Source organism: Pseudoalteromonas sp. Z9A5, from assembly GCF_011378875.1.
GTDB lineage: Bacteria > Pseudomonadota > Gammaproteobacteria > Enterobacterales > Alteromonadaceae > Pseudoalteromonas.
This window is the reverse complement of the sequence record NZ_WTLC01000001.1, coordinates 57672-115342: the sequence shown is the minus strand read 5'-3', so window position 1 is coordinate 115342 and position 57671 is coordinate 57672. Positions and strand designations below refer to the sequence as shown.

51 protein-coding genes and 1 tRNA gene (2 of these 52 cut by a window edge) are annotated in these 57671 nt (G+C 38.8%); 21 read left to right on the top strand and 31 right to left on the bottom strand.

Annotation, left to right across the window (positions count from 1 at the left end):
* The 4 genes from rpoH to ftsY all read right to left on the bottom strand — a co-directional run.
* Positions 1-803 carry the 5' portion of an RNA polymerase sigma factor RpoH gene (rpoH, locus tag GQR56_RS00530; protein WP_166108810.1) on the bottom strand. Its footprint begins 61 nt before the window's first position, so 803 of the gene's 864 nt are visible here — the first part of the coding sequence; it begins with the start codon at positions 801-803; its stop codon lies off the left edge, out of view.
* A gap of 296 nt (positions 804-1099) precedes the next feature.
* Entirely contained in the window at positions 1100-2086 is a 987-nt protein-coding gene (gene ftsX / locus GQR56_RS00525) for a permease-like cell division protein FtsX (protein ID WP_024612450.1), read from the bottom strand.
* Positions 2083-2760, bottom strand: coding sequence for a cell division ATP-binding protein FtsE (gene ftsE / locus GQR56_RS00520; protein WP_166108809.1), 678 nt, complete (start codon positions 2758-2760; stop codon positions 2083-2085). Before ftsE ends, ftsX begins: the two co-directional genes overlap by 4 nt.
* A gap of 84 nt (positions 2761-2844) precedes the next feature.
* The gene (ftsY, locus tag GQR56_RS00515; RefSeq protein WP_166108808.1) at positions 2845-5301 is read right to left on the bottom strand and encodes a signal recognition particle-docking protein FtsY; all 2457 of its coding nucleotides are present in this window, start codon (positions 5299-5301) and stop codon (positions 2845-2847) included.
* A 210-nt stretch (positions 5302-5511) separates the two neighbouring features.
* Here ftsY and rsmD point away from each other — a divergent pair, with 210 nt between their 5' ends.
* From rsmD to GQR56_RS00445, 14 genes are all read left to right on the top strand, one after another.
* Positions 5512-6117, top strand: coding sequence for a 16S rRNA (guanine(966)-N(2))-methyltransferase RsmD (gene rsmD, locus GQR56_RS00510; RefSeq protein WP_024612447.1), 606 nt, complete (start codon positions 5512-5514; stop codon positions 6115-6117).
* Between the two features lie 145 nt (positions 6118-6262).
* Positions 6263-6478: a 30S ribosomal protein S21 gene (gene rpsU, locus GQR56_RS00505; protein ID WP_002957797.1), complete on the top strand. Its 216-nt coding sequence runs from the start codon at positions 6263-6265 to the stop codon at positions 6476-6478.
* A 19-nt stretch (positions 6479-6497) separates the two neighbouring features.
* Positions 6498-6944, top strand: a complete 447-nt coding sequence (locus GQR56_RS00500) for a GatB/YqeY domain-containing protein (protein ID WP_008171091.1) — start codon at positions 6498-6500, stop codon at positions 6942-6944.
* 241 nt (positions 6945-7185) lie between these two features.
* The gene (gene dnaG / locus GQR56_RS00495; protein ID WP_024612446.1) at positions 7186-8937 is read left to right on the top strand and encodes a DNA primase; all 1752 of its coding nucleotides are present in this window, start codon (positions 7186-7188) and stop codon (positions 8935-8937) included.
* A 124-nt stretch (positions 8938-9061) separates the two neighbouring features.
* Positions 9062-10909: an RNA polymerase sigma factor RpoD gene (rpoD, locus tag GQR56_RS00490; protein WP_166108807.1), complete on the top strand. Its 1848-nt coding sequence runs from the start codon at positions 9062-9064 to the stop codon at positions 10907-10909.
* 67 nt (positions 10910-10976) lie between these two features.
* Positions 10977-11858 carry a 50S ribosomal protein L11 methyltransferase gene (gene prmA / locus GQR56_RS00485; protein ID WP_166108806.1) on the top strand — a complete coding sequence of 294 codons (882 nt, stop codon included), beginning with the start codon at positions 10977-10979 and terminating at the stop codon, positions 11856-11858.
* A 281-nt stretch (positions 11859-12139) separates the two neighbouring features.
* A complete protein-coding gene (gene dusB, locus GQR56_RS00480) occupies positions 12140-13111 on the top strand; it encodes a tRNA dihydrouridine synthase DusB (protein ID WP_197111742.1) in 972 nt (323 codons plus the stop codon).
* Positions 13112-13130: 19 nt separating this feature from the next.
* The gene (fis, locus tag GQR56_RS00475) at positions 13131-13421 is read left to right on the top strand and encodes a DNA-binding transcriptional regulator Fis (protein ID WP_002957804.1); all 291 of its coding nucleotides are present in this window, start codon (positions 13131-13133) and stop codon (positions 13419-13421) included.
* A gap of 190 nt (positions 13422-13611) precedes the next feature.
* On the top strand, positions 13612-15198 hold the full coding sequence (gene purH / locus GQR56_RS00470; RefSeq protein WP_166108804.1) for a bifunctional phosphoribosylaminoimidazolecarboxamide formyltransferase/IMP cyclohydrolase: 1587 nt from the start codon (positions 13612-13614) through the stop codon (positions 15196-15198).
* Positions 15199-15304: 106 nt separating this feature from the next.
* Positions 15305-16126, top strand: a complete 822-nt coding sequence (locus GQR56_RS00465) for a class I SAM-dependent methyltransferase (RefSeq protein WP_024610498.1) — start codon at positions 15305-15307, stop codon at positions 16124-16126.
* A 15-nt stretch (positions 16127-16141) separates the two neighbouring features.
* Positions 16142-17425, top strand: coding sequence for a phosphoribosylamine--glycine ligase (purD, locus tag GQR56_RS00460; protein ID WP_166108803.1), 1284 nt, complete (start codon positions 16142-16144; stop codon positions 17423-17425).
* 117 nt (positions 17426-17542) lie between these two features.
* Positions 17543-20083: an EAL domain-containing protein gene (locus GQR56_RS00455; protein WP_166108802.1), complete on the top strand. Its 2541-nt coding sequence runs from the start codon at positions 17543-17545 to the stop codon at positions 20081-20083.
* A gap of 22 nt (positions 20084-20105) precedes the next feature.
* Positions 20106-20915 carry a DUF2797 domain-containing protein gene (locus GQR56_RS00450; RefSeq protein WP_166108801.1) on the top strand — a complete coding sequence of 270 codons (810 nt, stop codon included), beginning with the start codon at positions 20106-20108 and terminating at the stop codon, positions 20913-20915.
* 22 nt (positions 20916-20937) lie between these two features.
* Positions 20938-21231 carry a DUF4144 family protein gene (locus GQR56_RS00445; protein WP_166108800.1) on the top strand — a complete coding sequence of 98 codons (294 nt, stop codon included), beginning with the start codon at positions 20938-20940 and terminating at the stop codon, positions 21229-21231.
* 12 nt (positions 21232-21243) lie between these two features.
* Here the strand turns inward: GQR56_RS00445 and GQR56_RS00440 are convergent, their stop codons facing one another.
* The 6 genes from GQR56_RS00440 to GQR56_RS00415 all read right to left on the bottom strand — a co-directional run bounded on the left by GQR56_RS00440 (position 21244) and on the right by GQR56_RS00415 (position 26339).
* A complete protein-coding gene (locus GQR56_RS00440; protein WP_166108799.1) occupies positions 21244-22161 on the bottom strand; it encodes a histone deacetylase family protein in 918 nt (305 codons plus the stop codon).
* 137 nt (positions 22162-22298) lie between these two features.
* Positions 22299-23840: a serine hydrolase gene (locus GQR56_RS00435; protein WP_166108798.1), complete on the bottom strand. Its 1542-nt coding sequence runs from the start codon at positions 23838-23840 to the stop codon at positions 22299-22301.
* A gap of 15 nt (positions 23841-23855) precedes the next feature.
* Complete coding sequence (locus tag GQR56_RS00430; protein ID WP_166108797.1) at positions 23856-24350, bottom strand: gamma-glutamylcyclotransferase family protein; 495 nt, start codon at positions 24348-24350, stop codon at positions 23856-23858.
* A 26-nt stretch (positions 24351-24376) separates the two neighbouring features.
* Positions 24377-25039, bottom strand: a complete 663-nt coding sequence (locus tag GQR56_RS00425; protein ID WP_166108796.1) for a LysE family translocator — start codon at positions 25037-25039, stop codon at positions 24377-24379.
* A gap of 11 nt (positions 25040-25050) precedes the next feature.
* The gene (locus GQR56_RS00420; protein ID WP_166108795.1) at positions 25051-25824 is read right to left on the bottom strand and encodes a hypothetical protein; all 774 of its coding nucleotides are present in this window, start codon (positions 25822-25824) and stop codon (positions 25051-25053) included.
* A 29-nt stretch (positions 25825-25853) separates the two neighbouring features.
* Positions 25854-26339, bottom strand: a complete 486-nt coding sequence (locus GQR56_RS00415; RefSeq protein WP_166108794.1) for a CreA family protein — start codon at positions 26337-26339, stop codon at positions 25854-25856.
* A gap of 240 nt (positions 26340-26579) precedes the next feature.
* Here GQR56_RS00415 and GQR56_RS00410 point away from each other — a divergent pair, with 240 nt between their 5' ends.
* Positions 26580-26909 carry a 5-carboxymethyl-2-hydroxymuconate Delta-isomerase gene (locus GQR56_RS00410; protein WP_024610490.1) on the top strand — a complete coding sequence of 110 codons (330 nt, stop codon included), beginning with the start codon at positions 26580-26582 and terminating at the stop codon, positions 26907-26909.
* Between the two features lie 467 nt (positions 26910-27376).
* On the opposite strand, the gene GQR56_RS00405 is transcribed toward GQR56_RS00410, so the two are convergent.
* Positions 27377-27453, bottom strand: a tRNA-Ile gene (locus GQR56_RS00405).
* Between the two features lie 244 nt (positions 27454-27697).
* Positions 27698-28195 (bottom strand): hypothetical protein, encoded by a 498-nt coding sequence (locus tag GQR56_RS00400; protein WP_024610489.1) that lies wholly within the window; start codon positions 28193-28195, stop codon positions 27698-27700.
* Between the two features lie 232 nt (positions 28196-28427).
* Here GQR56_RS00400 and GQR56_RS00395 point away from each other — a divergent pair, with 232 nt between their 5' ends.
* Positions 28428-30047 (top strand): L-lactate permease, encoded by a 1620-nt coding sequence (locus GQR56_RS00395; protein ID WP_346775732.1) that lies wholly within the window; start codon positions 28428-28430, stop codon positions 30045-30047.
* Between the two features lie 123 nt (positions 30048-30170).
* Here the strand turns inward: GQR56_RS00395 and GQR56_RS00390 are convergent, their stop codons facing one another.
* Complete coding sequence (locus GQR56_RS00390; RefSeq protein ID WP_008166086.1) at positions 30171-30329, bottom strand: YqaE/Pmp3 family membrane protein; 159 nt, start codon at positions 30327-30329, stop codon at positions 30171-30173.
* 70 nt (positions 30330-30399) lie between these two features.
* On the bottom strand, positions 30400-30969 hold the full coding sequence (locus tag GQR56_RS00385) for a BON domain-containing protein (RefSeq protein ID WP_166108793.1): 570 nt from the start codon (positions 30967-30969) through the stop codon (positions 30400-30402).
* 319 nt (positions 30970-31288) lie between these two features.
* On the opposite strand from GQR56_RS00385, the gene GQR56_RS00380 reads away from it, so the two are divergent.
* The gene (locus GQR56_RS00380; RefSeq protein WP_166108792.1) at positions 31289-31951 is read left to right on the top strand and encodes a LiaF domain-containing protein; all 663 of its coding nucleotides are present in this window, start codon (positions 31289-31291) and stop codon (positions 31949-31951) included.
* A gap of 92 nt (positions 31952-32043) precedes the next feature.
* Here GQR56_RS00380 and GQR56_RS00375 read toward each other — a convergent pair whose 3' ends face one another.
* On the bottom strand, positions 32044-32460 hold the full coding sequence (locus GQR56_RS00375) for a VOC family protein (RefSeq protein WP_166108791.1): 417 nt from the start codon (positions 32458-32460) through the stop codon (positions 32044-32046).
* 275 nt (positions 32461-32735) lie between these two features.
* Here GQR56_RS00375 and suhB point away from each other — a divergent pair, with 275 nt between their 5' ends.
* Positions 32736-33539 carry an inositol-1-monophosphatase gene (gene suhB / locus GQR56_RS00370; RefSeq protein WP_024610484.1) on the top strand — a complete coding sequence of 268 codons (804 nt, stop codon included), beginning with the start codon at positions 32736-32738 and terminating at the stop codon, positions 33537-33539.
* Between the two features lie 44 nt (positions 33540-33583).
* On the opposite strand, the gene GQR56_RS00365 is transcribed toward suhB, so the two are convergent.
* From GQR56_RS00365 to queA, 6 genes are all read right to left on the bottom strand, one after another.
* The gene (locus GQR56_RS00365; protein ID WP_166108790.1) at positions 33584-34393 is read right to left on the bottom strand and encodes a transporter substrate-binding domain-containing protein; all 810 of its coding nucleotides are present in this window, start codon (positions 34391-34393) and stop codon (positions 33584-33586) included.
* Between the two features lie 326 nt (positions 34394-34719).
* Positions 34720-35667, bottom strand: a complete 948-nt coding sequence (secF, locus tag GQR56_RS00360; protein ID WP_166108789.1) for a protein translocase subunit SecF — start codon at positions 35665-35667, stop codon at positions 34720-34722.
* A gap of 9 nt (positions 35668-35676) precedes the next feature.
* On the bottom strand, positions 35677-37536 hold the full coding sequence (secD, locus tag GQR56_RS00355) for a protein translocase subunit SecD (RefSeq protein ID WP_024610481.1): 1860 nt from the start codon (positions 37534-37536) through the stop codon (positions 35677-35679).
* A 19-nt stretch (positions 37537-37555) separates the two neighbouring features.
* A complete protein-coding gene (gene yajC / locus GQR56_RS00350; protein ID WP_024610480.1) occupies positions 37556-37894 on the bottom strand; it encodes a preprotein translocase subunit YajC in 339 nt (112 codons plus the stop codon).
* Positions 37895-37920: 26 nt separating this feature from the next.
* Positions 37921-39048, bottom strand: a complete 1128-nt coding sequence (gene tgt, locus GQR56_RS00345; protein WP_166108788.1) for a tRNA guanosine(34) transglycosylase Tgt — start codon at positions 39046-39048, stop codon at positions 37921-37923.
* A gap of 172 nt (positions 39049-39220) precedes the next feature.
* On the bottom strand, positions 39221-40252 hold the full coding sequence (gene queA / locus GQR56_RS00340; RefSeq protein WP_166108787.1) for a tRNA preQ1(34) S-adenosylmethionine ribosyltransferase-isomerase QueA: 1032 nt from the start codon (positions 40250-40252) through the stop codon (positions 39221-39223).
* A gap of 200 nt (positions 40253-40452) precedes the next feature.
* Here queA and GQR56_RS00335 point away from each other — a divergent pair, with 200 nt between their 5' ends.
* Together GQR56_RS00335 and GQR56_RS00330 are read left to right on the top strand one after the other, a co-directional pair.
* Entirely contained in the window at positions 40453-42978 is a 2526-nt protein-coding gene (locus GQR56_RS00335; protein ID WP_166108786.1) for an EAL domain-containing protein, read from the top strand.
* A 195-nt stretch (positions 42979-43173) separates the two neighbouring features.
* On the top strand, positions 43174-43386 hold the full coding sequence (locus GQR56_RS00330) for a hypothetical protein (RefSeq protein ID WP_024610477.1): 213 nt from the start codon (positions 43174-43176) through the stop codon (positions 43384-43386).
* A 90-nt stretch (positions 43387-43476) separates the two neighbouring features.
* On the opposite strand, the gene GQR56_RS00325 is transcribed toward GQR56_RS00330, so the two are convergent.
* The 7 genes from GQR56_RS00325 to GQR56_RS00295 form a co-directional block, all read right to left on the bottom strand.
* Positions 43477-44403 (bottom strand): hydrogen peroxide-inducible genes activator, encoded by a 927-nt coding sequence (locus GQR56_RS00325; protein WP_166108785.1) that lies wholly within the window; start codon positions 44401-44403, stop codon positions 43477-43479.
* 82 nt (positions 44404-44485) lie between these two features.
* Positions 44486-45754: an inorganic phosphate transporter gene (locus GQR56_RS00320; RefSeq protein ID WP_024610475.1), complete on the bottom strand. Its 1269-nt coding sequence runs from the start codon at positions 45752-45754 to the stop codon at positions 44486-44488.
* A gap of 39 nt (positions 45755-45793) precedes the next feature.
* Positions 45794-46471, bottom strand: coding sequence for a TIGR00153 family protein (locus GQR56_RS00315; protein ID WP_024610474.1), 678 nt, complete (start codon positions 46469-46471; stop codon positions 45794-45796).
* Between the two features lie 150 nt (positions 46472-46621).
* Positions 46622-47323 carry a phosphate signaling complex protein PhoU gene (gene phoU, locus GQR56_RS00310; protein WP_166108784.1) on the bottom strand — a complete coding sequence of 234 codons (702 nt, stop codon included), beginning with the start codon at positions 47321-47323 and terminating at the stop codon, positions 46622-46624.
* A 46-nt stretch (positions 47324-47369) separates the two neighbouring features.
* Positions 47370-48197, bottom strand: coding sequence for a phosphate ABC transporter ATP-binding protein PstB (gene pstB, locus GQR56_RS00305; RefSeq protein ID WP_166108783.1), 828 nt, complete (start codon positions 48195-48197; stop codon positions 47370-47372).
* Between the two features lie 27 nt (positions 48198-48224).
* Positions 48225-49874: a phosphate ABC transporter permease PstA gene (gene pstA, locus GQR56_RS00300; protein WP_024610471.1), complete on the bottom strand. Its 1650-nt coding sequence runs from the start codon at positions 49872-49874 to the stop codon at positions 48225-48227.
* 15 nt (positions 49875-49889) lie between these two features.
* Entirely contained in the window at positions 49890-52124 is a 2235-nt protein-coding gene (locus tag GQR56_RS00295; RefSeq protein ID WP_024610470.1) for an ABC transporter permease subunit, read from the bottom strand.
* Positions 52125-52504: 380 nt separating this feature from the next.
* Between GQR56_RS00295 and GQR56_RS00290 the strand changes: the two genes are divergently transcribed.
* On the top strand, positions 52505-53011 hold the full coding sequence (locus tag GQR56_RS00290) for an ACT domain-containing protein (RefSeq protein ID WP_024610469.1): 507 nt from the start codon (positions 52505-52507) through the stop codon (positions 53009-53011).
* 177 nt (positions 53012-53188) lie between these two features.
* Here the strand turns inward: GQR56_RS00290 and GQR56_RS00285 are convergent, their stop codons facing one another.
* The 3 genes from GQR56_RS00285 to GQR56_RS00275 all read right to left on the bottom strand — a co-directional run.
* Entirely contained in the window at positions 53189-53644 is a 456-nt protein-coding gene (locus tag GQR56_RS00285; RefSeq protein WP_024610468.1) for a hypothetical protein, read from the bottom strand.
* A 193-nt stretch (positions 53645-53837) separates the two neighbouring features.
* Positions 53838-56957, bottom strand: a complete 3120-nt coding sequence (locus GQR56_RS00280; RefSeq protein ID WP_166108782.1) for an efflux RND transporter permease subunit — start codon at positions 56955-56957, stop codon at positions 53838-53840.
* A gap of 8 nt (positions 56958-56965) precedes the next feature.
* Positions 56966-57671, bottom strand: the 3' end of a protein-coding gene (locus tag GQR56_RS00275) for an efflux RND transporter periplasmic adaptor subunit (RefSeq protein WP_166108781.1). 878 nt of this gene lie beyond the right edge of the window; 706 of the gene's 1584 nt are visible here — the last part of the coding sequence; the start codon falls outside the window, past its right edge; the stop codon is at positions 56966-56968.

The following is a 57671-nucleotide window of genomic DNA, read 5'->3' as shown; positions in this document are numbered from 1 at the left end:
GCAGATACACTGTACTTTTGCGCAAGCTCTTGAAGTGTTGCCTTGTCATCTGACAACCAACGAGCACTAACAATATCTTGCGAACGTTCGTCTAGTGTTTTAAGTGCACTAAACAAACGAGTATGTGCTTGCTCTTTCCATTGTTGTTGCTCAACGTCGTCAGCTAAATCGGCTGCGCCATCTGTTAAATACTGTACTGGTGAGTAAGTGCTTGTTGGCGCGTTATCATCATCGTCACCAGTTAAGTCAAAGCCCATGTCTTGGCCGCTCATACGCGACTCCATTTCACGAACTTCTTTTTCACTTACACCTAGCTCGCTAGCTACAGTGCTAACCTCTGATTGGTTAAACCAACCTAAACGTTTTTTATTTTTACGAAGATTAAAAAACAATTTACGTTGCGCTTTAGTGGTCGCAACTTTAACTATGCGCCAGTTTTTAAGCACAAACTCATGAATCTCTGCTTTAATCCAATGCACTGCAAACGATACTAAACGAACACCCACTGCTGGGTCGAAACGTTTAACCGCTTTCATCAGACCTATATTGCCTTCTTGGATTAAGTCTGCTTGTGGTAAACCGTATCCCGAGTAGCTTTTAGCAATATGTGCTACAAAGCGTAAATGCGACATAATGAGTTGCTTGGCAGCACTAAGATCGCCTTCGTCTTGAAGCCTTTTAGCAAGTTCTTGCTCTTGTTCAACTTTAAGCATAGGGATAGTGCTTACCGCTTGAAGGTAACCGTCCATGCTTGCGCTTTGTTGTCCGACTGTAAGTGCCATTGCGTATAAATCTTTACTCATTTTTCACCTCGGTGATAAACATTTGAAACTATCTTAGCACTCTTTCTCTAAGAGTGCTAACCCCAATTTAAAACTTTTTTGAAGTATAAATCAAGCAGTTTTTTAGTATGTATTTAGTCTACTATAAGCGACTGAATAAGTGATGAATTAAGGGGTTGCAGGAGGTTAACCTCAGCGTATCACCTTATTTACAACTCATTACTTTACGGGAGGATAGTACATAAATATGACAGTTTTAATAACGCGAGGTACAACCCAAGTTGATACTATACGCGTATCAACTTGGGTTGGTTCACTTATACTTTATCGGGTTCTATTTCTTTAATATACCGATTTACAGATAAATACGAGCCGACAAAGCCTAAACTTGTAGCAAGTAAAACTAAAAAACCGAACTCTTTTAATGTTAAACCAATTAGCGAAAAGCTGGTTTGGTAAACCCCTGCCACACTGCTAACAGCGCTCGACAGCCACCACATCATTAAAGCTATGCAAATAAAAGCAAATAAACCACCTATAACGCCATACCAAATACCCGTCCATAAAAATGGCGCATGAATAAATGTATTAGTTGCACCAACTAATTTCATCACTTGGATCTCTTCTTTTTTATCCATAATTGATAAACGAATAGTATTACCAATAATTAGCGTGACGGAAGTAAGTAATAGTAACGTTATAGTAATTACACTTTCTTTTAATAAACTAAGTAATGCATTTAAGCGCTCTAACCAAGCTATATCGAGCTTACCAAAGTCTACCTCACGTTCACCTTCTAATTTAGTTAAAAGCGCTTTAGCTGCGTTAGGTTGACGATGACGCTTGGTTGGTGTTACCAACACAACATCTGGAAGCGGATTGCTATCTAAATACTCTAGCGCTTGCCCAAAACCCGATACATCTTTAAATTCTGTTAATGCTTCTTGCTTTGAAATAAATGCAACGCCTTCCACTTCTGGGTATAGCGCCAAGCGTTTTACTAGCGTTTGCGTTTCTTGCTCGCTCATACTTTCTTTTACAAACAACGAAATTTCGCTCGCTTCTTCAAACCCACTACTTACTTGCTGAACGTTTTTAACGACCAAATAAAGCGTCGCCGGTAACGTTAAACTTAAGCCCAACACAGCAATTGTCATTAACGAAGCTAATGGCGTACGCCACATTTCACCTAAGCTATGTACACCTTGGCGAAAAATATTAATAATAAAAAAGTAGCCGCCCGCTAATACAGATTTTTTTTGCTTTTGGTTTTTATTTGTTCGACCTTTAAAAAGTAAACTCATAAAGCCCCCTCAGCTAGCGGATCTTGGAGCATTCGACCATCTTTTAACGTTAGGCTTCTATACTTCATTCGTGCAACTAAACCTAAATCATGGGTGGCAATCAATACTGTTGTACCGTGCTTATTAAAGTCCTCAAACAGCTTTAGGATTTCCATTGAAAGCTCAGGGTCTAGGTTACCTGTAGGCTCATCGGCTAATAAAATTGGCGGTGAGTTTACAATAGCGCGAGCAATACCTACGCGTTGCTGCTCTCCCCCTGAAAGCATAGATGGATGACATTTAATCTTATCAATTAAACCTACTTTATCGAGCGCTCCATGTACACGCTTTGCGATTTGATTATGGTGAGTACCTTCAATGATCAAAGGTAAGGCAACATTATCAAATACAGTGTAGCGCTCTAATAAGCGATGATTTTGAAAAATAATACCTATGTCACGACGAGCATAAGGAATTTGACGCGAGTTAACCTTATTTAAATCAACACCGTTGATAAAAACACTTCCCGCAGATGGGCGTTCCATTAAGCTAATTAGCTTCAATAGCGTACTTTTACCTGCGCCACTGTGGCCGGTTAAAAATGCTAGTTCTCCAGGTTTAATATGAAAATTAACTTTTTCAAGGGCACGATGCCCTCCTGGATAGGTTTTACTTACTTGCTGAAAATTTATCATTTTTTATTATGCCAACTCCATTAACACATTAATAAAATTGGTATTCCTCGCAATTAAAAAGGGAGCAAGCTCCCTTTTGGTAAATTAAACGTCGTCCTCATCTTGGCTAAATAATGCATCAATAAAGTCATCGCTTTTAAAGGCGCGTAAATCATCAATACTTTCACCAACACCAATGTAACGAATTGGAATATTAAACTTATCAGCTACCGCAAAAATAACACCACCTTTTGCAGTTCCATCAAGTTTTGAAAGCGTAATTCCCGTCAAACCAACACATTGGTTAAACAAGTTTACTTGGCTAATTGCATTTTGCCCCGTGCCTGCATCGATCGTTAACATAACTTCGTGAGGTGCATCTGGGTCAATTTTTTTCATTACTCGTGCTATTTTTTCAAGCTCTTGCATCAAATTGTCTTTATTTTGCAAGCGACCAGCTGTATCGGCGATTAACACATCAACCTTGCGCGCTTTAGCAGCTTGAAATGCATCAAAAATAACAGACGCACTATCAGCACCAGTGTGCTGTGCAATAACAGGAATACTATTGCGCTCACCCCATACTTGCAATTGCTCAACTGCTGCGGCTCTAAATGTATCGCCAGCAGCAAGCATCACAGATTTACCTTCACTTTGAAACTGCTTTGCAAGCTTACCAATAGTCGTTGTTTTACCAACTCCATTTACACCAACCATTAATATAACAAATGGCTTTTTATCAGCAGGTATTACCAAAGGTTGCTCTGCAGTTTTAAGCATAGTTGCCATTTCTTGCTTCATAAGCTCGTAAAGTGCATCGCCATCTTTTAACTGCTTGCGGTTAGCTCCATCAGTTAATCTGTCAATCAACTTCATGGTTGTATCAACGCCTAAATCAGCGGTTAATAACTGAGTTTCAAGCTCTTCAAATAAATCGTCATCAATCTTTTTACCACTAAATACAGAAGCAAAACCTGAGCCTATATTAATACGTGTTTTTAATAAGCCTTTTTTAAGACGAGAGAAAAAGCCTTCTTTTTTAGGCTTCTCCTTTTTAGATTCATCGTTAGCTAATTTTTCTGCTTCGATACGCTCTTGTTCTAAACGTGCAACTTCTGCTTGTTCTGCCGCAATACGTTCTTGCTCTAAACGTTCAGCTTCTGCTTGCTCTGCTGCAATACGTTCTTGTTCTAAACGTTCAGCTTCTGCTTGCTCTGCCGCAATACGTTCTTGCTCTAAACGTGCAGCTTCTGCTTGCTCTGCTGCAATACGTTCTTGCTCTAAACGTTCAGCTTCTGCTTGCTCTGCTGCAATACGTTCTTGCTCTAAACGTTCAGCTTCTGCTTTCTCTGCTGCAATACGTTCTTGCTCTAAACGTTCAGCTTCTGCTTTCTCAGCTGCAATACGTTCTTGCTCTAAACGTTCAGCTTCTGCTTGCTCTGCCGCAATGCGTTCTTGTTCTAAACGTGCAGCTTCTGCTTTTTCAGCCGCAATACGTTCTTGCTCAAGACGCATTTGCGCTTCTTGTTCTGCCAAACGTGCTTGCTGTTCTAATTGCTGCACTTGAGCATCAGCTTGTTCTTTTGCTAATAACTCTGCATTTGCTATCTCAATCGCTAACTTTTCAGCCTGCTCTGCTTCGCGTTTTTCATCAGCAAATCTTACTTGTTCTAAACGGTTAGCTTCAGCTTTTTCAGCCGCAATACGTTCTTGCTCAAGACGCATTTGCGCTTCTTGTTCTGCTAAACGTGTTTGCTGTTCTAATTGCTGCACTTGAGCATCAGCTTGTTCTTTTGCTAATAACTCTGCATTTGCTTTCTCAATCGCTAACTTCTCAGCTTGCTCTGCTTCGCGTTTTTCATCAGCAAATCTTACTTGTTCTAAACGGTTAGCTTCAGCTTTTTCAGCGGCTATACGTTCTTGCTCAAGACGCATTTGCGCCTCTTGTTCTGCTAAACGTGTTTGCTGTTCTAATTGCTGCGCTTGAGCATCAGCTTGCTCTTTTGCTAATAACTCTGCATTTGCTTTCTCAATCGCTAACTTCTCAGCTTGCTCTGCTTCGCGTTTTTCATCAGCAAGTTTTACTTGTTCTAAACGGTTAGCTTCTGCTTGCTCTGCCGCAATGCGTTCTTGTTCTAAACGTGCAGCTTCTGCTTTTTCAGCCGCAATACGTTCTTGCTCAAGACGCATTTGCGCTTCTTGTTCTGCCAAACGTGTTTGTTGTTCTAATTGCTGCGCTTGAGTATCAGCTTGTTCTTTTGCTAATAACTCTGCATTTGCTTTCTCAATCGCTAACTTCTCAGCTTGCTCTGCTTCGCGTTTTTCATCAGCAAGTTTTACTTGTTCTAAACGTTCAACCTCAGCTTTTTCAGCCGCAATGCGTTCTTCTTCGAGGCGCATAGCTTGTGCTTGCTTAGCTTCAATGCGCTCTTGCTCTAAACGTTCAGCTTCTTGTTGCTCAGCTAACGCTTGTTGGTTTTCAGCCTCATTTACTTGTTCTGCTTGTTTTTCATCTGACTTACCAAAACCGAACCAAGACAGGAATTTATTTTTTTTTGCCATACTTGCTAATAACCACTTATAAAAATCTGATAAACTAAAATTTGAAAATAGCTTGGCAATGCCTAGCAATATAGTTGCCGGCCAAACAACCGTTCAAAACGTGAATGCTAAATAGTAACACTTTTAATGCGGATGAAAAATGAAGCTATACATAATCTATGTACAATATTATCTGAGCTAAATCTCAGATACCATTTTTTAGTGAGCTAAATGAGAAAAAAAACAGCGCAAAATAAAGCAATTAGTAAATCCAGCGATGGCTTTATTAGAGTAATCAGCGGCCAATTTCGTGGCCGTAAGCTCCCAGTAAAAGACGTACAAGGTTTGCGACCTACGACCGATCGCATAAAAGAAACGGTATTTAACTGGCTAATGCAAGATACTCGAGATACAAATGTACTCGACTGCTTTGCAGGTTCTGGTGGTTTAGGATTTGAAGCGCTTTCTCGCTTTGCTAAAAGCGCACTATTTGTTGAACTAGACCATTGTGCAGCTAAACAACTTGAGCAAAACATTAGCACCCTAAAACTACAAAATGCACAAGTAAAGCACATCAATACATTGTCTTTTTTAGAACAAAAAAACTTAAACGAACCATTTAATCTTGTTTTTGTTGATCCTCCTTTTCGTAAAGATTTAGCACAAATAAGTTGTGATTTACTAGAAAACAACCAATGGCTTAACGCCCAAGCGTTAATTTATGTCGAAGTTGAATCTGAATTAAACACTTTCACCCCACCAAGCAACTGGTTGTTAATTAAAGAAAAAAAAGCAGGTCAAGTATTTTGCAGACTGTATAAGCGTCAAACAAATTAATACTATTTTAGATGATGCGTTTCTGTTAATATTGTCCTTTACATGTGGTGTTGCTTCGGATTACAATACCGCACCATTTTTGAACCACTTGATCAATGTTTGATCAACTTGAGCAACGCTCATAATTTAGGTAGGTGAATTTTTAATGCCAGTAATTAAAGTAAGAGAGAACGAACCGTTTGACGTAGCACTTCGTCGCTTCAAGCGTTCATGTGAAAAAGCAGGAATCCTTTCAGAAGTTCGTCGTCGCGAGCACTATGAAAAACCAACAGCTGAACGTAAACGTAAAAAAGCTGCTGCAGTTAAACGTCACATGAAAAAACTTTCTCGTGATAACGCACGTCGCGTTAAATTATACTAATATATTAGGTCTTGTATAAATGAGCCTTTTAATAACGCTAAAAGATGCGCAAAAAGATGCGATGAGAGCCAAAGACAAATTACGTCTTAACCCTATTCGCATGGTACTTGCTGCAATCAAGCAACGTGAAATTGACGAGCGCATAGAACTAGACGACGCAGGTATTACCTCCGTTATAGTGAAGCTTGTTAAACAACGTCGTGACTCTTACACTCAGTACAAAGATGCTGGGCGTGATGATTTAGCTGATATTGAAGCTAGTGAGATTACAGCACTTGAAACTTTCTTACCTCAAGCATTGAGTGAAGAAGAAATCATTGCTCTCATTGATGCGGCTATTGCTGATACTAACGCAGCAGGTATGCAAGACATGGGTAAAGTAATGGGTATAATCAAAAGCAAAGCTGAAGGTCGCGCCGATATGGGCAAAATCTCTGGTTTAATTAAGCAACGATTAACAGCCTAATACACCCACATACATTAAAGTATGATTGAAGCAAACCGAGCCTAGCGCTCGGTTTCTTCGTTTAAAATTTATTTAAAGTACATTTATATCCGAAGTTAAAAACGAAATTATTTATACCTACCCTATTTATTTAGCTGTCATTTTGGTAAGTTAAAACACACTTTTTTTTGCGCTAAGTTTGTATGAAAAGTAAATTTCGCTTTCGTTATTCATCTCATCATCTCAGGACTTTATTTTACTAATGGCTGGAAAGATCCCACGTAATTTTATAGACGACTTACTTGCCAGAACCGATATTGTCGACCTAATAGACTCAAAAGTAGGTCTAAAAAAAGCAGGTAAGGATTATCAAGCTTGCTGCCCTTTTCATAACGAAAAATCGCCTTCATTTACTGTATCTCAAGATAAGCAGTTTTATCACTGTTTTGGTTGTGGTGCTAATGGCAACGCTATTTCATTTATAATGGAATACGAAAAACTTGAATTTGTTGATGCTATTGAAGAGCTTGCGAGCATACTTAATTTAGATGTTCCTCGCGAACAAGGTACAAGCTCTGGACCTGAACGTACTGCAGCGCAAAAACGTTCTGACTACGATTTAATGCTTCATACTGCGCGCTTTTATCAACACCAATTAAAACACCATAGTAATTCTGCCGCCGTTATTGAATACGTAAAAGGTCGTGGTTTAAGTGGTGAAATAGTTAAAAAATTCATGATTGGTTATGCTCCAAGTGAATGGGATGGTTTATGCCTACAACTTGGTCGTAACAAAGAGCAAAAAGAGCAATTGGTTGAGCTAAAACTTGCCTCAGAAAAAACACCTGGCAGACAATTTGATTTTTTCCGCGACCGTTTAATGTTCCCTATCCGAGATAAACGCGGACGTGTGGTTGCTTTTGGTGGTCGTGTAATGCAAGCCGATCAAGGTCCTAAGTACCTTAACTCACCAGAAACCCGTATTTTTCATAAAGGCTTTGAATTATATGGTTTGTATGAGGCTAAACAAGCTCATAAAAAACTTGATCATGTACTTATTGTTGAAGGTTATATGGATGTTGTAGCGCTTGCTGAGCAAGGTATTGAATATGCCGTAGCCGCACTTGGTACAGCAACAACTAGCGAGCATATGCACACACTTTTTAGAACAACAGATAAAGTTATTTGTTGTTACGATGGTGACCGTGCAGGCAAAGATGCAGCATGGAGAGCGCTCGAAAATGCATTACCTTACTTAAGTGATGGTAAGGCGTTAAATTTTGTCTTTTTACCTGATGGCGAAGACCCAGATTCTTTAGTACAAAAAGAAGGTAGAGAACAATTTGAACAACGCTTAAGCGAAGCAGATGATTTTACCAAAGTACTCTTTAAAAAACTCAGCCAAGAAATTGATTTAACCCTTGATTCTGGTAAAGCTAAACTACTTAGTGCTGCATTACCGTTAATAGAAAAAATACCAAGTGAATTTTATCAAGAAAATATTCTTGAACAACTTGGTCGGTTAATTGGTCGAACACGTGAGCAACTTAATAATCGTTTAAAAACACCTAAGCAACAACATTCAATTGAGCGTAAATTTAAAATAACACCTATGCGTCAAGCTATTGGTATTTTAATTCAACACCCAAAAATGGCTAAAAGCATTCCTTATTTACCTGATTTAGCGCAAATGAATATTGCCGGTATTGGATTATTATTACGCTTACAAGAACAAGCGTTAGAAAAAGACGACGTTACTACTGCGCAACTACTTGAATTTTTCAGAGGAACGGAAGATTACGAGCCATTAATTAAGCTTGCGACGTGGCAACATCAGATAAATGAAGACCATTTAGAGACTGTTTTTAAAAATACTTTCAAATTTATTGAAGATCAGTGTTTAAATTATCGACTAGAGACCTTATTAATAAGAGACAAGACACAAGGTCTAAATAGCGATGAAAGACTTGAATGTCATTTGTTAATGACAGCGTTAAAAGCGACTAACAGCTAGTCAAATTTGATTTGTGCTGTTATACTACGCTATTCACTGCGTCACATTATACTAGTTAGCTTTAATGCAAGCTACATGATGGCGCCTGTTGTATCAACTTATCAGAGTGGAAGAAACAATCTCTATGGATCCAACTCCTCAGTCACAATTAAAACTTCTGATTCAGAAAGGTAAAGAGCAAGGCTACTTAACTTTTGCAGAAGTAAATGATCACCTTCCACAAGACATTATAGACTCAGATCAAGTAGAAGATATCATAAGCATGATTAATGACATGGGTATTAAGGTTAGCGAAAACGCGCCTGATGCTGATGAATTAATGATGCAAGAAACAACGACAGACGAAGACGCAGCTGAAGCTGCCGCTGCAGCCCTTGCGACTGTAGAAAAAGAAATCGGCCGTACAACGGACCCGGTACGCATGTATATGCGTGAAATGGGTACTGTTGAACTTCTGACCCGTGAAGGCGAGATTGTTATCGCTAAGCGTATCGAAGAAGGTATTAACCAAGTACAGATTTCTGTTGCCGAGTATCCTGAAGCTATCACTTACCTACTTGAGCAGTGGGACAAGTTTGAAGCTGAAGAAATGCGTTTAAGCGACATTATCGTTGGTTTTATCGATCCTAACGAAGATACAGCGCCAATTTCAGCAACTAATATTGGTTCAGAATTAAGTGCTAAACAGCTTGATGATGATAAAGACGATAAAGACGATGCTGATAGCGACGATGAAGATGAAGAAGAAATTGACACAGGACCAGATCCTGAAGAAGCTCGTATTCATTTCGAAAATTTACGTGATTTATATAATAAAGCACGTGATACATTTGAAGCTAAAGGTCGTTCGCATCCTGAATCTCAAGCCGCCATTTTTGAAATTGGTGAGCTTTTCAGAACGTTTAAATTAATACCTAAACAGTTTGATCGCATGGTTAATAACATGCGTGAAATGATGGACCGTGTTCGTATTCAAGAACGCCTTATCATGAAGCAAGCTGTTCAAATTGCTAAATTACCGAAGAAAACGTTCGTTAAGCATTTTGCTAACAACGAAACTGATGCTTCGTGGGTCGATTTAGAAATTTCAGGTAACGAAAAATACTCAGCTAAACTTGAAGAAGTTAAGCCAGAGATTATTCGCAGCGTTAATAAATTATCTGTTATTGAGCAAACAACAGGTTTAAGCATTGAGCGTATTAAAGACATTAACCGTCGAATGAGCATTGGTGAAGCGAAAGCGCGCCGTGCGAAAAAAGAGATGGTTGAAGCTAACTTACGTCTTGTAATCTCAATTGCGAAGAAATACACAAACCGTGGCTTACAATTCTTGGATTTAATTCAAGAAGGTAACATTGGCCTGATGAAAGCGGTTGATAAGTTTGAATATCGCCGTGGTTATAAGTTTTCTACTTATGCTACGTGGTGGATACGCCAAGCAATCACTCGCTCTATTGCTGACCAAGCAAGAACTATCCGTATCCCGGTACATATGATTGAAACGATTAATAAACTTAACCGTATCTCTCGTCAAATGTTACAAGAAATGGGTCGTGAGCCAAATCCAGAAGAATTAGCTGAACGCATGATGATGCCTGAGGATAAAATCCGTAAGGTACTTAAGATTGCTAAAGAGCCAATTTCAATGGAAACACCAATTGGTGATGATGAAGATTCTCACTTAGGTGACTTTATTGAAGATACAACTATTGATTCGCCAATCGATTCGGCAACAATGGAGTCTCTTCGTGGCGCAACTAACGATGTACTTGCAGGCTTAACAGCCCGTGAAGCTAAAGTACTGCGTATGCGTTTTGGTATTGATATGAATACCGACCACACCTTAGAAGAAGTAGGTAAACAGTTTGACGTAACACGTGAGCGTATTCGTCAAATAGAAGCGAAAGCGCTGCGTAAATTACGCCACCCTTCTCGTTCAGATTTACTGAAAAGCTTTTTAGACGCTAAATAATTTAGCGCTACTATATAAACTAAAAAGGCCGCTATAGCGGCCTTTTTTCTATTTGAAGGAAATAATAATGGCTTGGATCCAAATTCGTATTAATGCTAATGCTGAAAATGCCGATTTAATTAGTGATTTACTCGTTGAAGCTGGCAGCGCTTCGGTTACCTTTATCGATGGCAAAGATACTCCCATTTACGAACCTAAAATAGGCACTGTGCAGTTTTGGGCTGATACGACTGTTATAGGCTTATTTGATGCAAATCATGATATGGATAGCGTCGTTGCGCTAATACAAGCTGACGAGTCACTTACAAACGAATTAGTGTATAAAATTGAGCAATTAGAAGACAAAGATTGGGAACGCGAATGGATGGATAACTTTCATCCTATTCAATTTGGTGAAAAGCTGTGGATTTGCCCTAGCTGGCGTGATATTCCTGACCCTGATGCGGTAAATGTATTACTTGACCCTGGTCTTGCATTTGGTACTGGAACACATGCTACAACTGCACTGTGTCTTAAGTGGTTAGAACAACAAGATTTGCACGGTAAAACGGTAGTTGATTTTGGTTGTGGCTCAGGCATTTTAGGGATTGCAGCTATAAAGTTAGGTGCAGAGCGTATGATTGGGATAGATATTGACCCACAAGCGCTAGAAGCAAGCTTAGATAATGCTAACCGAAATGGTGTTGCTGATAAGCTAGAAGTATACCTTCCTGAAAACCAACCAGAGTTTAGTGCTGATATTGTAGTAGCTAATATTTTAGCGCAACCACTTCGTGAATTACATAGCGTTATTTTAGGCTTACTTAAGCCCGGTGGCAAAATTGCTATGTCTGGAATCTTAGAAGAACAAGCTCAATCAGTTGCTGATATTTACGCGCCTTTTATTACGCTAGATGATATTGCTGTTGAGGGTGATTGGACACGTGTAAGTGGCACTAAAAAAGCATAACTCTCCTCCAATACAAATTTAGAGTATTAACTCAAAACTCTTATGTAAAGCCTGTATTTAACAGGCTTTACTATTTTTTTACATAATAAAAAATAAACTGATTTTGTTGCAAAAACAAAACATGCTCAATTTTCAAACAAATTAAGCGATTCCTCATGAGGTTATCAAATGTCAATACGGAAAGAGCAAAAAAAAGTCACTTTTGTTCAATTTATAGCCTTTGATTTTTGTGAAAAAAACCGTAAACTTAGCGCCCCTTGAAAAGAGGCCTATTGAATATAGTGCGTATCGGTAAATACCAACTTGAGAATAATGTAATTGTCGCGCCAATGGCAGGCATTACAGACAGACCATTTAGACAACTTTGTCGCCGCTTAGGTGCGGGGCTAGCTGTGTCTGAAATGCTATCGTCAAATCCAAAGGTTTGGAAGACCGAAAAGTCGATGAATCGTATGGATCACAGCGGTGAATCGGGTATACGCGCGGTGCAAATTGCAGGAGCAGATCCTGAGCTTATGGCGCAGGCCGCACAATTCAATGTTGCTAACGGTGCACAAATCATAGATATCAATATGGGGTGCCCAGCAAAAAAAGTGAACAAGAAACTCGCAGGCTCTGCCTTATTACAGTTTCCTGAACTTGTGGAAGAGATTATTGATGCGGTAGTAAATGCCGTTGATATACCTGTGACACTTAAAATCCGTACAGGATGGGATCCGGATAACCGTAATGGTGTAGAGATTGCGAGAATAGCTGAACGTTATGGCATTGCATCACTTGCTGTACATGGGCGTACACGCGCATGTATGTATAAAGGTGAAGCTGAGTACGCTACGATTAGGGATATAAAACGTTCAGTGTCGATTCCTGTTGTTGCTAATGGTGATATTACATCACCAGAAAAAGCAAAACAGGTATTAGACTATACGGGTGCAGATGCCATTATGATTGGTCGAGCCGCCCAAGGTCGCCCTTGGATATTTAGGGAGATAGACCACTATTTGCGAACTGGGGAACATTTACAGCCACCTGCTATTTGCGAGGTGCGCAGTATTTTAATGGAGCATTTAACTAATCTTCATATGTTTTACGGTGAGCCAATGGGAGCGCGAATTGCTCGTAAACATGTATCTTGGTATTTGCAAACGCATGACAGTGATGGTCAGTTTAGGCGAGTATTTAATGCGCTCGATAATCCACAGGCACAAGTTGACGCATTAGAGCAATACTTTAAAACACTAGCAGCTAATTAAGAAAGAAAGAGACTAAATGATGTTCGAACAAAACGTGACTTCTCCATTTATCACTAACCCTCATGTTCAGTCACACGAGAAACCGCAGCCATTGCGTGATGCAGTAAAAAAAGCTGTTCACCACTATTTAAAACAGCTTAACGGTCAAGATGTGCAAGATGTTTACGACCTTGTTCTTTCTGAGCTAGAAGCGCCATTACTTGAAGAAGTAATGACATACACACGTGGTAACCAAACACGTGCAGCTATTTTACTAGGTATCAACCGTGGTACTTTACGTAAAAAGCTTAAAAAATACGGCATGAATTAATATGCTGGCTGCAATTTATTGCAGCCATTATTAAAAAAGCACCTTAGGGTGCTTTTTTTATGCCTACAGTTTATTAACTAAATTGCAAAATGCTCACGCTTATTGAGCCTTTATAAGTCGTTTTTTGAGTAGTAATCAGTTAAAATGCCCGCTTCTAAGCTAGCTCATTAACTGAGGAAATCAAACTACAATGGATACTCATCGTCCCATTCGTCGCGCACTATTAAGTGTGTCTGATAAAACCGGTATTGTTGAATTTGCCCGCGCACTAGAAGCGCAAGGTGTTGATATATTATCAACAGGCGGCACATGTAAACTTCTTGCTGATAATGGCATTAAAGTGACTGAAGTGTCTGATCACACAGGTCATCCAGAAATCATGGATGGTCGTGTAAAAACACTTCATCCAAAAATTCACGGCGGTATATTAGCCCGTCGCGGACAAGATGAAAACGTAATGGCAGATAACAACATTTCTGCTATCGACATAGTTGTAGTTAACTTATACCCCTTTGCGAATACTGTCGCTCAAGAAAACTGCAGCCTTGAAGATGCTATCGAAAACATTGATATTGGCGGACCAACAATGGTTCGTGCAGCCGCTAAAAACCATAAAGATGTAACAATCGTGGTAAACGCGAGCGACTACGACCGTGTTATTAGTGAAATGCAAAACAACAATGGCTCAACAACGTACAAAACACGTTTTGACTTAGCGATTGCTGCTTACGAGCACACTGCCGCATACGATGGCATGATTGCTAATTACTTCGGTAAAATGGTTCCTGATTACACCGAAGAAGCTGCAGTAGAAACTAAATTCCCACGTACTATTAATATGCAGTTCACTAAAAAGCAAGATATGCGTTACGGTGAGAATTCTCATCAAGATGCTGCTTTTTATGTTGAAAGTGACATTGCTGAAGCATCAGTTGCCACAGCAACTCAACTGCAAGGTAAAGCACTTTCGTTTAATAACATTGCAGATACCGACGCAGCACTTGAGTGTGTTAAAGAATTTGACGTACCAGCGTGCGTAATTGTAAAGCACGCTAACCCGTGTGGTGTTTCAATTGGGGGCAATATTCTTGAGGCATACGAGCGCGCTTTTAAAACAGACCCTACATCAGCATTTGGTGGCATTATTGCCTTTAACCGAGAGCTAGATGCCGCAACTGCACAAGCAATTGTTGACCGTCAGTTTGTTGAAGTAATTATCGCACCAAGTATTTCGAGCGAAGCTGCAAAAATTGTTGAAGCTAAAAAGAACGTTCGTTTATTAGAATGTGGACAGTGGACAGGTAAAGCCGCTGGCCAAGATATTAAACGCGTTAACGGCGGCATTTTAGTTCAAGACCGCGATTTAGGCATGGTTACGCAAGGCGATTTAAAAGTTGTTTCTAAGCGCCAACCTACAGAGCAAGAACTTAAAGATTTACTGTTTTGCTGGAAAGTAGCTAAGTTTGTTAAATCAAACGCAATTGTTTATGCCCGTGACGGTATGACCATTGGTGTAGGCGCAGGCCAAATGAGCCGCGTATACTCAGCTAAAATTGCAGGCATTAAAGCAGCAGACGAAAACCTTGAAGTTAAAGGTTCAGTTATGGCATCTGACGCATTCTTTCCATTTCGTGATGGAATTGACGCAGCAGCCGCCGCTGGTATTACTGCGGTAATTCAGCCTGGTGGCTCAATGCGTGATGAAGAAGTGATTGCAGCCGCTGATGAAGCTGGCATGGCAATGGTACTTACTGGTATGCGCCATTTCCGCCACTAATCACACAAAGGGTTAAACGTTAGTTTAGCCCTTTTTGTTTGCTATAAATTCACGTATTCTGACTATTCAATAACCTATTTAAAATTATAATGTGAAGGAACAAACGATGAAATTTGCGCTAAAATCGCTACTTGTAGCCACACTAACGATGACATCGACTATGGCTTTGAGCCATAACCACGAATCAAGCCTTGAGCATGCTCTTCAATCAAGTGAACGTAGTGCTAAAAGCAGTGCTCGTGACGAATATCGTCATCCGGCTCAAACACTTGCATTTTTTGGCTTTAAACCAACCATGACAGTTGTTGAAATTGCGCCAGGCGGCGGTTGGTATAGTGAAATTTTAGCGCCAGCACTAAAAGAGCAAGGCACTTATTATGCCGCGCACTTTCCTGCTGATTCATCAGTTGACTACTACCAACGCTCTCTTGCGGGCTTTAAACAAAAAGTAGCTGAAGATGAGCGCTTTAGTAGCGTTAAAATTACTGAGTTTGCACCTGTAACACATTTAGATATTGCGCCAGCTGACAGTGCCGATATGGTTTTAACTTTCCGTAATGTACATAACTGGTACATGGGCAAAGATAAAAGCGGTGCATTAAGTGCATTCCAAGCTTTTTATAAAGCCCTTAAACCAGGTGGTACATTAGGTTTAGTTGAACACCGTTTAGCTGAAGAACGTGCTGATGAAGATCAAAAAACATCAGGTTATATGAAGCAGAGATACGTAGTAGACCTTGCTGAGCAAGCTGGGTTTGAGTTAGTAGCAAGCAGTGAAATAAATGCAAATCCAAAAGATACAGCCGATCACCCTAAAGGTGTATGGACACTACCACCAAGCTTACGTTTAGGCGAACAAGATGCCGACAAATATAAAGCCATTGGTGAAAGTGACCGAATGACGCTGAAATTTAAGAAACCGCTTTAAATAGGAATTTTCGCCATGAATGTTTTAGTCATTGGCAGCGGCGGCCGCGAACACGCACTTGCGTTTAAAGCCGCTCAAAACACCAAAGTAAATACTGTATTTGTAGCCCCTGGTAATGCAGGTACTGCACTTGAACCAAAACTTGAAAACGTAGCAATAAACGTTGACGACTTAGATGGTTTACTTAGTTTTGCACAGCAAAACAATGTAGAGCTTACTATTGTAGGTCCAGAAATACCGTTAGTACTGGGTGTTGTTGATAAGTTTCGTGAACATAACATGGCTATTTTTGGCCCAACGGCAGGCGCAGCCCAGCTTGAAGGTTCAAAATCGTTTACTAAAGATTTTTTAGCACGCCACAATATTCCATCAGGCGATTATCAAACGTTTGAACAAATTGACCCAGCCCTTGCTTATTTAAAAGAAAAAGGCGCGCCAATTGTTGTAAAAGCAGATGGTTTGGCTGCGGGTAAAGGCGTAATTGTAGCAATGACGGAAGCCGATGCCGAAGATGCTATTCGCGATATGCTTGCGGGTAATGCTTTTGGCGATGCGGGAAGCCGTGTTGTTATTGAAGAATTTTTAGAGGGTGAAGAAGCGTCTTTCATTGTAATGGTTGATGGCAAAAACGTATTACCTTTTGCAACAAGCCAAGATCATAAACGTGCATATAATGGCGATGCAGGTCCTAATACTGGCGGCATGGGTGCATATTCACCAGCGCCAGTTGTTACTGATGAAATCCACCAGCGAATTATGAATGAAGTGATCTACCCAACGGTAGAAGGTATGGCAAGCGAAGGCCATCCGTACACAGGATTTTTATACGCAGGTTTGATGATTGACGAAACAGGTACCCCTAAAGTAATTGAATACAACTGCCGATTTGGCGACCCTGAAACTCAACCAATGATGCTACGCTTACAATCAGACTTAGTTGAATTGATTGAAGCAGCTAACCGTGTTGAACTTGATAAAACAACGATTAAGTTTGATTCTCGCGCAGCTGTAGGTGTTGTACTCGCAGCTAAGGGCTATCCTGGCGATTACCCTAAGGGTGATGCTATATCGGGCTTACAAGTTGACTACCCTGCTGGTGAAAAAGTTTTTCATGCGGGTACTAAACAAAGTGGCGAAGACGTAGTAACTGCTGGCGGACGTGTATTATGCGCAACAGCGCTTGGTAATACAGTCACCGAAGCACAACAACGTGCCTATGAGCTTGTTAAACAAATAAGCTGGGATGGCATGGAATACCGTACAGATATTGCTTATCGAGCCATTGCTCGCGAGCAATAAATTAATATACTGATAGAAACTTATTGGTTTTATTAATTAATTTAACTATAAAAGCGCAGTTTACCTGCGCTTTTATAGTGCTACACTATTTAAAAGGGCTTTATAAGTGCGCAAACGTTGGAACTAAGAACTTTACGTTATCATGCAATTGCTGTTGCCATACTAATATTCATATTTTTTATCATTAGTACATTGGCATCAAACCTTATCGTGCCCACAAAATATACAATCGATAAAACAGCCCCAGTATATCTTCAATATGCTTACTATCTTGATGAAAGTAAAACACTCACATTAGATGATATTCTCCGCCAACCAGAACTGCTTACACATGACTCCTTGTCTAAAATATCATGGAGCTTTACACAGCAAAATTATTGGTTGTTTATTGATTTAGAAAACAAAAGCTTAAAAAAAGAAAGCATAGTCGCCCACTTTGACAACCCCATGGTCGATCACCTAACAGCTTATCTCTTAACAAAAGAAAATAAAGTAATTGATACGTTCAAGCTTGGCGATAAAGAAGACTTGCCTACGTTGTTTCAATACAGTGTGCCACATATTCGCTTTTCGCTTGATAGTAAATCATCCCAACGCTTGGTAATTAAAGTAGATACTGTTGGTATTAGTAAAACCCCTGTAAACCTATATCGGAATAAAGAATTTATCGATTTAGTACGCTCGCAAGCAGGCCTTTGGGGAATATTTGTTGGCGTAATGCTTATGGCTGCGCTTTACAATTTAGTGCTCTATTTTGGTATTAAAGACCGCGTTTATTTAATTTATATTGGTTATATTATCAGCGCAATACTCCTAATGGGATCAGTCCTTGGCTTTGGTTTTTATTTATGGCCTTTAGAGTGGCAGTTATATTTTAATGAAAAAGTGGTCTTTGGTAACCATGCTGTCTCCTTTTTTACCCTTGCGTTTTGTACAATGTTTTTGCGCTACCATAAAGACAAATGCTGGCGTTATAAAATGAGCATTATACTACTGTCTATTATGTTTATATTGGCAGTAATTAGCTTATTGATTCCCGAAAATGTAGCCGCTCCTATCTTCTTTTTTGTAATGGGACTGCTTTATATTTCGTGTATTATTTTAATATATAACAAATTACGAAGTGGTTTTAGATGGGCTAAATTTTATGTTTTCTCGTGGATACCTTTAATATTTGGTGCAGCAATTCAAGCAATGGAATTGACTGGTTTTCTGCCTTATAGCTTTGCCACGCGCAATGCCTTTTTAGCCGCTATATTGTGTGAGGTTATATTAATGGCGATGGCACTTGCAGACAGAGTACGCTATCAACGCGAATATGCGCTTTACCTTGCTACGCATACACAGCAAACTAAATTACTTAATAGCTCAAAGCTAAAGCAAGCATTTATGGCACTGCAAGCCCAAAGCCGTTCAACAACATTGTGTTTTATTAAAATACGTCACTTTAACTCGCTCAATACTATAATTACGCCCTCTCAAGGCTACGCACTTACAAAATATATAGCAAAAGAGCTCGAACTTGAATTAAGTCACGAACGCGAATTTGCAAATCTCGAAACTGATTTAAATACTAGACGACGCTTAGCCGACTTAAGCAGCGGCGTATTTGCCTTTATCTCAACTAAAACACAAAGCCAAGAAATACTAGAAAGCCTGCTTACAAAAATTATTAGTAGTTTGCCCAAGCAATATGAAATTAAAGGATTGAACCTGCAGCTTAATTACAGCATAGGCATTAGCTCTGCGGGTAAAAGTAACGACTTTGAGTATTGGTTAAAGCGTGGTTACTTAGCGCTTAAAGATGCCAAGAGCAACACTAATCAAATAGGTTCATCCTCAAGCGATAATAATTTAATGATGGATGTGACTCTAGCTGCCAAGTTGCAAAAAGCAATACAAATGAATCAACTAGCGCTTTATTACCAACCTCAAATAAATTTACTCGATAACAAAGTAAGTGGTGCTGAGGCATTGTTACGCTGGCCCAACCCTACTTTTAGCAATTTACCTATTGAAGAACTAATTACCCTTGCTGAGCACACCGGTATTATTAATGAACTCACCCTGTGGGTTATTGAACAGGCTTGTAAGGATATTGTTGAATTTACAAAAAGTGGCTACGTTGATCATACTATCAGCGTAAACTTGAGTGCTAAAAATTTAACTATTAATAACTTAGCCGAAAAAGTAGAAAACATTTTAATTAAATACCAAGTCCCTGCACACTTACTTAAATTTGAACTTACCGAGTCAGCCTTTGTAGAAAGCCAAGAAGCACTTATTAAATTAGTTGATAACTTAACTGCTCTTGGAATTAAAGTTGTTCTTGATGACTTTGGAACAGGTTACGCGTCACTTAGTTATTTAGTTAATTATCACTTTAGTGAGCTAAAAATAGATAAGTCATTTGTATTTGATTTAATTAATAATCATACCCATCAAGTTATTGTACAAACAGCGATTGATATGGCGCATAAGCTTAATTTATCAATCACAATTGAAGGTGTTGAAACGCTAGAAATACATCTGTTACTTAAAGATATGAATGCCGATAGAACACAAGGTTACTTATACGCAAAAGCACTGCCTTACACCGACTATTTACACTTCTTAAAAAGCCAATATAGCTTAAAAATGTTAGACTCCTCTTTTTAACATCTTTAGGGGCCAAGTAAAGATGCAAGGCACACTGCGTAAATTAAAATCGAGCTTAACCGAACCAGTACAATATCACTTACCTGTAGGTGAACACCTAGTAGACTTAAATGCATTTATAGGTAAAGAGCTTACGCTTACCTTTAGCGGCACCATTTTATGTTCTAACTGCGGTAAAAAAACCAAAAAAAGTTATTCTCAAGGTCACTGTTTTGTATGCATGCGCAAGCTCGCTAGTTGCGATATGTGTATTATGAAACCAGAAACCTGTCACTACGACCAAGGCACGTGCCGAGAGCCACAGTGGGGCGAAGAAAACTGCATGATCCCACATTATGTGTACCTCGCTAATACTTCAGGGTTAAAAGTGGGTATTACTCGCCATACACAAATACCGACTCGTTGGGTTGATCAGGGGGCGACTCAAGCATTGCCTATTTTTAAAGTGCAAACTCGCCTGCAATCAGGTTTAGTGGAAGTTGCATTGGCTGAGTTTATTGCCGACAAAACTAATTGGCGCAATATGTTAAAAGGTCAAAACGAAGCAATTGACTTAAAAGCAGCTGCAGCCGAACTGATCCCACAAATTAGTGAAAAGCTAAACGAGCTAAGTGAGTTATTTGGCGCAACAGCAATAGAACAACTTGATGAAGATGTGATTGATTTAGATTTCCCAGTAACCGAATACCCAACAAAAATCAGCTCATTTAACTTTGATAAAGACCCTGTTGTAAGTGGTGTTTTACAAGGTATTAAAGGTCAGTACTTAATCTTTGAAAAAGGCGTTATTAATATTCGTAAATTTACGTCTTACGAAATAACGGTAGGCTAAAGCGCCTAAGGAGTTATATTAAATGCTTAATCAATTTCCACAGCTCGTTATTGTTTATAACGAACTTGAAATAGCTCACACACCACAAGAGCGCGAAGAACACTTACACAGTGTTACACCAAGCGACTTAACTGATGTAGTTATACTTAATAAACGTGGTGAGTACTGCACTTTAAAAAATGCACCGCGAGAGCCGTTAAGCGCAGAGCAACTTGCAGTACTCGTAACAAGTTACTTATTAAATGAAGGGCATTGTTGTTTAAGTAAAATAACAACCCTAAGCGTTGAGCAAGCATTTAACTTACTTGAGCTATAAAGCGCAGCACAATTAAACCTCGGTAAGCACTTTTATATGCGCTACAGCACTTCTACCCAAAGCTGATAGCGCATAGCCACCTTCTAAATACGAAATAACCCCTTTGCAGCCGCCCTCTTTAGCAACACCACATAGTTGCTCGGTAAGCCAAATATAGTCATCCTCTACAAATTTTAAGCTTGCCATATCGTCTTCTAGGTGTGCATCAAACCCTGCACTTATAAAAAGTAACTCAGGCTTAAACGCTTTTAATTTTGGTAACCATTGCTGAGTAAACACGTCTTTTAGGTCGTCGCCATTACTGGCAATTGGCAAAGGAGAATTAACGACATGGCTATTATTTTTAACCGCTGTATTTGGGTAAAACGGATACTGAAATAACGAGCAAAGCAGTACGTTTTCATCATCAATGAAAATGTCTTGTGTGCCATTACCGTGGTGTACATCAAAGTCCGCAATCGCAATGCGTTTAACCCCTTTGCTTTGTGCGTACTTAACGGCAATAGCTAAATTATTAAACACACAAAATCCAGATGATGAATCTTTATTCGCATGATGCCCTGGCGGGCGTACTGAGCAAAAAGCAGCATCGAGTTTATCGGCAAGTATTTCATCAACAGCTAACAACCCTGCCCCCACTGCGCGTTCAATCGCTTTAAACGAATCGGGGCACAGCCAAGTATCGCCGTCTAAATTAGCGAGTCCTTCGGTTGGTAGTGTAGTTTCTACGTGTTTAACTAAAGCCTCATCGTGAGCAAGTAAATAATGCTCACGCTCGGCTTTAGGTGCTTGAAGGTGTGTTAAACCAACATCTACACCGCTGGCTAATAATCTGTCGGTAATTGCATCTAAGCGCTCTGGGCACTCAGGATGGTCGTCTATCATTTTATGCTTACGGCAATGAGGATGTGAAATAACTGCTGTACGCATAAAGTGCTCCTAACCAAAGTAAATTGAATGCTTAATATAACAAAGCCACCGACGGGTGGCTTTGCGACTTTGGTTTATATCGATACTTTAAATATCGGTACTTTAAATATCGATACTTTAAATACTAATGTTATTAGCTATTTTGCTTTTAAATGTAGGTTTCTAAAATCAAAGCTAAAGTCGGTAACTTGTGTTGATACTGCACGCATTTTAGCGCTGTTTACACGGTTTTGTGAGCTCATTTCAAAACGAATAAATGCATCCGCTTCAAGTAACTTTTCATCCCACTTAACAATAAATGTATTACCAGTGTAGTGCTCAAGTGTGCCTTTTAAGCGCTTGGTATGCGTAAAATCAATATGCAATTTACTATCAAGTTGTTCAATAATTACATCGCCATACCAATCATCACGTAATGTACCGGTATAGTTAATATTTGGTAATTGTGGTTGGTAGTCAGCGGGTGCTTCTGGTTTTGCATGAGCATACGCGTGTTGTTTGCCTTCAAAATGGCTTTTAGCTAAATCCTCTACCCAGTCTTTATCTTCAAGCTCAAGTGCATCTTCAAGTACTTCGTGGGTTACTGCCGAAAGTGCACCAAAAGCTTGTTGATTAGATAAAATAACAATACCGAGTTTTTTCTCAGGCAATAAAGTAACTTGCGATACCATTCCTAAAATACCACCGCCGTGACCTAGCTTTTTAAAGCCGTGGTAGTCTTCAATGCTCCAACCTAATCCATAACCTCTAAACTGTTGATGATACGACTCAAACGCGCTTTTAGACGCCATAGACGTAATATGTGGGTGCCACATTTGCGCTTGTTGTTTTTCGCTAAACAACTGCTCGCCACTTGGCATTTTACCGCCTGCTAATTGCGTACGAAGCCATTGGCTCATATCGCTTACACTTGAAGCAATTGCACCTGCGCCTCTAAAATCTTCTAGGTAGTTCACAAAAAATGGATGAAGCGTACCATCCATAGGAATATGACCTGTAGCCCAATTTTTATTACTTTTTGGAATACGTGAAAATCCTGCCCGTGAGTTGTCCATGTGTAGCGGTTGTAATATATTTTTTTCGATATAATCGTTCCAGCTCATACCCGACACACGTGCAACTACTTCACCAGCGGTAACAAACATCAGGTTGTTATAAGCGTATTTACTACGAAAACTGCTCGCTGGTTTTAAATACTGTAATCCCGCTAAAATTTCATCAACTGACTTGTCGGTACTTGGCCAAATCATTAAATCGCCTTGCCCAAGCCCTAGCCCACTGCGATGGCTTAATAAGTCACGAATACGCATTTCGCGTGTTACGTATGAGTCGTATAATCTAAACTCTGGTAAATGATCAATTACGCGATCATCCCAGCTTAATTTCCCTTCATCAACCAACTTGGCAAGTGCTGCTGTTGTAAACGCTTTCGTGTTTGAAGCAATACCAAACAAGGTGTCTTTGTTTACTTTTTTGTTGGTATCGAGATTAGTTACACCAAAGCCTTTAGCAAATATTACTTTATCGTTTTCAACAATGGCGACTGCCATACCGGGTACGTCAAAACGCGCCATTGAGGCTTTAATAACTTCATCTATTTTATTTGTATCTATCTGTGCCCAGCTACTAAACGTAGTGCCAGCTAGTAGTGCAATTGCGGCAAGTTTGGTTAATTTCATATCAATCCTATTTTATTATTGTTGATGAACTGCAAATTCAATTGCTGCGCGCTCTTGATTGGTATCGCTTTTTTGTGCGCGATTTAATATCGCATCACTGTATTCTTTTGGTACGCCCGCTTCAAGTGATCCGCGATGAACGTGTTTTATGTACCAATCGTATGGGAGTACATCGCTGTCGTGGGTATTAGCTATATAACAATGTGCAGTTACAGTCTCACCCGTTAAAAGCGTTGGGGCTATATCTACGCAGTCGTAACCTACGCCCTCAATACTATCTAAAATAACTTTTTCATCTTCATTAAGCTCATAAATAACGCCGTAAACCAGCGCGCACACTTTATCGCTTGGGCAAATACTGCATTTGCCTGAGCCATCTTTAAATAGCATATCAAAAGTTAGCTCGTAACCTTTAAGTACCGCTGTTCCTACACGCTTTACATTAGGTAAGCGCGCTAACAAACGGTTAGATGACATATTAGAACCAAACGAAAAATTATATAACGGCATTTTATCTCCTGTACTTTTTAAATAAGTTAAATAACAACACGTACTGCAAGGGCAATTAAAATAACGCCAATTCCACGGTCAAACCAATAACCACGTCGCTGGAAAAAACCCCTTACGCTATTTCTAGAAAGCATTATTGACAGCATTGAAAACCACGCCCAAGTAGCCAGTGCCATGTATACGCCGTAACCTACCTGTACACTAGTGGGTGTTGTTGGGCTAATCACGAGTGTAAATAACGACATAAAAAATAACGTTGCCTTTGGGTTTAATGCATTTGTTAAAAAGCCACGCCTAAAAGCAAGCCAAACGGGTTCCTCTTGAACGGTTTTGTTTTTAATATCGTTTTCAATATTGCCTTCAATATTGCCTTCATTATTGTCTTTAATACTTGTAGGAGGTTTTGCTGCTCTAAGTGCTTGTACGCCTAAGTAAGCTAAATAAGCACCTGCAAGATATTTAAGCGCCATAAATAAATTAGGTGATTGCGTTAAAATAAGCGCAACACCTAAAACACAATATGCAACATGTAGTAAAATAGCAGCACCAACACCTGCGCTTGTCCACAATGCGTTACGCCTACCTTGTTGCACGCTTTGCTTAAGCACTACGGCAAAGTCAGGTCCAGGGCTTGCTACTGCAAAAAAATGAGCAATAACAATCAGTAAAAATTCATCTAAGTATTCCACGCATGTCCTTGCTAGTTTGGCGAATAAGCTAGTAACAGCGGGTTAGCCGAGTTACTTATCAGTGCTTTAATTTCTTTTTGTGCTTTTTTAAATTGGCTGCGTAAATGCGGTTTTAAATGCTTTTTAGAGTCTTTATCGTTTTTAAAGTAACTAATAAGTGCATGCATAAACACGGTGTGTGTTTCACTTAGTTTAGCTTCACGGTTAGCGTATGGGTTGTAACAAGAACCACAACCGCCCTTAAACTGATACACCGTGTTGCTCATCATCACACCAAACCCTAAAAAACAGGCAAGCGCATCGGCAGCTTGTGGTAAATACTCTTTACCACCTGGCGGTAACACACCAACGTGATGAATAAGTATGGTGGCAAGCGTGCCTGCATAACTTGCCACTAAATCCTGTGGCTGATTAATCTGATTAGGATTAAAAGAAATATTAATAGTATGGCTAGGCGGCACAATTAAGTGGCTTCCTTCTCCACGTATTTCATTGCTAAATTCAAAGTGCGGAAAAACCTGAGGCTGTAATTGCTGAGGTGCAACTAGCTGAATAGGCCACGCGCTCATACCTGCATAATTAGTAACGCGGGTAAAAACGTTCGTCGCCATTTCTTCAATACTCGATACCGAATCAGGAAAAAACGCTGCTGTCGGCAATACTATTTTTGTTTGCTTAGTAAAGTACTCAGCATCAAAATTCTCTACCGCCCAAATAAACGTATCAATAAGCCATTGCTGTTCTTGATCTTCCAATAATGGTGCCGATTTAAATAAAGCTAACATAAGGTGCTCTTATAAGTTTTAGTGCTAGTTTAGTTTTTTTGTGTAAGCGCCCATTCCCACGCTTGAGTGTTATACAGCGGTACAGTAGATAACGCATGATGGTGGCTGCCACTAGACTCTTTAGTTGAATACGATAAGTACAATAATGTACGGTTTTCGGCATCGTAAATGCGGCGCACTTTTAATGATTTAAATAAAATACTTTTAGACGATTTAAATACCACCTCGCCCGACTTACTTCGGTCAATTTCTTGTAACTGTTCTGCTGTAATTGGCCCAGTTTGTCGACACGCAATAGACATATCAGATGGATCTGAAAAATCTAAATCAGCCTCAATGTGGCTAATGTGGCAAGTAACGCCTTTGATGATTGGATCTTGCTGCGAATTAACAACTACATCTTTGGTAGTAAACAATCCTAAACTTACCGATGCTACATCATCAGAGCAAGCACTTAACGTAATAACGGCACTTGCAAGCACAGCCAAACGTTTAAATTTTTGTGGTAATTTCATACTCATCCTTAATAGCTTATTAAAAAGTGAAATGTTGAGCCCATTATTTAAGTTAATACAATTTAGTACCTGTTAATAAGTTTGGGTTCACATGTATGTACTTATATTAACATCAAAAATAAATACGGCTAAATTACTTTAGAGTAAAGGTTTTCAGCCGTTCAGGGGTTAGCGAGCATCAGTGTATTTGGTATAATAAGGCTCGCACCGCAAGTAATAACTTATAATAGGAAAGCCGAAATGCCGCATATTATTATTGAACACTCAGAAGATCTTCCTGTATTACCACAGGTACTCGTAGAGAAAATTCATACCACCGCGTTCCAAAGCAACTTATTTGATTTAGAAACCATAAAAACACGCGCTATTGTTTATCAGCAGTATCAACTTGGTGCAGGAAAATCAGGATTTATACATATTGCGGTACATATTTTAGAGGGAAGATCGATTGAAGAAAAACAAATGCTGAGTGAAAGCTTACTCGATTGTTTAAAAACTTATTGCCGAGATTCAGACAGCTTAAGCGTTAATATTTACGACATTAAGCATGAGATATATCGTAAAAACTAATTAACTCTTTTAGTCCTTAAGCAAAAAACTGACTCTAATTACTAAAAAATCCCAGAGGGGTTTTTTAGTAATATTTGATAAAATAGAAGCTTTCAAAGAGGTGCGATTAAAGATATAAATGGTTTTATGTTTGCCCATTATTAAATTTTTCTCGCTTTAATTTTATAAAGCAATATTCGTAAGTATTTTTAGTGACAAGTTCATTACCAGCTAGAATTTAATTTCAAATAAGCTCTTCAAAATTGTCATATGCAAACCTACCTTTCCTGTAGTTACACTCTTTTCATCAATACCAATTAGTTTTAAAGATAAAGATAAAATGATATGTCGCAGAAAAATGTAATCAAAATCTGATATTGAACTAATTTAGTTAAATTTAAAAAGCATGCTATCTATTTTAAATTAATAGTAATTGTTAAATCTAGATAAAGTATTTGGTTGATATTTACTTGGGAAGTTTGTAAAAGTGGTGGCCCCTCCCAGACTCGAACTGGGGACCTAACGATTATGAGTCGTGTGCTCTAACCAACTGAGCTAAGGGGCCAACTTTTATATAACTGTAAAACAGTTAATTTTTGAAGCGTTCAATCACAGAGCGACTAAAGCGGACTGCAGTATAAAAACTTTTTAGGTGCTTGTCACTACCAAAAACCTTTATTTTAACAATCAATAAGCTAACTGCTTAAATAGTAATCTTTTTAGCGGGTATATGTATTAAATATAGATATTTTTTACTTTAATGATTATTCAAAAAGTCCTAACTTAAATAAAAGTTAGTGTTCTGGTGGTTACTTTTTAAGTAAAGCAAACATATATGTGTAAGCGTACAGGGCTGTAAAAAAAATACTTGGGGCTACAGTAAGTGCCAAATTAGGTGTTTGGTTTATAACATTAACCGTAATAACCAAGATTGACTGCACAAAAATTGGAATGATTGGGGCAAATAAAGTTCCTGCCACCCTCTTATTGTTTAAATACGAAGCAGATAAATTAATCGCGTTATTAAAACTTTGTCGTATGGCTATATTTTGAGGTGTTTTAGAATGGAACATACAAATAATAGGGCTTACAAAAGCTAAAGATACATAACTCGTTTTATACTTATTTACGACTTTCTCTAAAATAAAAGTAAAAAACAGGGTCACAAAACCACTGTATGAGCCTTGTACCAGAGCAGCTTGTAGCGTAACTGACTGAGCAATATCATCTGCGCTATTTGCCCAATAAGCCCAACCAAAATAAAAAACAAATGACACGATGCCAGATAATATAAGACGACTATTCAATTAAACCTCTTAGAGCATTTTTATACGCGATGACTAAATAAAAGATAGGCGTTCATTGTAGTCAAAAATAAACGTTTAAGTCGAAATTTTATTATTTTAAGTAAAACGCTACATTACATTCATAAAAAATAAGATCCATATCATAGTTATTACTAAATCTTGATACTTACATACTGAATAAGAGTATATTTTAAACAAAGTATAATTAATTCTACTATAAGAGTTTTTAAGTATGATGTGGTATCAAGATACTAATCCGTTAAATGGGCTATGGTTATCCGCTTTGATTGCCGTACTCCCTATCCTTGTCTTTTTATTATGCCTAGTGGCTTTCAAAATGAAGGGCATAACAGCAGGTATTATTGCACTTATTTTACAGGTAATTATCGCTATGTGGCCTTTTGGTATGCCTGTGGCAAGTATTGCTGGTGCTGGGTTTTTAGGCGTGCTTACTGCAATTTGGCCTATTGCTTACATAATAGTGTTGGCAGTGCTACTTTATCGTTTGACCGTAGCAAGTGGCCGTTTTGATACCGTGCGAAACAGTATTGCAGGTATTTCTGCTGATCAGCGTATACAAGTACTTCTTGTTAGCTTTGGTTTTGGTGCATTTCTTGAAGGAGCTGCGGGGTTTGGCGTTCCAATTGCAATCTGTGCTGCGTTATTGGTGCAACTCGGGTTTAAGCCCGTTAAAGCAGCAATGCTTTCTTTAGTGGCAAATGTTGCTGCCGGCGCATACGGCGCAATAGGTATTCCTGTTATCGTTGCTGCAAAAGTTGGGGGCGTTAACCTAGCTGATTTATCATTCGATTTGGTATTAGTACTTCAACTCGTTTCTTTTGCAACCCCTTTCATTTTGGTGATGATTCTTGATGGATGGCGTGGATTTCGTGAAACCCTGCCAATAACCTTAGCCGTGAGCGTTACATATAATGTATCACAAGCTTCTCTATTAATATTTCTTGGACCTGAACTTGCCGATATTCTTCCTGGTCTCCTTGCTATGGTAATGATTGTTATTGTAGGTCGCTTTTGGAAACCTTCACACATTTATCGCGAGAATAACAGCCCAGCGCCAACTCCTGTAAAAGAGAGTTTTAAAAAAATACTCGTAGCATGGAGCCCATTTTATATTCTAACCGCAGCAATTTTTGTATGGAGCATTCCTGCTTTCAAAGCGCTTTTTTTGGAGGGAGGTGTATTGTCCTCCCTCGTTTTAAAATTTTCACTACCAGGAATTACCGGTGTTATTGTCTCAAGTGGTGCTACCCAAGCAAGTACTGCAACATGGGCTTTTACACCAATTAACGCCACTGGCACTGCTATTCTTGTTGCTATCATCATCATTTTTGTTACGACTAAGCAATTACACCTAACTGATGTACTAAAAACATTCAGTAAGACTGTCTGCGATCTTTGGCAATCAATTGTGCTTATTGCTTTGATTCTTGCGTTAGCGAATATTGCTAACCTTTCGGGAGGAACAGCCTCTATTGGTAACGCTCTGGCCGCTGTTGGGATCGCGTTTCCGCTTTTATCTCCGATTATTGGCTGGTTTGGCGTGTTTATTACCGGCTCTGTTGTTAACAACAATACTTTATTTGCCCAGCTTCAATCGATTACCGCAACTAAAATAGGTGTCGATCCAACATTATTAGTCGCTGCAAATACTGCGGGAGGAGCTGTCGCTAAAGTCATTTCGCCACAATCTATTGCAATTGCAGCAGGTGCAGTGGGGCTTACGGGTCGTGAAGGCGATATTCTTAGGGCATCAATTAAATACAGCTTGGGTATGCTTGCATTTTTGTGTGTGTGGGTAATGCTTTTATCGCTTGTTACTCACTCATTATAAATATTGTATTTAAGTAGTAATACTAAAGGTTAAAAATATAGTGTTCTATGTGAGTCAATTAATTAAAGTACAGCTAGGTAAAGCTCACTTTAATTAATTGACTACACAACAAGCCGCGTGGGATTACTTTTTCGCAATAATATAAATTGCGTGTATTAATCCTGGGAAATAACCAAGCAGTGTTAATAAAATATTTAGCCAAAAGTGTAAACCTAAACCCACTTGTAAAAATACACCCAGTGGCGGCAGTAAAACAGACAAGATGATACGAATGATATCCATAATGAAACTCCAGTAAATTAAGTATTAAAAAGCAAAAAACCCAGCGGTGCTGGGCTTTTTTAATGCGATATTATTCAGCAACAATAGTAAGTTTATCAACTACGTCTTGAACATCTTCGGCATTTTTAGCAATTTTAACTGCTAGCTGCTTTTCGGCTTCTGACTTAACAGAACCATTTAGGGTAACAACACCATTGTCGGTGTCTACGTCGATATCTGTACCACCAACTTCTGAGTCAAATAGGAAGCGAGTTGTAATAACGGTCGTGATTTTAGCGTCAGTTAAGTCGTTATCATCATCGTCGTGCATCATGCTTTTGTCAGCGTTTTTTGCGTTTGCGCTTTTAACAACTGTTAAGCTGTTTTCAACATCAGTTACGCCATCTAAGCTAAGCACGAGCTCTTCTGCGAGCTCTTTATCTAGTTCGCTATTTACTTTACCAGTAAGCACTACCTTACCATTTTTTACATCAGTGTTAATGTCAAAGTTGTTTAGATTAGTGTTCATAAGAAGCACTGTTTCTGCCTTACCATCAATCCAAGCATCTTTACTTTCGTTTTCCCAGCTGTTTGCTTGGGCACTCATAGCCGTAGTACCAAGAACTAAAGCTGCGATAATAGATTTGTTAAATGTTTTCATAATCTTTTTCCTTTTGATTAAAGACACTTTAACTAATGCGAACTTCAAGCCAACTTTAATTATAATTATATATCAACAACTTAAGTTAAAATCACTATAAACGCTATGATAGGAGTGAGTAATTATTTACAGGCTTATCGGTAAAACTTTCTTAAGTAGTGAAAATAGCTAGATAATTGCTGTTTTGGTTAATCTATCGTTAATATAACAAATACGTTTTTAACAAAATAAATGTAAGTAATTGATTAATTGCACCTTTATATTTGGTACGTGGCTTGCTTATATATAAACAACAGTAAATATAATAAGGAATGTCCTCATGTCAGTAAAAGTAGAAGATCGCCCAATAGAACAAGTACGCGAACAGGTGATTGATCAATTAATTTATAATTATAGCCATGGGGTTATTTCTGTTAGTGCATTTGAACGACGTTTAGATAATGCGATGGATGCAGCCAACAATGAAGCCCTACTAATGCTAGTTAAAGATTTAACACTTAATACTGATCAACAATATAAAGCTGAAAAGCAATCCCAGTTTTCACCAAACTATAAAGCGCAGCAAACGAGTGATGATGACTTTACGCTGCGCAGCATTTTAGGCTCTAACGAGCGCAGCGGTCAGTGGGTCGTGCCAAAAAATATATATTTGAGTAACTTTATGGGATCAGTTGTACTTGATTTTACTGATGCCATTTTTGCTCATCAAAACGTAACTATTCATGTTAACTGTATTTTTGGCAGTGATGAAATTTACGTACCTGAGCACGTAAATGTAGTCTCTAAAATGTTTTGCATTTTAAGTAGCCTTGAAAATAAGTCGGTCTCACTAAACAAGCGCCAAGGTCCAACAATTCATATTGAAGGAAAAGCGGTAATGGGATCGGTTGAAGTAAAAATAAAACGTACTATAAAAGAAAAATTTATAAGCTTTGCTAATGAGCTAAAAGCACAACTTGGTGGTGGTTCTACGCATCAATAGTTAGCGTTAAAAATTATATCTACAATATAAATCACGTATTTACTTTATTAGGCACCGCATGCTGCGGTCTTAATATGCACGACTAATATGCGTTATAAGTCGTTATTCCTCTCACTTGGAATATCACTTAAGTATTCAACAAATTCAATTTCGAAGCCCGCTGGGTCAATAAAATAAACGTTTTTTCTAAATGGGTTTTCACTTCCTTTTTTAGCTACTTTAAAATCGGCTTTTTGTAAACGCTGTACTGTAGCATCTAAATTATTTGTCACGTAGGCAAAGTGCGCAAAGCCAACTTGATGCCCTGATAAATCTCTATTTTCACCCTCCCCGTGATCGCTTATTGCAATGTATTGCGTCGCATCTCCAAAGTGTACCCAACGCCTTGGTTTACCATACCAAGTACCAGTTCCCTCGCTTCTTATAAACCAATACGGAAATGCTGCTTGGTAAAATTTAAGCATACTATTTATATCATTCGCGACTAAGTTTACGTGCTCTAAATACATAATGTTGTCCTATCAATTAAGTTAGGAACACGATAAAACCTCAAGCTAACTTTAGGTAAAGCATTATTTAAAATTAATTCGATTTGATTAATACACAAAGGAACATAATGACTTATTAATTGCTCATTATTATTTTTTTAAAATATATAAATTTTCAATATTGTATAAAAAACAAACATAAGTATTTGGGGTTTATTGTTTACTTTATGTCAAAAGTCGCTAAAATACGCCGGCTGAAATATATAAACGTTCTTTTACAACCCAAAGGTAATACCATGCATCCAATGTTAAACATTGCGGTTCGCGCTGCGCGCAACGCAGGCAAAATTTTACTTCGCGCAAGTGAAGATTTATCAAAAGTTGAAGTGCAACAAAAAGGCGCTAACGATTTAGTAACTAACATTGATAAAGAAGCCGAAGCCGTAATTCGCGACACAATTTTACAGTCTTACCCTACTCACTCAATTGTTGGTGAAGAACTAGGTGAGCATAAAGGCAAGGATGATGATTACCAATGGATTGTAGATCCTATCGATGGAACAACTAACTTCATCAAAGGTATCCCTCATTACGCGGTCTCTATCGCACTTAAAGTTAAAGGTCGTTTAGACCAAGCCGTTATTTATGATCCAATTCGTGGTGAGCTTTTCACTGCATCTCGCGGTCAAGGCACTCAACTTAATAGCAAACGTCTACGTGTAAGCAAAACTACGGTTCTTGCGGGCACTGTACTTGCAACTGGTTTCCCTTTCAAAAATAAACACCACATGGATGCATACACAGAAGCATTCAAAGCATTGTTTGCACACACAGCTGATATTCGCCGTGCAGGTTGTTCTGCATTGGATATGGCATATGTTGCTGCTGGTCGTGTTGATGGCTTTTTTGAAATTGGTTTAAAACCTTGGAATTCTGCAGCGGGCGAACTTATGGTTAAAGAAGCTGGCGGTATGGTTGTAGATTTTGCTGGTGGTAATAACTATAACCACAGCGGTAATATTATCTGTGGTTCACCAAAACTTACTCAAGCAATTATTCGTGAAATTCGTCCAGTACTAACTGAGTCGTTACTTCGCTAATAAATAGCATGACGAAAAAGGAGCTTAGGCTCCTTTTTTTGTGCTTAAAAATAAGGGTTATCTAGCTTAAGTTCTACTGTTTTACCTTTTGCGTAAGGTAATGTATTTAAATCCTTTGCAAAGTATTCATCAAACAACGTATCAAACTCACCATTTTTTTGCATTATTTTAAGCCCTTTTTCAATTGCCACTGCAAGCTCTGGCTTACTATTTGATACAAAATAATAGAATCCTGTTGGGTAACTTATATATAAGTTAGGTATTATCACTAGGTTGCTTTGTTTATTAGCTAGAAGCTCTGAATTAACCTCGATAAATGAACGTGGAAAGTAATCAATACGCCCTGCACTTGTTAAGGCAAACATAGCTTGATAATTTGCAAGCGGCCTTATATGTAAGCCATTAAACGCCATTATTTTTGTATCTGGCCAATCATGACCTTGCACCGCAGAAAGCTTACCTAACTGCTCTAAACTAGTAATACCTTTAAATCTAGTAACGCTGTTTTTACTTGTTAATAACGCCCTTTTACCTATGTAGCCTTTAAATAATGGGATTTTAATCGCAATAGCTAGAGACTCTCTCTCGGGGCTGCTCATACTCCAGTATAAATCTAAATTTTTTGTATCTAGCGCTATTAAAGTGCGTTGTTGATGGGGATGAATTAAAACGGGGTTAATCTCTGCAGGGTATTGTGCGCTCACCAATGCTTTTTCTAATAGCTCGTTAAGGTAATCGTCACGAGCATATTGCACACGCTGCTCCTGCGCTATATTTACTATATTTACCTCACTCGCTAAAGCGCTGCATACAAACAAACTTACTACGTTAATCAAATACTTTAATGGCAACATAATTATCACCTTAGTTATTATCGGTAGTTTTAACAGTTATTATTGATAGTTTAAATTATCGCGTTATTTAAGCTAAATAGCTTCCAGCGCCTAAATATAAGATAACGATGAAGATATTATGTAACTGTACTTATTAATAACCGCGCTATTAATACTTATTTTAAATACATAGTACATAGTACAGAGTTACACTCATGGTGTGCTCTACAAAGTTAGCACTGTTTATTCATACTTGCACAGTAAAGCTAAAAAATCGTGAACATAAATATATTACAGACAATAAAAAACCGCTCAATGAGCGGTTTTTTAAAGTAGTTACAAAACCATTACGGCATAGCGTCTTGGTCTGCGCCTTCTTTTTCAATTACTTCTGGTATTAAATCTTCTTTACTTACACCCATCGCAATAGCAACAGAGCTCGCAACATAAATAGAAGAATAAGTACCAATAAATACACCAAACAGCAATGCAGTTGCAAAGCCATGAATAGTTTGTCCGCCCCAAGCAAACAAGGCAATCAATACTAAAATAGTGGTGATTGATGTTACAAGAGTACGATTAAGTGTTTGAGTAAGTGAAATATCTATAATCTCTACTGTATCGTCGATACGTACCTTACGGAAGTTTTCACGTATACGGTCTGATACAACTATTGTATCGTTAAGTGAGTAACCAATTACCGCAAGAATTGCCGCTAATATAGTTAAGTCAAACTCCAAACCTAGTATCGAAAATAAACCGACAGTAATAATAACATCGTGTAATAGTGCACCTACCGCACCAACAGCAAAACGCCATTCAAAGCGAAATGCAACGTAGATTAAAATACAAATAAGCGCAGTTAACATGGCTAGGCCACCCTGCTCTTTTAAGTCTTCACCTACACTTGGACCTACAAACTCAATACGGCGCATTACTACGCTGTCATCAGCTTTTTTTAGGGCATCAATTACTTGGTTACCAATTACTTCGGCTTTTACATCGTTACCACGTGGTGCTAAGCGAACTAAAATCTCTTGGCTTGAACCAAATAGTTGCACCGATGCATCTGCAAAGCCGTTATCAGCTAGTGCATCACGTACTTTTTTAAGGTCTGCTGGTTGTGAAAAACCAACTTCTACAGCAGTACCGCCTGTAAAATCTAAACCAAAGTTTAAACCCTTAACAAAAATTGATGCAAACGACGCTAAAATTAATAACGTCGAAAAGCCCATAGCCACTTTGCGAAGAGACATGAAACGAAGGGTTCTACTACCCAAACTTAAAATTTGCATGTCTGCTCCTTAAATCGAAAGTTTATCAACACGTTTACCACCAACAAATAAGTTGATTACCGCACGGGTACCAACAATGGCCGTAAACATTGAAGTTAAAATACCAATCGCAAGTGTAACCGCAAAGCCTGCTATTGGACCTGTGCCCACTGCAAACAGTATAACGGCAGCGATCAGAGTAGTGATGTTGGCATCAAATATGGTGCTAAATGCGCTATCGTAACCAAAATGAATCGCCTGTTGAGGGCTACGACCATCGGCTAGCTCTTCACGTATACGTTCAAAAATAAGTACGTTAGCATCTACAGCCATACCAACCGTCAATACAATACCTGCGATACCAGGCAGAGTAAGTGTAGCGCCTGGAATTAAAGACATAACACCTACAATCAGCACTAAGTTAGCCGCAAGCGCAAGGTTTGCAACCATACCAAAGCCTTTGTAGTACACAAGCATAAACACAAGTACAAACGCAAAACCAAGTGCAACCGCAGTCATACCCGCTTCAATGTTTTCTTGGCCTAAGCTTGGACCTACTGTGCGCTCTTCAACAATTTGAATTGGCGCTACAAGTGCTCCAGCACGTAGTAATAAACTTAAGTTATGCGCTTCAGCAGGATTATCAATACCAGTAATACGGAACGAGCGATCAAGACGAGCTTGAATAGTTGCTACGTTAATGACTTCTTCAACCTTAATCGGTGGAAGTGCTTTACCGTCTGAATCTTTTTTACCTGATGGCTTGTACTCAATAAATACCGTTGCCATGCGCTTACCAATAGCACGTTTGGTAAAGGCATTCATTTTTGCCCCACCTTTGCTATCTAACGTAATACTTACTTGTGGGCGTTGGTATTCATCAGCGCCAGATTGCGCGCCAGTTATATGGCTGCCTTCTAAAATAATACGTTTTTTAAGAACCACAGGATAACCGTCGCGGCTCATAATCATTTCAGTGCCTGCAGGAATTCGACCTTGGGCAGCAGCACTTGCATCGGCATTTTCGTCTACTTCACGAAATTCAAGTGTTGCCGTAGCGCCTAATATTTCTTTAGCGCGAGCAGTGTCTTGAATACCTGGAAGTTGAACAATAATACGCTCAGAACCTTGACGCTGTACGTTTGGTTCAGCAACACCAATTTGGTTGATACGATTACGAATAATCGTTTCATTTTGCTTGATAGCGTAGTCACGAATTCCTTTGAGTTTTTGCTCACTCATCGTCGCAAAAAATGCTTTATCGTTACTGCTGTCATCAATGTAAACGTTTAGTGGGTAGCGAGTTTCTAAAACACTTTCAGCTGCGTTTTTATCTTCCTCGGTACGCATTTCTACACGCATACGCTCAGAACCGGCTACACGTCGAACACTACGGTAACGTAGTTTTTCTTCGCGTAAATCACTACGAAAATCTTGTTCCATTTGCTCAAGTTGGTTATCAACCGCCGTAGCCATGTCGATTTCCATAGTGAAATGTACACCACCACTTAAATCAAGACCGAGCTTCATTGGTTCTCCACCAACCGCTTTTAACCACGCTGGTTGAGCTGGAGCCATATTTATAGCAGAAATGTAGTCGTCGCTAAGTGAGTCGCGCAGCACATCATGCGCTTTTAGCTGCTCTTCAACATTTTTTAAACGAACTAAAATTTGTCCATCTTCAAGTACTGTTGATTTAGCGGTTACGTTATGTTGTTTGAGGATTGAATTTACTTTGTCTACAACACTGAGATCGACATCAGCGCCTTTAGCACCTGAAACTTGTATAGCCGGATCGCGACCATACAAGTTTGGAGAGGCATATAAAAGGCCAATGGCTACCACAGCTAAAACAAGTAAATATTTCCAAAGTGGAAACTTGTTTAACACGGAAACGTCCTTATTATTTTTATAGCGACTTCATTGTGCCTTTTGGCAATACCGCAGATACAGATGACTTTTGTACTGTTACTTCTGCTTGCTCATTTAGTGAGATAACGATGAAGTCTTTATCTTCAGATATCTTTATAATTTTACCCACTAAACCACCTTGAGTAAGTACTTCATCACCTTTAGCCATCGCATTCATTAAGCTTTTATGCTCTTTAACACGATTAGCTTGTGGGCGATAAATCAAAAAGTAAAAAACTAAACCAAAAATAGCTAACATTATTAGCATTTGCATAGTTCCGCCGCCAGCGCCAACAGCTCCAGCACTTGCGTGTGCGTTTGAAATAAATAAACTCATGATACTTCCTCTTTAATTTTTAAGTTTTAATTTGTGATATTAGCAAGCTCTGGCACATCTTGGCCTCGGCGAGCATAAAAATCTTTTACGAATTCTTCTAATTTACCTTCGCTAATCGCGTTACGTAAACCTTCCATAACACGTTGATAGTAACGTAAGTTATGAATTGTATTTAGTCGTGCACCTAAAATTTCGTTACACTTATCAAGGTGATGTAAATACGCGCGTGAATAGTTTCCACACGTATGGCAATCACACTCAGGGTCAAGTGGACCAGTATCTGTTTTATGCACAGCGTTACGAATTTTAACAACACCGGTAGTAATAAATAAGTGACCGTTACGAGCGTTACGCGTTGGCATAACACAGTCAAACATATCTATACCACGGCGAACCGATTCAACTAAATCCTCTGGCTTACCAACACCCATTAAATAACGAGGTTTGTCTTCTGGCATTTTAAACGCGCAATGATCAAGAATATTCATCATTTCGTTTTTAGGCTCGCCTACCGATAAGCCACCTAATGCATAGCCATCAAAACCAATGTCTTCAAGACCGGCTTGCGATTGTGCACGTAACTCTGGGTACATACCACCTTGAATTATACCAAACAAAGCAGATGGGTTATCGCCATGACCTTCTTTAGAGCGCTTAGCCCAACGAAGAGATAGCTCCATAGAGTCTTTCGCTTCTTTTTCGGTAGCAGGGTATGGTGTACATTCGTCAAAAATCATAACGATGTCTGAGCCTAAATCACGTTGTACTTCCATTGATTTTTCTGGCGACATCATAATTTTTTCACCGTTTACCGGTGAGCTAAATAACACACCTTCTTCGGTAATTTTACGCATTGCACCAAGGCTGAAAACCTGAAAGCCACCTGAATCAGTTAGAATTGGGAAATCCCAATTCATAAAGTCATGTAAATCACCGTGTTGCTTGATGATTTCAGTACCTGGGCGAAGCATTAAATGAAAAGTATTACCTAAACATATTTGTGCACCGGTTGCTTTTACTTCATCCGGTGTCATACCTTTAACAGTACCGTAAGTACCTACAGGCATAAATGCGGGTGTTTCTATAACACCACGGTCAAAAATCAAGCGGCCGCGGCGCGCTTTTCCGTCAGTACGGTCTAATTCAAATTTCATATCATCCTCAATGTCAGAAAAACAGTCCAACAAGCTATAATTTAACCGCTCGATTCTACCCTTTTTGCTAAGTTAATACTATTAGCTGCGGTGAATTCGATCTCGATTAACTATCCTAAACACAAACCCCAACAACGTTGCTGGGGTTTTTAATCATTTTGGTTGAGCTTAATTACTTACGAGTTAAAAACATTGCATCACCATAACTAAAAAAGCGATATTGTTTTTCAATCGCGGTGTTGTATGCATTCATTATGTTGTCTTGCCCGCTAAATGCACTAACAAGCATAATAAGTGTTGATTCTGGTAAGTGAAAATTAGTTATCATGGCATCAACAACGTTAAACTGATAACCCGGGTAGATAAATATATCTGTATCACCAAAGTAAGTATCTAATTTACCGCCATGTACTTTTGCTGCAGACTCTAATGAACGAACCGACGTTGTACCTATAGCAATAACTCGACCGCCTCGAGCTTTAGTTTGCGCCACTGCATCAACAACTTCATCAGGTACTTCTATATACTCTGAGTGCATAATATGTTCATCAACACTGTCAACTCGTACAGGCTGAAACGTACCAGCACCAACGTGCAGAGTAACAAAAGCCATTTGAACGCCTTTACTTTTAAGCGCTGCCATTAACTTATCATCAAAATGCAAGCCAGCAGTAGGGGCTGCTACAGCACCTGGTTTTTCACCATAAACTGTTTGATAGCGCTCACGGTCTGCTTCATTGTCTGGACGGTCTATGTACGGCGGTAATGGCATATGACCAATATCGTTCAGTATGTCGAGAACATTTTGACTATGATCAAACTCAAGCTCAAATAATGTATCGTGACGCGCAACCATAACTGCTTTTGCTTTACCTTCAAGAATGACTTCGTTGCCTGGTTTCAATGATTTGCTTGCGCGCACATGCGCAAGTACACGATGCTCATCAAGCACTCGCTCTACTAACACTTCAACTTTGCCGCCAGACGCTTTTTGACCAAACATGCGTGCAGGTATTACTCTGGTGTTATTAAACACCAATAAGTCATTTTCATTTACTAATTCAAGTATGTCGCTAAATACTTTGTGCTCAACCACTCCACTTGGTCCATCGAGACTAAATAAGCGACTACTCGTTCGATCCGCTTTAGGAAAACGAGCTATTAATTCATCAGGTAAGTCAAAGCTAAAATCAGCCACGCGCATAATCGGTTATCCACATCATTTAAAATCGCGCCAAGTGTATAACTATCGTGTATTAAGCTCAAGAAATCGGTCTAACTTCTATTAATTTAAAAAAAGTATTTTAAATATGTACTTACGCTGAATTACCTTGTTCTTATCAAAAAATATCATTACTCTAACTTCGTTAAATAATTTTAAGTTTTGGTAGGAGTACCCAGCACGTGGAAAATCAGCTTAAGTTGCTAATATTAAATGCAAGTAGTGCTGAACGTCGTACTATTCGTACCACTTTAAATAATTTAAATGTATTTAATTTTATTGAAGCGCAAGACAGCCAACAAGCTTTAAAAATCTTAAAACAACAACCTGTCGATATTATTATTACTGGGCTAAATGTTGGCAAAATTGATGGTTGGCGCTTTTCACGAATGATTCGTTCAGGCTTATTAAAAACCCCTAAAAATACGCCAATATTACTTATTCCCCCTATCTATTGCGAGCGAATAGCTGAAACAACGGCACGTAGTTATGGTATTGATGCGGTATTACCTTTTGAACATCAAGACATGTTGCCACAGGTTTTAGCTAATGTACTGTCAACTCATTTAGAAAAAAGCAGTAGATTAAACCTATTATTATTAGAGCCACTTCAAAGCAAAGCCGATAGCATTAGTGAAGAACTCAAACTAAATTTTGCAATTACACATGTAACATCATGCAAATCAGCTCTTAATGCTTATAACCAGCAACAATTTGCAATAGTACTTTTAGATGCCACTGCAGACAGAGCCGATAGAGCTAGCGTGTTAGTAGAAAACATTCTGCAACACAACTCTAAACAAGCCATTGTGACAATTATAGATAATGCTGATGCCGACTATGCCGAGCGACTTTTACTATCTGGCGTTACTGATTTTATTCGCGCACCTTACGACTCTTCTTTTTTAAATAAAGTATGTGATCACGCTGCTCGCCGCGAAGATTTTATGGTTAGCTACGCTGAGTTTGCTCATAAAGTAGAGCAACTGAGCTTAAGCGAAATGAAATATAAAGAGTTGTTCTCTGCCCACCAACGTATTTTATTACATTTAAATACCGTTGTGCTTGAGCTTGATCAGCAAGGTCATATTCGCTTTATAAACCCAGCATGGGAAACACTAAGCGGGTTTGGCGTTAAAACGTCTTTACAGAGATCATTAACTGATTTTTGTACTGACGAGTGTCGACAAAAGTTACAAAGTACAATAAATGATATTCTGCATGGTGGTGAACAAAAACAACAGATTGAAGTTAAGATAAGCCATAAAAACGGCAGTAAAATTTGGGTTGAATGCAGGCTACAGCTTATTAAAAACAGCCATAATAATGCCACTATTACAGCGACTATCGATAATATTCATGAACGAAAGCAAGCTGAACTACAACTGCGTCATTTAGCATTGCACGACACTCTTACCGGTTTACACAATCGCTATTACTTTGACCAACAACTTAATCGTATATGCCAACCTAAACATACACACTCAAATATCGAACATGCTTTAATTTATATCGATCTTGATCATTTTAAAATAATAAATGACAGTCAAGGTCATCACCAAGGTGATATTGTTTTAAAAGAAGCGGCAAGGTTGTTTAAAGAAAATATTGGCGATGAACATCTTGTTTGCCGAATTGGTGGTGATGAATTTGCTGTAATCTTAACCAACATGAACTTGCTCGAGGCCCACTTAGTTGCTGAGGGCGTATGTAGCGCAATCGAAAAACATGCTTTTAAATCAGACGATCAAGTTTATACAATAAGTTGTTCTATTGGTTTAGCTCAAATAACATCAAAAAATTGCGACCCTAATGAATGTTTAAAACAAGCTGATATCGCACTATATATTGCTAAAAACTTAGGTCGTAATTTAGTTCACTGCTATTGCAAAGAAGATGCACAAAATAACACGCTGCAAACAGGTTTAGAGTGGGGTCATGAGATTCGCCAAGCGCTAAAACAAGATAATATAGAACTTCATTATCAACCAATATGGGATTTCAAAGAAAGTAGAGTTGCTTATTTTGAAGCCCTTCTGCGCTTAAAGCTTAATGATAAGCTGATATACCCTGACCAATTTATTCCCTCATTAGAGATGTTAAATGATACATTTTTAATGGATCAGTGCGTTATTCGTAACGCTATTGAATGTGTATCAAAACACCCAGAACTCAACCAGGTGGCAATTAACCTATCCGCTCAATCATTTTTAGATGAACGATTACTGCCTCTTATAGAATCGAATTTAGCAAAGTACCAAGTATCACCTAGCCGTATTATTTTTGAAATAACCGAATCAGCAAGCATTAATAACTTAAAGGCAACACGCAAAATGATCGAAAAGCTTAATAGCTTAGGCTGTCACTTTTCGATTGATGACTTTGGAACAGGCTTTAGTACTTTTAATTATCTAAAGCAATTACCTGCACAGCATGTAAAAATTGATGGTTCGTTTGTACGTGACATGCTAAATGATCCTATAGACCTAGCATTAGTTAAAGCCATTAACGATATAAGTCGCTCACTCGATAAACGCTCTGTAGCTGAATATGTTGAAAATAAAGAAATATTTTTCGCACTAAAAGAGATTGGTGTAGATTACGGGCAAGGCTATTTTATAGCGCGCCCAATCCCTGTTGAAAAAGTAAAAGCGGAGCTTGAAAAAGTTTTAAATAATAAAGCTTTTTACCAACAACAACCTAGCTAACAATAAACATTATTAAACAATTTAAAGCATTTTATTACTACCATTATTACCTTTCTTGCCTATACTTTCCTTATCGCTCAACGAATGTCACGCACTTTAATGTATTGCACTTTAAAAACATGACATTACCACTTGTCAGTACATAACTATGATGATGATGGGCTTACTGCTACTTTGGATTTTAAGGAGAAAGGTATGATGCAATTAGTTATTTTATTACTGATTATTCACTTTACCATTGCTTACCAATGTTACCGTTACGCATGTATTAAAGGCTACCCTGTTAAAGTATTTACCATATTGGGATGCATACCTTATTTTAACTTAGTAGTTTGGATTTACTTATTATTTTTACCTGAACTAGAACCTTTTGAAAGCCATTCCCATGAACAAAAGCAGCCTTTATAGGCTGCTCTACTTTTTAAATTATACTAATTCTATAAAGTAAGTAATCATTATTACAGCAAGTAATATTTTAATAACTACCTTTAATTAATATTACTCTGCTTTGGTAAAATCTAAGCTACATTGATGCTTTAAAAATAACTCAAGCTGTTGGCTAAACAATTTAAAATCACGAATTCGCCCTGTCGTTTTACGCCACAAAATACCAATATCTCGGTATGCATCACTTTGTGATGGTGTTGCCACCATATTCTTATTTTCTAAAATTCCGGCATTAATTGCCATCTGAGGTAAAAAAGTTACCCCTAGCTGATACTCAACCATGCTAAGTAATGTGTGTAAGCTTGCCGCTTCAAATGGATTAATACAACTAGCACGATTTAAATGACACGCACTAAGCGCATGGCCTGTCATACAGTGCTCACGCTCTAATAAGAATACGCTAGCCTCTGGTAAGAGGTTAAAGTCTACTACGTCTTTTGCAGCGGTATAATTTTTATGATGCACCAAACTAAACTGATCTTTTGCGAGAACTTGCGTATGAAATTTATCAGTTTCGTAAGGCAAAGCTAATAGTGCTAAATCGATATGACCATGCTCAAGCTTATCGAGCAGTTTATCGCTTGTATCTTCTATTAATATAAGTTCTAAATCACAAAAGGTTTCTTTGCAAAAATGATACAAAGGAGCGGCTATAAAGCTCGCTATAGTGGGTATTACACCAACGGTGAGTTTGCCACTTAGTGGTGTTAAAAAGCTTTTAGTAAGCTCTTTTAAACTAATTGTATCGTTAATTATTTTACGAGAGCGCTCTACTACTTCCTCACCAATACTGGTAAACATAAGGCTGCGATTTTCGCGTTCAATAAGCTGACAACCCAAAGTTTCTTCGAGGTTTTGGATAGCACTGCTTAAGGTAGATTGCCCTATAAAGCATGCACTTGCTGCGCGACCAAAGTGTTGATGCTGATGTACAGCCAATAAATACTGTAGTTGTTTAATACTTGGAAGATTAGTCATTTTTTCTTTCCACAAATAAAAAGACCCCAACACCTAGGGCATTGAGATCTTTTCAAGCTAAAAGTCTTTGAGTACTTTTTTGTTAAACCCCAAAAGCGGTTCTTAGTACGTAGAAAATAACAATAGCAAGGGCAGCACCAACTGGCAATGTAATTACCCAAGAAACTACAATGTTTCTAATAACGCCCATATTAAGAGCACCAATTCCACGTGCCATACCTACACCTAATACCGCGCCAACTAAGGTTTGAGTAGTAGAAATTGGCATACCGGTACCAGATGCAATAACAACTGTTGAAGCAGCAGCTAGTTCAGCAGCAAAACCACGGCTAGGTGTTAAATGTGTAATACCTTCACCAATCGTTTTAATTACTTTTTTACCTAAAATAGCAAGACCAGCAACAATACCAAAACCACCTAGAGGTAGAATCCACCAAGCAATAGCAGCTTTCTTAGCAATTTCACCGTTGTTTTCAACAATGTTTACTACAGCAGCTAGTGGACCAATTGCATTTGCAACATCGTTAGAGCCATGTGCAAAAGCCATACAACATGCAGTTAATACCATTAATACAGCAAATACTTTTTCAACATTGTTGAACTGCATTTGTTTGTCTGCTTTAGGATCAATGTTTAAGCGAGAGATAGCAATCTTACCAATTATACCAACAACAACTGCTACAGCAATTGCTAAGGCATACCCTTCAACTGCGCCTAGGTCTACACCAACGTGCTTTAAACCTTTTTTAATTGTAACCAAAGCCATAATAAAGCCAGCTAAACCCATATAAAGTGGTACATAGCGTTTAGCATTTTTTAGCGGTGCATCAGTATTAAAAATAAGTTTTTGTGCACTCATAAATATTAAGTATGCAATAAAGCCAGATATAGCTGGGGTTATAATCCAACTACCAACAATACCACCAACTTTATCCCATTGAATCGCTTCAGTGCCCACTGCAACAAGAGCGAAACCGATGATTGCACCAATAATTGAATGAGTAGTCGAAACCGGCCAGCCTAAAAATGAAGCCATTAATAGCCAAGCGCCTGCTGCGAATAAAGACGAGATCATACCCAAAACCATCAGTTCTGGAATATCTAAAAATGGTGTTGCGTCGATAATTCCTTTACGAATTGTCGATGTTACTTCTCCACCAGCTAAGTAAGCGCCTGCAAATTCAAAAATCATCGCTATAAAAATAGCTTGTTTTATCGTTAACGCTTTAGAACCTACTGATGTACCCATGGCGTTAGCTACGTCATTCGCGCCAATACCATAAGCCATAAAAAAGCCGACTGCTGCGGCAATTAAAATTAATACCGTGCCGTAAGATGCAATGATATCCATTGTAAAACCTTAATCTTTCGTGATTGAACTGAGTGTAAATTAACGAGCTAACATCAGCTCAAGACGTGATCCTACGCGCTCTGCAATATCTGCAAGCTCGCCAACCCATTCAATTATTTTGTATAAGAACATAACATCTATTGGGTTTAACTCACCTTCTACAGCACGTAGTTGGCGGCGTATTTTTATCTGCATTTCATCCGTGTCTTGTTCTATGGCATCCAATTCAACTAACATTTTTTCTACTAAGGTCACTTCTCGACCTTTAAAACCCGTTTCTAACAACTCTTCTAACTCATTAATTGCTTTTGATGCTTGTTTTGTCGCATCAACACAACGATTTAAGTAAGTTAAAAAGTCTGCTTGCATTACTTTTGGAATGGTCATTTCTCGACCAATCACACGACCAGCAATGTCTTTTGCTTTGTTAGCAATTTTATCTTGTTGGGTTACTAATTCGAGCAGATCTGTACGCTCTACCGGCATGAATAAACCACGCGGTAATTGTAAACGTATATCTCTTTTCATATCATCGGCTTCACGCTCTAAATTACGAATAGTGATACGAAGCTCTTCAGCCTGTACCCATTCTTCTTTAAATACGTGATTAAAAAAAGGTATCAAAGCTTTACTTGCTTGATGAACCTTCTTGATGTGTTCTTCCATTGGTTTGATAGGAGATTTTGCAAACACTCCTAAAAACGCGTTTGTAGGCATAACTGATCCTTTAATCAAATTGATATGCTTTGCGGCATGAATTTTACAGCATTCACAACGTTTGTGAACGCTTTTTATTGTTCTACTTGCGCTTACAATGCATAAAACGACACAAGGTCGCTTTAATACAAAAGAACGAAATAATGAAATCTACAATGATTTTTCTATATCTTCTTGAGATGTATGGCGAATATCTTTGCCATTTACAAAATATATAATGTATTCAGCAATATTCTGGCAGCGATCGCCTATACGTTCTAATGAACGAACAGACCAAACTAAGTCCATAATTTTCGGGATTGAGCGTGGATCTTCCATCATATAGGTCATTATTTGACGTGTAATGGCTTCATACTCTCTATCTACCTTGGCATCTTCTTTATGAACTTGAAATGCACGTTGCACATCCATACGAGCAAATGCATCAAGAACATCGTGAAGCATTTTTAAAACTTGGCGTCCCATATTCTCAATATTTACTAATAAGTCTTGTTGATCTTTAGTAAATGAGTCTAGTGCAACTTTTGCAATTCGTTTTGCTTCATCACCAATTCGCTCTAAATCGGCTATCGTCTTGGCAATTGCAACAACCAAGCGTAAATCGCTAGCTGCAGGTTGGCGACGAGCAATAATGCGCGTACATTCTTCGTCAATACTCACTTCCATTGCATTTACTTTGTAATCGTTTTCACGTACTTTTTGCGCAAGTTCCGCATCATTACTACTAACTGCATCAAGTGCGCTGTTTAGTTGCTGTTCTACTAAACCACCCATGCTTAATACATGATTACGTACATTTTCTAGTTCTTGGTTAAAACGACCAGAAATGTGCTTATTAATATTATGTTCCATAATTACTTTCTCTCTTAAACTTTTACAACACGCTATAACGTACTAACTAGCCGTAACGACCGGTAATATAATCTTCAGTCTTTTTCTTGTTTGGCGTTGTGAATAAAGTATTTGTATCTGAATATTCAATAAGCTCACCCATATACATAAAGGCAGTTTGATCAGACACACGCGCTGCTTGTTGCATGTTGTGCGTAACAATAACAACGGTAAATTTGTTTTTTAAATCGTTTATAAGCTCTTCAATTACTAAAGTAGAAATTGGATCAAGTGCCGATGTAGGTTCATCTAATAAAAGCACTTCTGGCTCAATTGCAATTGAGCGAGCAATAACCAAACGCTGCTGTTGACCACCCGATAGACCAAAGGCACTATCGTGTAACCTATCTTTTACTTCGTCCCACAAAGCGGCACCACGAAGTGATTGCTCTACCACTTCATCAAGTTTACGTTTCTCTTTTATACCTTGTAAGCGTAGACCATATACCACATTCTCATAGATTGATTTTGGGAATGGATTTGGACGCTGAAATACCATGCCTACGTTACGGCGAAGCGCTGCTACATCTACGCTTTTATCATAAATATTTTGACCATGAAGTATAATTTCACCTTCAATTCGGCAAATATCCACTAAATCGTTCATGCGGTTGATACAACGTAAAAGCGTTGATTTACCACAACCCGATGGACCGATAAACGCCGTTACCTGACCTTTAGGAATATTCATATTTACTTTATTAAGCGCCTGCTTGTCACCGTAGTAAAGATCGAGGTTTTTAATCTCTAACGCTTTTTGGTCATCAGTTAAGTTATCTAAGTCTAACTTCAAGCTTTTATTAGCTTGGTTTACTTTTGGAGCCACTGTAATCATGTTTGTTACCTATAAATTCTTTACTAATTAGTGTTCAAGCGATCTGTATTTTTCACGTAAGTGATTACGTATACCAATAGCAGTTATGTTGAGAGTAATAATCACCGTCACTAATAAAAATGCCGTTGCATATACTAGCGGACGCGCCGCTTCAACATTAGGGCTTTGGAAGCCAACATCGTAAATATGAAATCCTAAATGCATGAACTTTCTATCTAAGTGAAAGTACGGGAAGTTGCCATCAAGCGGTAACGTTGGTGCCATTTTTACAACACCTACCAACATCAATGGGGCAACTTCACCTGCAGCACGTGCAACAGCCAGTATTAAACCAGTCATAATTGCAGGACTTGCCATTGGAATAACAATACGCCATAACGTTTCAACTTTTGTAGCGCCTAGCGCTAATGAACCATCACGTACTGTACTTGGAATTCGAGATAGACCTTCTTCAGTCGATACAATAACAACAGGCAACGTTAATATAGCAAGCGTTAATGCCGACCACATAACACCAGGTGTACCAAACACAGGGGTTGGCGACGATTCTGGATAAAATAATTGGTCTAAGCTACCACCAAGCATATATACAAAAAATCCTAAACCAAATACACCATATACAATAGACGGCACACCGGCTAAATTAATTACCGCAATGCGTATCATTTTAGTGACTGCATTTTTAGCTGCATATTCATGTAAGTAAATAGCAGCAACCACACCAAATGGCGTCACAATTACAGCCATAAGCATAACCATGAACACAGTGCCAAATATTGCTGGAAATACGCCACCTTCGGTATTAGCTTCACGTGGGTCATCTGATACAAACTTACCTAACTGTATAAAGTAATGACCTAACTTTGCAAAAAAGCCCATATCGTTCGGAAACCAAACATCGAGTACTTGATACATTGGAATAGTAACAATTTCGCCGCGCATATCTTTTACAGTTACATGGTCACGTTTAGCTTGCTTACGAAGAGCAAATAACTCTTCTTCAAGTACACCATACTGCGCACGTAAATCTGCTCGCGATTGAGCAAGCTCAGCAACGCGCTCATCTGTTAATTCGTTATCAAGTAAATAGCTTTTCTCTTTTAAACGTAAGCGCTCAAGTTCATAGTTGATATGCCCAATGTCGCCATTTTGTAAATCAAGTGCTTCATCATTTAAATCAACTGCGCGCTCAACAAGATCATGTAAAGTTGTAACCTTATCGCCAGTAACAATCTGACCATCTTTAATTACGCTTTCAACATAGCCATAAAAGTTACCATTTTTACTTCGCTCAAATACTGCAAGCGCTGCTGGAGTCGACTTTTCTTTTATGTCAGTTTCTAATATCCAACGAAAATCTAAATCTACGTATTCACGGTTACCCGTTTTAATTAGTAAACGCTCAAATTCTTCTTTATCGAATGCCGAAACATCAACGCCTGTTGCTGCTAAACGCTCTTTTGGCACCATTTCACGGTCATATACTTCACCAATAACGGTTTGTTTTGCAATTGACCCTTCAAGCTCATACTGCATAACCTCTGAAGGCCAAAAAAAACTTAATCCTTTCCAGGCTATCATTGCTAATAAACCTAAAACCGAAATTAAACTGATGCTCACTGCACCACCGGTCATCCAAATCCAAGGAGAACCAGACCTAAACCACTGCTTTACCATGTCGTGTCTCTCCACTTACATTGAGCTGTATTTTTCACGCAATTGCTGACGAACAAATTCAGCGATTGTGTTGAAAATAAAGGTGAATATGAATAGTACAAATGCTGCCAAGAACAATATTCTATAGTGTGAACTGCCTACTTCCGATTCTGGCATTTCAACCGCAATATTTGCTGCAAGCGTACGCATACCCTGAAAGATGCTCCAATCCATAATAGGTGTATTACCTGTTGCCATTAATACAATCATGGTTTCGCCAACTGCGCGACCAAGTCCCATCATTACAGCAGAGAAAATACCAGGGCTTGCCGTTAATAAAATAACGCGTACCAGTGTTTGCCACTGCGTTGCACCTAATGCTAATGAACCATTTGATAAGTGCTTAGGCACACTAAATACGGCATCTTCAGCAATCGAAAATATGGTAGGAATAACCGCAAAACCCATCGCAATACCAACTACCAGCGAGTTACGCTGATCGAACGTCATACCTAGCTCGTTCGTTAAGTATTGACGTACATTGCCATCAAACATCCAAAGTTCAACAACTCCGCTCATAGCAAACGAAAGCCAACCAATAAATAAAACAACCGGAATAAGGATAATTGAATGAGAACCTTCAGGAATTTTATGACGAATTTTTGCTGGCAATTTAGTCCAGGCTAAACCTGTCGCTAACATACCTAGAGGTAATAGTATGAGTAAGCCAACAATTGCAGGTAAATGTTCTTCTATTAATGGTGCTAACCAAAGACCCGCTAAAAAACCTAAAATAACCGTTGGTAATGCTTCCATAATTTCAACGGTAGGTTTAACCACTTTACGTAATTTGCTCGACATAAAGTATGCTGTGTAAATTGCTGCCGAAAGCGCAATAGGTACAGCAAAAAGCATGGCATAAAAAGCCGCCTTTAAAGTACCAAAAGATATAGGCACTAACGAAAACTTAGATTCAAAGTCATCACTGGCTGATGTTGATTGCCAAATATAACCAGGCTCAGGGTAACCTTCGTACCACACTTCTTGCCAAAGTGCTGACCATGTTACTTCTGGATGCTCGTTATGAATTTCTAATACGGTTAGCTTGTTGTCAGCTAAAATTAACGCTGCATTTGAACGCGGTGCAATTGCAAAGTGCTTAATTGCACCTTCACTTACTTTACCCTGCCATAATTTTGCTTCGCTCGTTGTGTAATACACACCTAGCTCACCATTATTGCCGGTAGTAAAAAAAGTACGACGGTAAAATTCAGTAAATATATTTAGCTTACTTTGCTTAGTTGTTTCAAACGAACGTATTTTTTGGTATTCACGTCCCGTATCGGTGTTTACTTCAAACCACTGCGAAATCTCACCGTTGTCGTTAGCAAGCATAAGTGAGTTTGCGCCTGCTAGCAGTTGTGCCGATACAATGTTTGCATTTTCTTCGTTAGCCGAAAGTAACTGAATTTGCTCTATCTCACTTGGATCACGTGTATCGTATACATAAACTTGATTAGCCGAGCGAACAAACACACGAGTGGTGTCTGGTGACATTAAAAGCTCATCTACACGACCTTCAACATCAAGCTCTGTACGCTCTACAACCCACTCAACTTCACCACTAAACATATTTTCTTCAGCAATAAAGCTACTAAATAAAACACGCTTATCGGCAGTTAGCGCCACAACCGCTGTTTTGTCTTCATAATGACTAAATGCAAAACGCGTTATTGCCGCACCTTGCTCGTCTACTTCTAACCCCATTTCACCTAACGGATAATCAACTCGTGGCGTTAGTTTGCGTTCGTTATTTGGAAATGTAACCAAAAATTTAGGTACGACTACCATTACAGTGCCGTTTTCTAAACCATATGCATATTGCCCTTGAAACGGCGCGCTTGTTGCAAAGCTGCTTACTTCGCTTGGAAGTGCTATATCAAGTGTTTTAAGCTTTTTGCCAAAATGCTCTTTTTCGACATTATAAAAATCAACTTTACCTTGCTGACTTAATAAATAAGCAACCTCGGTTTGTTCTTCAACACCTAAACCTACTATTTGTTCTGCATTCGTAATATTTAAGCTATCGCGCTTTTCAACTTTAGCTGATTCAAAAATTGGTTGTACTACATAAAGAAGGTAAAAGAAGATTAATAGCAGCGCTATTAATACCATTACTCCGCCTGCGGTTATGCCAAACTTGGCAACCCGATCTTTAATTAGACGGCTTCGATCCGCATTAAAAGTCGGTTTATTCGGATTGGAAGTCATCAAAACACCTTTATATCTTAACGTTGTATAAATTATATTTCATCAAGATGACAGTAATGTTACAACGGTAACAATAAGCACTTTAAAACGGTTTTAAATAAAACTAGCGAGGGAAAACTCTAAATTAGCTTCAAATGGATAATTTATAAGTGAACTAAATTATAAAATAATTGGACAAAGTATTTATCGAGGTCAATACTAAAAGAGTACTTAGTAAATAATAATGATTATTAACACTGCGTACAGTCAACACAACTATATCCATTTTTATTAATTTAAAATCAAATACTTATAAAAAATTGCGACAACACAATTTAAATTAGACAACATACTTAATGCCTATGCATTTACTTTCTTTGGGCTTAAAAAGAGAATTATTTATGAAGCAGTTGGTTATAACCATATTAGGAAAAGATCGTCCCGGTTTAGTGGAAACTATTTCATCGGTTGTGTTAAAAAATAATGGTAACTGGCTTAGTAGTAACTTAAGTCATTTACTAGGTCATTTTGCAGGCATTATACAACTTGAGGTAGCAGAAGAGCATTTTCAAGCATTACAAATTGCATTAAGTACATTACCCAAATTAGACGTACGTATAGAAACAGGTAATACAGAAGTTGAGTCTTCGTCTCTTGAAAAAATTAATTTAGTCATAACAGGTAACGACCGTCCTGGTATTGTTCAAGAATTGGCAAGTGTAATACGCCATAAAGGCGCTAATATTACTCACTTAAATTCAAGACAACAAAGTGCACCTAATTGGGGAGTGCCTATTTTTAGCGCTGTTGCTACCGTTACTTTGCCAAATGGTATGGATAAAGACGAAGTTATTGAAGCATTGGAATCAATTACAAGTGATTTAATTGTAGATACGGAAGAAGTTTAACCTCCCTTTGTGCGTGTCATACAACTGACACGCATGTTATTTTAGTCTCATCAAAATGCTCTGCAGGTTATTTAACGCAGACATAAAATAAGCCGATGTAAACATCAGCTATTTTAAATAATCACCTTAAAGCTAATAAGAGCAAGATAGACTCAGTAACCCTGCTCTTTTGTAAAGCTACATATCCATATGACGATTAGTACTTTGCATCATTTGCTTTATACCTTGCTTTTCAAGCTCTAGTATTTGTTGAAGCTTTTCTTGCCCACTTTCGGTTTCGGCGCGTTCAAGTAAGTATTCATATAGCTCAATCACTTTTTGATGCTGCTGTGCTAAATAGCCTTGAATAACTTGCTCATCGAATTGCTGATCTTTACTAATATCTTCAAAGGTAATTAGCTCAGGATTTTTAGCAAAGTATTCATAACTGTACGTATCGAGCGTATTTATTTCGGTTATCGCTTTAAATCCGACTAAATCTTCAGCGAGTTTTTTTTCGTAATTTAGGTAATAGTCCACCAGCATTGCATTATGTTCATCGAGCAAATCCTTTACGCTATAGAAATTAGCCGCCATTTGCGTATGAAACAAAACGGTCCAATCGTATACCTCTTTAATTGTTTTAACTTGCATGTGCATTCCTTACTTAGTTGACTGTATAGGTAATACACTGCGTAAAGCGTGCCAATTAAAAAGCTATTTAAAAACAGTTGGTTAATTTAAATGTTAATAATAACTCGCTATTTAATAGAACAACTTACAAATTATAGGTAATTTTTATAGAGCAATGCGCGGGTAATAACTGCATTGCTCTATCGTTTTGTTATTATTTAAGTCCTTGTTTGCGCCACAACAAGTAAACAGCAGGAATAACAAGTAAGGTGAGTACAATTGCACTGCCCATACCGCCAACCATAGGGGCTGCTATTCGACTCATTACTTCGCTTCCGGTGCCTGTGCCATAAAGTACAGGTAATAAACCGATAATAATGGTCGCGACAGTCATCATAACTGGGCGTACTCGAAGTCCTGCACCTTCAATAATGGCTTGCTGTAATTGCACTAAGCTAAGCGGTTTTCCGGCTTGCTCTGCTTCGAGGCACTTTTCTTGATAGGCTTGGTTTAAATACACCAACATAATGACCCCTATTTCTACCGCAACACCGGCTAAGGCAATAAAGCCTACTCCTACTGCAACTGAAAAGTTAAAGCCCTCTAAATACATTAACCATATGCCACCAATCATCGCCAATGGCAATGTAGCAATAATGATAGAGACCTCAGCAAAGCTTCTAAAATTAAGGTAAAGCAATACAATAATTATTGCTAATGTAAGTGGTAATACATAAGTCAGTTTGTCTTTAGCACGTTGCATATATTCGTACTGCCCAGCCCACGTAATTGAGTAGCCAGCAGGTAGTATTAGGTCTTTATCGAGCACTTGCTGAGCGTGCTCAACGTAAGTACCTATATCAACGCCGTCTATATCAATAAAGCTCCAACCGTTTAAGCGCGCATTTTCGCTTTTTATACCTGGCGGTCCATCTTCAATAAATACATCAGCTACATCAGCAAGTGCTATACGCTGTCCAGTAGGCGTTACAATTGGTAACAACATTAGCTCTTCTGGCGAGTCTCTGTATGCTTGTGGATAACGTAAATTAACAGGATAGCGCTCTTGCCCTTCTACCGTTTGTGTTACGTTTGTACCACCTATTGCAGTAGATACAACTTGTTGTACGTCGCTAATGTTTAAACTATAACGCGCGGCTTTTTCTCTGTTGATATCTACTTTTATATAACGTCCACCTGCCACTCGCTCTGAGTAAACCGATGCGGTGCCTTGCACATCTTTTAATAGTACTTCTATTTGTTGACCAATTTTTTGAATTTCACTCAACTTTGGTCCCGCAACTTTAATTCCCACAGGGGTTTTAATACCCGTTGCAAGCATATCAATACGTGTTTTAATTGGCATTACCCACGCATTTGTAAGCCCAGGAAACTTAACCAAACCGTCGAGTTCTTTTTTAAGTTTTTCAAGAGTCATACCCTCGCGCCATTCGTCTTTTGGCTTTAGCTGAATAAACGTCTCTATCATTGTAAGCGGCGCAGGATCTGTTGCAGTTTCTGCTCGCCCAACTTTACCAAATACGGTTTTAACCTCGGGTACTGTGGCAATTAACTTGTCGGTTTGCTGTAGTATTTCGCGCGCTTTACCTACCGATAAACCTGGATACGTTGTGGGCATATACATTAAATCGCCCTCATCGAGTGGCGGAATAAATTCACTGCCTATTTTGTTTACCGGGTAAAAGCCAATAACAGAAACAACCACCGCGAGTACCAATGTCATTTTTGGAAATTTAAGCACCCAGTTAAGTAGTGGGCGATACGCTGCAACAAGTAATCGGTTAACTGGATTTTTTTGCTCCGAAATGACTTTACCTCTAATAAAGTAGCCCATTAATACCGGCACTAAGGTAATCGCAAGCCCAGCAGACGCTGCCATAGCATAGGTTTTAGTGTAAGCCAGTGGCGCAAACATACGCCCTTCTTGTGCTTCTAAAATAAATACCGGCATAAAGCTGACGGTAATAATTAATAAACTAAAAAATAATGCAGGTCCTACTTCACTCGCCGATTTAGCCACAACTTCCCAGCGATTTTCGTTGGTAAGGGGCGTTTTTTCCATATGCTTATGCATATTTTCAATCATGACGATAGCGCCATCGGTCATTGCGCCTATGGCTATTGCAATCCCCCCTAAAGACATAATATTGGCGTTAATCCCCTGCCAATACATAATTATAAATGCCGTTAAAATTCCAAGCGGTAACGTAATAATCGCTACAAGTGATGAGCGCACATGAAATAAAAACACCACACACACTAAGGCAACTACAATAAGCTCTTCAATTAGCTTACTTGTTAGATTATCTACCGCGTTATTTATTAAGTTGGAACGATCGTACACAGGGACTATTTCAACGCCCTCTGGTAATCCCTTTTTAAGCGATTCTAACTTTGCTTTTACGAGTTCAATGGTTTTTTGTGCATTTTCGCCATAGCGCATAATAACAATGCCGCCGGTTACTTCACCTTCGCCATTTAGCTCTGCTACACCACGGCGCATTTGCGGTCCGACTCGAATATCAGCTACATCACGCAATTGCAGCGCAGTACCATTAGCGTTTACGCCAAGCGGAATAGCTTCCAAGTCGGCAACACTCTTAATGTAGCCGGTGCTTGTTACCATGTATTCAGCTTCAGCCATTTCAACCACCGAGGCGCCCATCTCTTGGTTGCCTTGTTGAATAGCGGTTTGAATAAGGCTAAGCGGAATACCATATGCACGTAATTTATCGGGCTCTACATTGACTTGGTATTGCTTAACCATGCCGCCAACAGCAGCCACTTCAGATACACCGGGCACAGTTTGTAGCTCAAACTTTAAAAACCAATCTTGTAAGCTTCGTAGCTGACTAATATCGTGTTTATTTGTTTTATCAACTAGTGCGTATAAATAAATCCAACCTACACCAGTTGCATCAGGACCGAGCTCTGGCGTAGCGCTATCGGGTAATCTGCTTGCTACTTGGCTTAGGTATTCTTGTACTCGGCTACGCGCCCAATACAAATCAGTTTTTTCGTCAAAAATAACGTAAACGTACGAGTCACCAAAAAACGAAAAACCCCTTACGGTTTGCGCACCTGGCACAGAAAGCATTGCTGTGGTGAGCGGAAATGTAACTTGGTCTTGCACTACTTGCGGCGCTTGCCCCGGGTAAGTGGTTTTTATAATGACCTGAACATCAGATAAGTCAGGCAAGGCATCTACGGGAGTATTTTTTACCGCAAACAATCCTCCACCCAGTAAAATTAATGTAAGCAACAACACAAAAAAGCGATTGCTAACAGACCAGCGAATAATGGCAGTTATCATAATGGCTCCTAGTGAGAACTATGTTGCATAGGTTGCATAGGTTGCATAGTAGAATGATCAATCGGCTCTGCGTTTTGCGCTCTAGTAATTACAAATTCATCGTTAATAATGCTAAAAGTAAAATTAATATACTCGGCATTTTCAAACTGACTAATATCAATATCTGGCGCTAATACAAAGTCCATTGTGGCGGGTTCTCGATTCCATTTTTCAATGGCCTCTCGGCTAATATTAATAATGCGATTTTGTGTATCTATGGCGTTAATAGTACCGTTAACCGTGGCGTTTTGTGGCTGCATATCCATGTTCATATTCGAGCCTGAACCAGAATCCGAACTCATACCTGAGCTAATACTAGAGCTGATACCAGAGCCAGGCATTTCCATTCGTTTAAAGTCGGAGCTTTTACTCGATTCAGAGTCTATTAAAAATTGTGCCGAGGTCACTACCGTGTCACCTGTCATTACACCTGACAAAATGACCGCTTCATTACTATTAATTTGCCCAACGTCTACTTCTACCGATTTAAAACGACCCTCACCTAATGCAATAACCACACGGTTTTGATGCTGCGTGCGAATTACCGCTTCTTTAGGAACTGTAAATTGCGCCTTACTCGCTTTAGCGTGAATGCTCACTTGTGCAAACATATTTGGTTTTAACCGATGATCTACATTATTAAACCTAAGCCTTACACGCAGAGTCCGGTTTTTA

Coding starts and splice junctions, on each gene's coding strand:
- ftsX (WP_024612450.1), bottom strand. CDS start 2,086: ATGAGTTTACTTTTTAAAGGTCGAACAAATAAAAACCAAAAGCAAAAA.
- ftsE (WP_166108809.1), bottom strand. CDS start 2,760: ATGATAAATTTTCAGCAAGTAAGTAAAACCTATCCAGGAGGGCATCGT.
- ftsY (WP_166108808.1), bottom strand. CDS start 5,301: ATGGCAAAAAAAAATAAATTCCTGTCTTGGTTCGGTTTTGGTAAGTCA.
- rsmD (WP_024612447.1), top strand. CDS start 5,512: ATGAGAAAAAAAACAGCGCAAAATAAAGCAATTAGTAAATCCAGCGAT.
- rpsU (WP_002957797.1), top strand. CDS start 6,263: ATGCCAGTAATTAAAGTAAGAGAGAACGAACCGTTTGACGTAGCACTT.
- GQR56_RS00500 (WP_008171091.1), top strand. CDS start 6,498: ATGAGCCTTTTAATAACGCTAAAAGATGCGCAAAAAGATGCGATGAGA.
- dnaG (WP_024612446.1), top strand. CDS start 7,186: ATGGCTGGAAAGATCCCACGTAATTTTATAGACGACTTACTTGCCAGA.
- rpoD (WP_166108807.1), top strand. CDS start 9,062: ATGGATCCAACTCCTCAGTCACAATTAAAACTTCTGATTCAGAAAGGT.
- prmA (WP_166108806.1), top strand. CDS start 10,977: ATGGCTTGGATCCAAATTCGTATTAATGCTAATGCTGAAAATGCCGAT.
- fis (WP_002957804.1), top strand. CDS start 13,131: ATGTTCGAACAAAACGTGACTTCTCCATTTATCACTAACCCTCATGTT.
- purH (WP_166108804.1), top strand. CDS start 13,612: ATGGATACTCATCGTCCCATTCGTCGCGCACTATTAAGTGTGTCTGAT.
- GQR56_RS00465 (WP_024610498.1), top strand. CDS start 15,305: ATGAAATTTGCGCTAAAATCGCTACTTGTAGCCACACTAACGATGACA.
- purD (WP_166108803.1), top strand. CDS start 16,142: ATGAATGTTTTAGTCATTGGCAGCGGCGGCCGCGAACACGCACTTGCG.
- GQR56_RS00450 (WP_166108801.1), top strand. CDS start 20,106: ATGCAAGGCACACTGCGTAAATTAAAATCGAGCTTAACCGAACCAGTA.
- GQR56_RS00445 (WP_166108800.1), top strand. CDS start 20,938: ATGCTTAATCAATTTCCACAGCTCGTTATTGTTTATAACGAACTTGAA.
- GQR56_RS00440 (WP_166108799.1), bottom strand. CDS start 22,161: ATGCGTACAGCAGTTATTTCACATCCTCATTGCCGTAAGCATAAAATG.
- GQR56_RS00435 (WP_166108798.1), bottom strand. CDS start 23,840: ATGAAATTAACCAAACTTGCCGCAATTGCACTACTAGCTGGCACTACG.
- GQR56_RS00430 (WP_166108797.1), bottom strand. CDS start 24,350: ATGCCGTTATATAATTTTTCGTTTGGTTCTAATATGTCATCTAACCGT.
- GQR56_RS00420 (WP_166108795.1), bottom strand. CDS start 25,824: ATGTTAGCTTTATTTAAATCGGCACCATTATTGGAAGATCAAGAACAG.
- GQR56_RS00415 (WP_166108794.1), bottom strand. CDS start 26,339: ATGAAATTACCACAAAAATTTAAACGTTTGGCTGTGCTTGCAAGTGCC.
- GQR56_RS00410 (WP_024610490.1), top strand. CDS start 26,580: ATGCCGCATATTATTATTGAACACTCAGAAGATCTTCCTGTATTACCA.
- GQR56_RS00395 (WP_346775732.1), top strand. CDS start 28,428: ATGATGTGGTATCAAGATACTAATCCGTTAAATGGGCTATGGTTATCC.
- GQR56_RS00390 (WP_008166086.1), bottom strand. CDS start 30,329: ATGGATATCATTCGTATCATCTTGTCTGTTTTACTGCCGCCACTGGGT.
- GQR56_RS00385 (WP_166108793.1), bottom strand. CDS start 30,969: ATGAAAACATTTAACAAATCTATTATCGCAGCTTTAGTTCTTGGTACT.
- GQR56_RS00380 (WP_166108792.1), top strand. CDS start 31,289: ATGTCAGTAAAAGTAGAAGATCGCCCAATAGAACAAGTACGCGAACAG.
- GQR56_RS00375 (WP_166108791.1), bottom strand. CDS start 32,460: ATGTATTTAGAGCACGTAAACTTAGTCGCGAATGATATAAATAGTATG.
- suhB (WP_024610484.1), top strand. CDS start 32,736: ATGCATCCAATGTTAAACATTGCGGTTCGCGCTGCGCGCAACGCAGGC.
- GQR56_RS00365 (WP_166108790.1), bottom strand. CDS start 34,393: ATGTTGCCATTAAAGTATTTGATTAACGTAGTAAGTTTGTTTGTATGC.
- secF (WP_166108789.1), bottom strand. CDS start 35,667: ATGCAAATTTTAAGTTTGGGTAGTAGAACCCTTCGTTTCATGTCTCTT.
- yajC (WP_024610480.1), bottom strand. CDS start 37,894: ATGAGTTTATTTATTTCAAACGCACACGCAAGTGCTGGAGCTGTTGGC.
- tgt (WP_166108788.1), bottom strand. CDS start 39,048: ATGAAATTTGAATTAGACCGTACTGACGGAAAAGCGCGCCGCGGCCGC.
- queA (WP_166108787.1), bottom strand. CDS start 40,252: ATGCGCGTGGCTGATTTTAGCTTTGACTTACCTGATGAATTAATAGCT.
- GQR56_RS00330 (WP_024610477.1), top strand. CDS start 43,174: ATGATGCAATTAGTTATTTTATTACTGATTATTCACTTTACCATTGCT.
- GQR56_RS00325 (WP_166108785.1), bottom strand. CDS start 44,403: ATGACTAATCTTCCAAGTATTAAACAACTACAGTATTTATTGGCTGTA.
- GQR56_RS00320 (WP_024610475.1), bottom strand. CDS start 45,754: ATGGATATCATTGCATCTTACGGCACGGTATTAATTTTAATTGCCGCA.
- GQR56_RS00315 (WP_024610474.1), bottom strand. CDS start 46,471: ATGCCTACAAACGCGTTTTTAGGAGTGTTTGCAAAATCTCCTATCAAA.
- phoU (WP_166108784.1), bottom strand. CDS start 47,323: ATGGAACATAATATTAATAAGCACATTTCTGGTCGTTTTAACCAAGAA.
- pstB (WP_166108783.1), bottom strand. CDS start 48,197: ATGATTACAGTGGCTCCAAAAGTAAACCAAGCTAATAAAAGCTTGAAG.
- pstA (WP_024610471.1), bottom strand. CDS start 49,874: ATGGTAAAGCAGTGGTTTAGGTCTGGTTCTCCTTGGATTTGGATGACC.
- GQR56_RS00295 (WP_024610470.1), bottom strand. CDS start 52,124: ATGACTTCCAATCCGAATAAACCGACTTTTAATGCGGATCGAAGCCGT.
- GQR56_RS00290 (WP_024610469.1), top strand. CDS start 52,505: ATGAAGCAGTTGGTTATAACCATATTAGGAAAAGATCGTCCCGGTTTA.
- GQR56_RS00285 (WP_024610468.1), bottom strand. CDS start 53,644: ATGCAAGTTAAAACAATTAAAGAGGTATACGATTGGACCGTTTTGTTT.
- GQR56_RS00280 (WP_166108782.1), bottom strand. CDS start 56,957: ATGATAACTGCCATTATTCGCTGGTCTGTTAGCAATCGCTTTTTTGTG.